This is a genomic window from Streptomyces sp. NPDC048521, assembly GCF_043199855.1.
Classification (GTDB): domain Bacteria; phylum Actinomycetota; class Actinomycetes; order Streptomycetales; family Streptomycetaceae; genus Streptomyces.
Genome location: NZ_JBICWR010000016.1, coordinates 56460 through 112244 on the forward strand (window position 1 = coordinate 56460; position 55785 = coordinate 112244).

The following is a 55785-nucleotide window of genomic DNA, read 5'->3' on the forward strand; positions in this document are numbered from 1 at the left end:
CGCGTTGGTGGCGCAGGCCGCCGCCTGGCTGCCGGGCGGCCGGATCACCCTCGGCGTCTTCGCCTGCCTCGCGTTCCTGCTGCTCCTCAACGCCTTCGTGGTGCAGCCGTTCCAGATCCCGAGCGGATCCATGGAGCAGGGGTTGAGGGTCGGGGACCGCGTTCTCGTAAACAAGTTGGCGTACCGTTTCGGTGCTCAGCCCAGCCGCGGCGACGTGATTGTGTTCGACGGCACCGGGTATTTCGGGGACGCGGACTACGTCAAGCGCGTTGTCGGGGTGGGGGGAGACCACGTGGTCTGCTGCGACAAGGAGGAGAGGATCGAGGTGAACGGCCGGCCGGTCGACGAGACGTCGTTCCTCTATCCCGGGGACAGCGCCTCCAGCGTGCCCTTCGACGTCGTCGTGCCCGCGGGCCGCCTCTTCGTCCTCGGCGACCACCGCAGCGACTCCAGCGACTCCCGTGACCACCTCGGCTCGCCCGGGGGCGGCATGATCCCCGTCGAGGACGTCATCGGCCGGGCCGACTGGATCGTCTGGCCGCAGGACCACTGGACCCACCTGACGCGGCCGTCCGCCTACGCGCGCGTGCCCGCCGCCTCGGCGGAGGGTGCCCATGGGTAACCGCGGCAAACCGCGCGGGGTGCCCAGCACGCCCGCCGACGACCTGCTGCCCACCGGGACCCGCCGCACCGCCGCGCCCGGCGGTGGCCGCACGCGCGCGGAGCGCCGCAAACTGCAGCGCAAGGTCAAGCGCAAGCGCAGGCGTTCAGCCGTTCGGGAGATCCCTCTTCTGGTCGGTGTCGCCGTCCTCATAGCGCTGGTCCTGAAGACCTTCCTCGTCCAGGCGTTCGTGATCCCGTCCGGCTCCATGGAGCAGACGATCCGGATCGGCGACCGTGTGCTGGTCGACAAGTTCACCCCGTGGTTCGGCTCCAAGCCGCAGCGCGGGGACGTCGTCGTCTTCCACGACCCGGGCGGCTGGCTGGCGGACGAACAGACCGCCAAGAAGCACGACCCCGTCGTCGTCAAGCAGGTCAAGGAAGGGCTCACCTTCATCGGACTGCTGCCCTCCGACAACGAGAAGGACCTCATCAAACGGGTCATCGGGGTCGGCGGCGACCACGTGAAGTGCTGCGACGCGCAGGGCCGCGTCACCGTCAACGGCGTACCGCTCACCGAAGGCGACTACCTCTACCCGGGGGACGCGCCCTCCACCACCCCCTTCGACGTCACCGTCCCCAAGGGCCGGCTGTGGGTGATGGGCGACCACCGGGGCAACTCCGCGGACTCCCGTGCCCACCAGAACACGCCCTACGGCGGCACGGTCTCCGAGAACTCGGTGGTGGGCCGGGCCATGGTCATCGGCTGGCCGATCGGCCACTGGACGCGGCTGGAGGAACCTAAAACCTTCGCAAGCGTCGCCGACTCCGTGTCGGGTGCGGCCGCCGGTCCCCACCCGTCGCATAGGGTTGCCTCCGAGAATCAGAACGGAACGACCCAGCTCCCGACCCCTGCGGAACTCCCGCTCGTTATGGGAGTGGTGGGCCTGCGCCGTATCCGGGGCAGGCGGCGGCACGGAGTAAGGAGTTGGCGTGGGGGATGTGGCGGTTGGCGCACGTTCGGGACACGACGGCGAGGAGCACCGCGGGCACCCCGTGGAAGCGAACGTTCCCGTACCGGACGGCGCCATGACCTCCGGAAGTGACCCGGCGGCCGGCGACGACGGCACGCCGGAGGACCAGCAGCAGGCCCGCACCGAGGACGCGGGCGCGGGCGAGGGCGCACACCGGCCGAAGCAGCGCTCCTTCTGGAAGGAGTTGCCGATCCTGATCGTCATCGCCCTGGTCCTGGCGCTGCTGATCAAGACGTTCCTGGTGCAGGCGTTCTCGATCCCGTCCGACTCGATGCAGAACACCCTCCAGCAGGGTGACCGCGTCCTGGTCGACAAACTGACCCCCTGGTTCGGTTCCAAGCCCGAGCGCGGCGAGGTCGTCGTCTTCCACGACCCGGACAACTGGCTGGCCGGCGAGCCCGCGCCCAACCCGAACGCCGTGCAGAAGGTGCTCAGCTGGATCGGCCTGATGCCGTCCGCCGAGGAGAAGGACCTGATCAAGCGGGTGATCGGCGTCGGCGGTGACACGGTCCAGTGCAAGGGCACCGGCCCGCTGACGGTCAACGGCAAGGCGCTGAACGAGCCGTACGTCTACCCCGGCAACACGCCGTGCACCCAGGACGACGTCGGCGGCCAGTTCAAGGTGAAGGTGCCCAAGGGCTTCATCTGGGTGATGGGCGACCACCGCCAGAACTCCCGCGACTCGCGCTACAACCAGTCCGACAAGAACCACGGCATGGTCCCCGTCGACAAGGTCGTCGGCCGCGCCATCGTGAAGGCCTGGCCGATCACCCGCTGGGGCACCCTGCCGATCCCGGACACCTTCGACCAGCCCGGCCTCGACCAGCAGTCCTCCGCGTCCGCGTCCCTGACGGTGGCCCCCGAGGGCGTGGCCGTCGCGGCGCTCCTGCCGGTCGTGGTGTGGCGTCGCCGCCGTACGAACCGGCTGGAGCCCAAGACCGAACAGAAGACGTCCACCGGGCAGCGCTGACCCGCCGACCGGGCCACCCGACCCGGCCGGGCCGATCCGTCCCTGCACCCACTGAGATGCCCCGCCGTGCGCCCGGCTGGCCCTTGTCACGTGTCACGTGCCGGGCTGAGACGGCTCGTCGACGCGGGGTCTGGTGCGCCCGCCTGTGGTGTCCCGCCGTGCGCCCGGCTGAGATCTTCCGCCGTACGCCCGGCTGGGAGGCCCTGTCATGCGCCCGGCTGTGATGTCCCGCGGTGCGCCCGGCTGAGACGGCTCGTCGATGCCGGGCTCTGATGCCCAGCCGTGCCCCCGGCTGGGAGGCCCTGTCATGTGCCCGGCGCAGACGGCCCGTCGACGCCGGGTTCGGATGCCCCGCCGATGCCCCGCCGATGCCCCGCCGATGCCCGGCCGAGCCGGGCCGCCGACCCTCGGCGCGATCTCCCGCCGTACGCCCGCTGAGACGACTCGTCGTGCACGCGGCTGAGAGCGGGGCCCTCCGCGAACCCGTGACCCGGTGGGGGTGACCTCGGGCGCGGAACAGGGGCTGCCCCCGTTCGGTACCGCCGGGTAGGGTGCGGGTCCATGGGTGGCGAGAGCACGACGCGTACGGCCCCGCACAGCGGTGGCACAGGCACGGCACAGGCCGGCGGCAGCCGGATCGGGCAGCGGCTGTCCGGGCTCGCCGTGGCGCTGGGCCTGGTGCTGTTCCTCGGCGGATTCGCCTGGGCAGCGGTGATCTACCGGCCGTACACCGTGCCGACCAGCTCCATGACCCCCACCATCGACGCCGGCGACCGCGTACTCGCCCAGCGCGTCGACGGCGGCGATGTGCGCCGCGGTGACGTGGTCGTCTTCGAGGACAAGACCTGGGTCAGCAACGCCAAGGTGGTCAAGCGCGTCGTCGCGGTCGGCGGCGACACCGTCTCCTGCTGCACCGACGGCAAGCTGACCGTCAACGGCAAGCAGATCGACGAGCCGTACCTGCCCAAGGGCAGCCTCGCCGAGATCAAGAACTTCCCGACCGTGACCGTCCCGGAGGGCCGGCTGTTCCTCCTCGGCGACGAACGCCAGGGCTCCCTGGACTCCACCGCCCACCTCACGGACGCGGCCCGGGGAACTGTCGCCGACGACGCCGTCTCCGCCCGCGTGGACGCGGTCGTCTGGCCGTGGAGGGGCATGCTCAAGCGCCCCACCGGTTTCGAGTCGCTCGGTGCCCTCTCCCAGCCCGGCCCGCTGCCCACGATCGAGCTGCTGATCGTCGCCGGTGCCGTCCTCGTCCTCGGCGGCGGCGCCTACGGCCCGATCGCCAAGCGCCTGGGCGGCTCCCGCGCCCGCGCCGCGCGCCAGGAGGCGGCCGGTGTCCGCTGAGCCCACGCGGACGGGCGAGGACTCGTACGAGGGTGGCCTGCGCAAGGTGGCCCGGGTGATCCTCCTCGACACCGAGGACCGCATCCTGCTCCTGCACGGGCATGAGCCGGACGACCCGGCCGACGACTGGTGGTTCACCCCCGGCGGGGGTCTGGAGGGTGGAGAGACGCGCGAAGAGGCCGCGCTGCGGGAACTCGCCGAGGAGACCGGCATCACCGATGTCGACCTCGGTCCGGTGCTGTGGCGGCGCAGGTGCTCCTTCCCGTTCGCGGGCCGCCGCTGGGACCAGGACGAGTGGTACTACCTGGCCCGTACGGCCCAGACGGCCACCGTGGCGGCGGGGCTGACGGAGCTGGAGCGGCGCAGTGTCGCCGGAGCGCGCTGGTGGACGTGTCAGGAACTGACCCGGGCACATGAGACGGTGTATCCGACCAGACTCGCCGAGCTGCTGCAGCGGCTGCTCGACGAAGGTCCCCCGGCCAGGCCCGTGACCCTCGACACGGAAATCGTCTGAGGGATCCCGGGACTGGCGCACAATGGTGGGATCGCACGGCTGAAGGGGAACATGCCATGAGCGCCGAGGACCTCGAGAAGTACGAGACCGAGATGGAGCTGAAGCTCTACCGGGAGTACCGAGACGTCGTCGGTCTGTTCAAATACGTGATCGAGACCGAACGGCGCTTCTACCTCACCAACGACTACGAGATGCAGGTGCACTCGGTGCAGGGCGAGGTGTTCTTCGAGGTGACCATGGCCGACGCCTGGGTCTGGGACATGTACCGGCCGGCTCGCTTCGTCAAGCAGGTCCGCGTCCTTACGTTCAAGGACGTGAACATTGAGGAGCTGAACAAGAGCGACCTGGAGCTTCCGGGCGGCTGACGCCGATCCGTTCCAGACGGGTGACGGAGTTTTCCACAACCGCTGAGTAGCCCACCAAGATCAACTTCTTGCGGTGGGATGCGTGACCGTTGGCGCCGGAGGTGGTGCCGACATGAGCAAGGCACGCAGTGCACTCGGCAAGTACGGCGAGGACCTGGCCGCGCGGCGGCTGGCCCGGGCCGGGATGACGGTCCTGGAGCGCAACTGGCGCTGCGGACGGTCCGGCGAGATCGACATCGTGGCGCGGGACGGTGACGCACTCGTCGTCTGCGAGGTCAAGACCCGCAGGGGCGGTGCCTACGAGCATCCGATGGCCGCGATCACCCCGGAGAAGGCCGAACGGCTGCGGGGGCTGGCCGAACGCTGGATCCACGCCCACGGGGGAGCGCCGCCGGGAGGCGTCCGCATCGACCTGATCGGTGTCCTGCTGCCCCGCCGGGGCGCCCCGTCCGTCGAGCATGCGCGGGGGGTGGCCTGAATGGGATTCGCCCGTACGTGTTCGGTGGCCCTGGTCGGCGTCGAGGGCGTGGTCGTCGAGGTCCAGGCCGACCTCGAACCAGGCGTCGCCGCCTTCACCCTGGTGGGCCTCCCCGACAAAAGCCTGACGGAAAGCCGCGACCGGGTCCGGGCGGCGGTGGTGAACTCGGGCGGCGAGTGGCCGCAGAAGAAACTCACCGTCGGACTCAGCCCGGCATCGGTGCCCAAGGCCGGCTCCGGCTTCGATCTGGCCGTGGCCTGCGCGGTGCTGGGTGCGGCCGAGCGGATCGATCCCCGGGTCCTCGCGGACATCGTCATGATCGGGGAGCTGGGGCTGGACGGCCGGGTGCGGCCGGTGCGGGGCATCCTGCCCGCCGTCCTCGCCGCTGCCGACGCGGGCTACGAGCAGGTGGTCGTACCTGAGTGCGCCGCCGCCGAGGCCGCGCTGGTCCCCGGAGTGTCGGTGCTCGGCGTCCGCAGCCTGCGGCAGCTCATCGCCGTCCTGACCGAGGAACCGGTCCCCGAGGAGGAGCCGGACGAGCAGGGGCGCCCGGGCCCCCTCCTGGCCGGTCTGCGCGTGCCCGGCACGGGCGCCGCCACCGGCATGCACAGCCTGGGCGCCGCACAGCACGACCACGATCACGACCTGGCGGATGTCGTGGGTCAGACCTCGGCCCGTACGGCCGTGGAGGTGGCCGCCGCCGGCGGGCACCATCTGTTCCTGGAGGGGCCGCCCGGCGCGGGCAAGACCATGCTCGCCGAGCGCCTGCCCGCCGTGCTTCCCAGGCTCACCAGGGAGGAGTCGCTGGAGGTCACGGCCGTGCACTCGGTGGCCGGGCTGCTGCCGCCGGGCAAGCCGCTCATCGACGTCGCTCCCTACTGCGCCCCGCACCACTCGGCGACGATGCAGTCACTCGTCGGCGGCGGACCCGGCATCGCCCGCCCAGGGGCCGTCTCCCTCGCCCATCGGGGTGTGTTGTTCCTCGACGAGGCGCCCGAGTTCCACAGCCAGACCCTCGACGCCCTGCGACAGCCGCTGGAATCGGGGCACGTCGTGATCGCACGCAGCGCGGGCGTGGTCCGGTTCCCGGCGCGGTTCCTGATGGTGCTGGCGGCCAACCCCTGCCCGTGCGGGCGCTTCTCGCTACGCGACTCCTTGTGCGAATGTCCTCCGTCGGCGATCCGCCGCTACCAGTCGCGGCTGTCCGGCCCGCTGCTGGACCGGGTGGACCTGCGCGTCGAGGTCGATCCCGTCGGCCGGGCCCAGCTCACCGAGCCAGGCGCCCGGGGTGAGTCCACCGCGACCGTGGCCGACCGGGTGCGGCAGGCCCGGCAACGGGCGGCCGCCCGCCTCGCCGGAACCCCGTGGCGCACCAACAGCGAAGTGCCGGGCAGGGAACTGCGCAGCCGGTACCACGCCGTCGCCGGCGCGATGGACGAGGCCGAACGCAGCCTCGAGCGGGGCGTGCTCACCGCCCGTGGGATCGACCGGGTACTGCGCGTCGCCTGGACGGTCGCCGACCTGGTCGGGCACGAGCGCCCGGACGCGATGGACGTCGCCCTGGCACTGCAACTGCGCACCGGCGTGCCCCGAGGGGTGCCGATGGCCATCGGGGCGCTGACGTGACCGGAGGCGAGGAGTCCGACGGCGAACTGCTCGGCCGGGTTTTTCTCGCTCGGGTCATTGAGCCGGGGGACGAGGTCGGTGGGCGGTGGGTGCGGGGGTTCGGGGTGGAGGAAGTGGCGAGGCGGCTGCGTGAGGGTGGGGAGCCGTTGCCCGGGGTGAGCGGGGTGCGGTGGGCCGGACTGGTCGCGCGGGCCGGGCAGGCGGAGCCGGAGCGGGATCTCGCGGTGGCCGAGGCCGCCGGGGCGCGGTTCGTGTGTCCGGGGGACGCCGAGTGGCCCGGTCAGCTCGACGATCTCGGGGACGCGCGCCCCCTCGGGCTGTGGGTGCGGGGACGGCCCAACCTGCGCATGTGGGCGCTGAGGTCCGTCGCCGTGGTGGGCGCCCGCGCCTGCACCGAGTACGGCACCCACGTGGCGGCCACCCTCGCCGCGGGGCTCGCCGAGCGGGGGTGGGTCGTGGTGTCCGGCGGTGCCTACGGCATCGACGGTGCCGCCCACCGAGGCGCCCTCGCCGCCCACGGAGCCACCGCCGCCGTCCTCGCCTGCGGTGTCGACCGGGCCTACCCGCGCGGCCACGCCGCACTGATCGGCAGGATCGCGGAACAGGGACTGGTCGTCGGCGAGCTGCCGCCGGGTGATCACCCGACCCCGAGCCGGTTCATCCTCCGCAACCGGGTCATCGCCGCGCTGACCCGGGGCACGGTCGTCGTGGAGGCGGCCTGCCGCAGCGGCTCGCTGGCCACCGCGCGGGCCGCGCAGCGTCTCGGACGGTTCACCATGGGCGTGCCGACACCTCTTTCCGGGGGTGCCGCTCTGGCTCCGATCCGGTTCCGGCTGGCCATCGCCGCCTGAGCCCACGGACGGCCCTCCCGCCGCCCAGAAGACCGCCCCGGGCTCCGAGTGCCCGGGGCGGTCTTCTGTGTCCAGGGAGAGCGACGGAGACCCCACGACGGGCCCCGGCTCGATCCGGCCATTCCAGTGGATCGCTGTACAGACCGGCAGATTCCGCCCTTATGATCCTCGCCATGACTACACAGAACCCCAACCACCCTTGCGCCTGCGGCAGTTACGCCTTCGAGGTGCTCATTCATGAAAACGTCGGCGGCGACAAGGTGTGGCAGCAGAAGACCACCGGCTGTGCCGCGACGACCCAGAGCACCTTTGCGCCGGGGCATGACGCCAAGCTCAAGTCACTGCTCATCGCCGCAGGCGTCGGCGGCCACCAGGTGCGCCAGACCACGCGTGACACGGTGATCGTCAAGGACGCGCTGAGGGTGGCCGCCGACCTGGGATGGGAAGACCTCGTCCGCGAGGCCATCGCCAAGGGGGCTCGCTAGCCCCGCCGACGCGGCAGCTCGCCCGGCGTGCCCTCGCCCTTGCAGCGGTAGCACTGGCACAGTGGCCACCGCCCATCGATCAGAGGTTGGTTCGGAAGGGCGTCGATCGACCACTCCCGCGCGCTGACCTCGCGCGTTTCACCCGTCTTGGCGTCGTACCTCAGCACCCGAATGCTTAACCCGGCCATCTGGCCCCCTCACAACGCTGTGACCACTAGGTATCGCGGTATCACGGTATCGCGATCTCGCGTTATCGCATAAGACTGCGGTAGCGCGGGGTACCGCGGGGTCATACGTTCGCGGGGTGAGTGAGCTTGATCGTTCCCGCCCGGTATGGCGGCAGGTGGCCGAGATCATCAGCAAGCGGATCGCCGACGGGACCTATCCGCCCGGCAGCCGCGTGCCGGGCATCGTCGAGCTGTCCGCCGAGTTCGGCATCGCGGCCAGCACTGCCCAGAAGGCTCTGGCGCACCTCCGAGGGACCGGCGAGGTGCGCACCGAGCTGGGCCTGGGCACGTTCGTCAGCGAGTCGAAGTAGGCCGGCTAACGTCGACCGGTCCGAAGATCGGCCAGTGCTGTCGGCTCCTGACGCTAACCTGAGTCGTGTTGATACAGGGTCACTTCACACGAACGGGGCGGGTGCGATGACGGGGAAGGTAAGCGGGGTCGCTTACGAAATCGCAGGCGCCATCGGTGCGCAGTTGGCTCGGCAGGCAGCGGAAGCCCTCGCCTCGCGTGTGTGGCGGACCATCAGCCAACCCCGGGGTGAGCAGCAGGTCGAACGGGTCGTTCAGATCCAGAATGTCTTCGTCGATCAACCCAAGGGTCTTGCCGAGAAGCGGCAGGACTTCCAGTTCGCCGTCCTGAACCACACGCTGAAGCAGTCTGAGTGGACCTTCCGCCTGTGTGTGGGGTTCATGGCTGGCGGTGCGGCGATCGTCTTGACGGGGGCAGCGCTGGCGTTGGTCCACGCAGGGAAACCCGACCGCAATTACGTACCGCTCATGACCGGCTTGACGGGTCTGTTGATGTCAGGCGGCGGTGGCGGCGCGCTGGCGCTCCACTCGAAGCGGGCCAAGGCCGACCTGGCCAAGGCGGCCGAAGACAACGAGAAGAAGATCGACATCGACCGCAACCACAAAGCAGCGATGGCGTTCATTGACCGCGTCCAGGACCCGCAGACCAGAGACCGGCTGAACTCGGCTGCCGCCTTGAAGGCGCTTGGCATGGACGCGCAGCCGGAGACGATGGTCAACCGACTGCTTCCCGACCAGCAGCCCAAGCAGATCGAGCCGGGGGAACCGACCCCCTGACGCTGTGGGCTGGTATGCCGAAGCCCCGGAGGGGCGAGACCCTCCGGGGCTTCGTGCGTCAGAGGACGCCCAGGGCCGAGAGCACCGCCAGGCATAGCAGGAGACAACCTGCGAACGCGGCGCCGCCGTACAGGACGGCTTGGCTGACCGGGGAGCCGGGGGAGTGGCTGAGGAAGCCAGCCACCATGGCCACGATGACGGACAGCAAGGCGCAAAGGAGAATGACCAGCACCTTGACACCGAACGTGAGGTTCAACGGTCCGAGTACCTTTCCCATCTGGGTGGTCGGACCGGGTGTCAGACCTCAGCCCGACCACCACGTGACACACGTGAGGTCTAGCTGAGGCCCACCGACGTCTGGGGCTCATTGGGGTTGGCCTGGCCAGAGCCGCCGGGTAGCCGTTCTCCCTTTTATGCATGGCGCCGAAGCGACACGCAGCCGCAATGCGACCACTAACCTGGGACGTCGGACCCAGGCTCGCGAAGTCACCCGTGGTGGGGGCACTGCCCCCGGTTCATCGCCAACTCTAGCGAATCGCACCAAAGTTGGCGGATCAAACGGCACGAAGCCCGGGATGGTATCTCCCGTGGCCTCTCGCGCGCTGGCCGGCTCCCGTGCCCCGGGGCGGGCTCTCGCGAGGCGGGAGACCCCACGGGAGGCCGGGACGGGCCTACGCGGACGGCTGGGACTGCGATCCCTCCCGCTGGGCTGCTTCCCTCCGGGCGCGCTTCAGCTCCTGCCACGCCTCCCAGGCGCGACGGATCGATGCGAAAAGCTCGGGCAGCTGATCCACGAAGCCCTTGAGGGCGTAAAGAAGGATCGACAGAACGCCGAAAACGGCGAGGATGGCGAGCGTCATGGCCCCGTCCAACGGTCTCGGTACCTTCCGTTCGGGTGACCGAGCCGTGGCTCATGCGCGGGGCATTCGTCAGCTCGGCCACGATGAAGTGGCTCGAACTGAGAAGCCCCGCGTCCGACGTATCGCCGGGTATCTCAGGCGGCAGCACCGAAGCCCTGCCGTAGATCATTAAAGTAGTATCAGGTAGTGCTAGCCGTTGATGCCTAGCAGATAAGCCCAGATCGTGTACCGCTACGGCTGGCCGACATCGGATGAGTGGACCCTTCAGTGGCCCACCCGGCAGCCCGCCCACTGACTAGTTCGCACTCGAAGGTGCGGACGCCGCCAAGAACGGAAAAGCGATCTTGCTTGTTGACCCAGGTTAGGGAGTTCGCAGCTCCGCCCACCTGGGGCAACGCCGACGAGCATAGCGCACCAATCGCCAACGTGGGGCTTTAAACGGGGAATTGGGTCGTGAGCTGCCAAAACGGTGCTGCCCCGCTGCGCGATGCGCTGCGGGGGGCAGGAGTGGCGACGCAAGTCGGCCAACCTACGCGGCGGCGGGCGGCTCCTTGTCGTCCGCCGGGACCGTCACGGGCGGCTCCTCGGTGTCGTCGGGCTTGGCCGCCTCGTCATGCTTCTTCTTGAAGCGTTCCCACGCATCGCGCGCCCGGCTGGCGGAGTCGAAGACGTCGGGGAGCTGATCAAGGATGCCCTTGATCGCGAAAAGCAGCACAGAGGCCACGCCAGCGATGGCGAGAATGATGATGATGGCGGTGCCGTCCACCGATCCTTACCTTCCCTGTCATGGGCCGGATCGGTGGGTCTGCGCGCAGGCAGCCTCGATCCGAACCCTTCGGTTCGGACCGAGACACCCGCGCGGACGCACGAAGCGCAAAAGTGTTCTCGGGTCGGGCTGACGCGGTGCCAGCCCGGGTCGTGCAAGTCGTACATCTTTGGGAAGTCTGACCTTCGCCTTCACGGCTTGGTGCGTCCAAGCCCCCTTGTCGGACTGAGAAGGGGGCTCACCAGCTCCAGCGAGGTGGCCGTCCTGGTTTCTGCGGTTGAGTACAGAGCACCCAGGTGTGCACGGGACTGTTCCTCCCGATGGGCCTAGGTTAGCGCATCCCGGTGTGATCTTGGTCAAGATGTAAGTAACACCCGTCCAGGCGCAGTTGCCCCGGGACAGCGTCTCCGAGGGCCTCGTGCAGGTGGGTACGGCCGGACGCCCCGGGCGGGCACGAGAGGCCGCCGGAGACCCCACGGGAGGCCGGGACGATATATGCCCGGTGCCGCTGGCCAGAGTGCCGGACGGGTGAGCGTCGGGTCGGCGGCCTCCGGGTCAGCCGGCCATAACCTCCCGTGCTTGGCGATCACGTCTCGTGACAGCCGCGGAGACCCGCCAACCGGGTCAAGGGACTTGCTCCACACGCAAATAGACGCAGTGCGAACAGGCGTGTTCTCCTGGGAGTACGCCGGGCGGCACAGCCCCCGGCCAGTTAGGGCCCCCTGTCTGCATCAGGGTGAGGCCGAAGATCCCGCCGTGTCCGGCACCCCCTGTAACTGCTCTGACGGGACTTTGCCATGCCTGCACGCACCTTCAGCCCTGACGCGCTGCGCCAGATCCGGCGGCAGCGCGGTGTCACTCAGCACAAGCTCGCCGCGTCGCTCGGCGTCCACAACACGGCCATCTCCGCGTACGAGAACGGCCGTCGTCGCCCTGACGTCGAGACGCTGGCCACGATCGCCGATGTCCTCGACGCCCGGATGGACGACTTCGTGACGGTGTCGGCGTGATGGACGTCAAGGACGCGCGCCCCATGACGGAGTCCGAGCGCAAGCGGCTCCTCCGTCTCCTGTTCGGCAAGCAGCCGCAGAAGTAACCCACCCCCCAGACACAGCTCAGCCCCCGGGTCCTGGCGACCAACCTGACCGGGGGCTGTGTGGAGAGGTACCACGATGAGCTACACCACGAGTACAGCACCCAGTTTGGATCTGGCGCAAGCGGGTGCTGACCTGGCCACCAACCCTTACCAGGCGTACGAGATGTACCGCGTGGCTGGGTGGCTCGGCACGTTGCCGATCCCCTACAAGAAGAAGACGTTCCCGCCGTCCGGCTTCACGGGCGAGCAGGGCAAGTTCCCGACCGACGCCCAGTGCACGGCGTGGCTCAGCGAGTACAAGGCGGCGAACATCGCCCTTCGGGTTCCTGAGGGCTTGATAGGCATCGACGTCGACCAGTACGTCAAGGATGGCAGGCAGAAGCGCGGTGCCGACAAGCTGCGTGAGATGGCGGAACGCGAGGGCCTGAGCCCCCTTCCGGCCACCTGGTCGAGCACTCGCCGCGACCCGGACGGACCGGCACGCATCCAGTGGTTCCGGGTGCCCAAGGGCATCAAGTTCGACGGTCAGCCGGTGGAAGACGTCGAGATCGTCCAGTACGGCCACCGGTACGCGATGGTCTGGCCCTCGGTCGTACCGGGCGACGAACCCGGCGAGTGGACCCAGTACGCCTGGTACGACTCGGAGGGCGGAGAGGCGAGCCGGATTCCCGCGCCCGACGAGATGTCGTGGCTCCCGGCGGACTGGGTGGAGGCCCTTCGCGAGGCCGAGCAGCGGCCTTCGCGCGGCTCCACGTCGAGCGGCGGCAAGTCCACGTCGAGTCTCGCGGAGCTGCTGGCACTCCCCGCCGACGACCCCGGTAGGAACAACGCCTGGCTTGCCAAGGTCGCCGGCCACCTTGCCCGACTGCACGAAGACGACCGCGACACCTACTGGTTTCGGTTGGAAGAGGCCGACCAGGCGTCCACCGACCCGCACCATCCGACCAAGTTCCGCAAGACGGCCAACAGCGTCTGGAAGACGCATCAGAAGAACCGGGAGACCCGCAAGATGACGTCCAAGGCCGAGTCCCTGGAAGCCGACCGCGTTACCGACGACGGCACCTACGACGAGGGCTTCAACGATGACCGCGTCACCGGCTACTACGAGCCGACGCACGTCGGTCTGGCCCGCCGCCTGAAGGACGAGTACGGGGCCAACCTCCGCTATGTCATCGGGCGCGGCTGGCTCGGCTGGAACGGCCGGAAGTGGGTCGAAAACAACTCGATGGTCTTCCGGGCGGTGCACGACATGACGGACCGCATGCTGGCCGACGCCAAGAGGATCGAGGAGGAGGACCAGCGTTCCAGCGCGGTCAGGTTCGTCCGGTCGATGCAGCAGACGCGGAACATCCGGGGCATCATCGAGCAGGCCAGCCACATGGTCGGCGTCCAGGTCTCCGGCGCAGTCTTCGATGCCGACCCGTACAAGCTGCTCGTCGGCAACGGCGTGGTCGACCTGCGGACGGGCGAGCTGCTGCCGAACCGGCGCGAGTTCATGATCACCAAGGGCACGACGGTGGACTACGACCCCCGCGCCGAGTGCCCGAGGTGGGAAGCCTTCCTGAAGTGGGCGTTCAAGGGCGACGCCGACCTCGTGGACTACGTGCAGCGGATGGTCGGCGACATCCTCATCGGGCACAACGACGGACAGCGCGTGTACTTCCTGTACGGGCCCGGCGGCAACGGCAAGTCGCAACTGATCGACGTGATCGGCGGCGTCATGGGTGACTACTACACCGTGGCGCTGCCGGACCTGCTGACCGCTCAGGCGGCGGCCACCCACACCGAGGCGGAGGCGAACCTTGCCGGGTCGCGCATGGTGGCGATCTCAGAGACCCGCAAGGGGCAGGTCCTGGATGAGTCCCGCGTGAACCGGCTGTCCGGTGACAAGCGCCAGCGTGCCTCTCGGAAGGGTGAGAAGGCGTTCGAGTTCCCGACCACCTTCACGCTGGTCATGTACGGCAACGTCCGACCGACGATTCCCTTCACCGAGGGCGTCAAGCGCCGGTTCAAGGTCTTCAAAATGGACGCCAAGGTCAACCCGGCTGAGCGCGTGGACGACCTGTCCGGCCTGCTGCTGCGCGAGGAGGGTCCGGCCATCCTGGCTTGGGCCGTCCGGGGCGCGGTTCGGGTGGCCTCGGGCGAGAAGATCGGCGACCCGCCGTCCATCAAGAAGGAGCTGACCGCCTGGGAGCGGGAAACCAACCCGGCCGGGGACTTCGTCGAGGCGTACTTGATCCCCGATGCTGACGCCAAGGTCACTAACGATGACCTCTGGGACGCTTACGGACTGTGGAAGGCCAACGGAAACCGAGACTTCGCCAAGAACGTCTCGCAGCTCGGTGGCTACATCATGGACTGGGCGGCGTCGGAAGACATCGAGTACATCACCCGCCCCAAGAGCCCCGTGGCGAAGGTGAACGGAAAGCCCAAGCGCGGAATTAAGGGCTTGGCGCTGAACGTCCCGAGTGCCTGAGCCACCCGCCTGCCAGCAGCAGCCCCCGATCAATTCGGGGGCTTGCTCGTATGGCAACCCAAGAAGTACGGCCGGTATACGGTATACATCCGGTATACGTATTCTCCCCGGTAGATTCCCGAAAGAAAAACTGGAGCTTCTACCCTGGGAGGGGTGTATACCGGCCGCTACCGTATACCGCCGCCGCTGCCAGCAGGCGAGTGGCCATGAGGCCGCTTTATCGCGTTAGGAGGGCCGAGGCCCGGGACGGTATCTCCGAGGGCCTGGGAGACCGCCCCACGGCCCGAGGTGCCGCAGGCACCGGGCGAGGCCCTCCCGGATACCGCCGGAGGCCGGGACGACACCAGGGTGCGACAGCAGGAGGCCCCCGGCAGAGCTGGCCCGGCCGGGCACTGACGACCGGTGACAGCCGAGCACGAGAGGTGATGGCCGGCGGGGACCGCACCCCCAACACGCGTGAGCCCTGACCAAATCCCCACTTGGTCAGGGCTCACGTCTTCCCGGGCGGTCCACGGAGAGTGGGGAAGTGGTGGACCCAGACCTTCCCGCGTCCCGAATCGAGACCGCCACCAGAAAAGCAGCGCGGCGGGTGGTCTGTCCATCTGGTGATTGCCGGGCGAGCAATTTTGCGTTGAAGTCAATTGGTCTTACCTGGCTGGTATCACCGCTGATTCCATAGGGGCATGGACGCCGGAAAGAAGCTGCGGCGGTTCCGTGAGCAGATCGGCATGTCACAGCGGGCAATGGCTGATGTTCTCAACACCACGCACGTGGTCGTGGGGCGTTGGGAACGCGGAGTCTTCAAACCGAACGTGCACAGTCTCGCCAAGATGGCCGCACTCATGGGCTGCACGATAGACGAATTGGTGAAAGACGAGGTGACCGAATGAGCCAGCCGGTCATCACCGAGGAGTGGCGCAAGATCCCGGGGTTTCCGTCCATCTACGAGGTGTCGAACTTCGGGGAAGTGCGGAGCTGGGGTTTTGTGGCCAAGGGGCGCACGTTGAAGACCACGCCGGACCGGTTCAGTGGATATCCGAAGGTTCAGCTTTACAGCGAGGGCGGCAAGCTCATACGGATCTCGGTCCACAAGTTGGTGGAGCTGGCATTCCCGGAGGGTGAGTAATGAGCTTTGAGATCGCCGAACCGGGATGGGTGGCCATCGCGAGGGATGACGTGACCGGCAGGGTCAGCCTGAAGCGGGTGGGCTTCTTCGAGGTGGACGACGAGGGCATAACGCCGCTGGTCAAGGACCACGACGGGGTGTTCTTCCCGCCGGGACCGGAGACGGTCGAGGTCATCAAGACGGACGCCCTGCACACGGCCAAGCTGGCGTGGATGCACAAGCTGGTGGGGATGGCCGAGCGGGCAACGACCTCGGCGGAGTTCGACGCAGTCGAGAGGCTGGCGGATTTCGTAATGAACTGGGAGCCCGGCCATGGCCGCTGACCTGATTCCATTTCAACCCGAGCCGGAACGCGGCAAAGATGGTTCAGCCGAGCTACCAGTAGACCTCACGTACGAAGAGCAAATCGTCCTCGACCTTTGTCGCGAAGGCAAGGGGCGAAATGAAATCGCCAAACTGACAGGCATTTCGACCTGGACGGTCAGTCAAATCGCTTCAAGGCACGGTCATTACTTTGGCAGGTCGCCGCAGGTGGTGGCGGCCCAGGCGGCTCGTGACGCTCAGCTCAAGGAGCGAAAGCAGCGGCTGGCTTTGCAGCTCCTCGACAACGCTGAGCTTTACGCCGACGCGTTGGCCGGGGTCGGCTCACCCAAGGACGGCCAACTCGTGGCCAAGGCGTTGCGAGACATCCTCGAATCTCACGAGTTGCTCAGCGGCGTCTCCGAGGGCGAGGAAATGCAGGGCACCAAGGACTTCCTTCTGGACCTCCGCGAGCAGATGGGCAAGGTTCGGGACGAATTCGAGGCACGACATGGCGTTCCCTTCGATAGCGACGAGGCGCGCCGAATTATCGAGCAGGAGGAAAACAGCGATGAGTAACCGTAACTTCAGCCAGGCCGTGCAGGGACCGATGACGCCGGACGGGCCGAGCGTGGAGGACCTGCGGGCGGAGATGTACGGCGGACAAGTGGCCGGGCGGTTCCACCACCGGGAGAGCCGGACCCCGCTGGACTCGGCGGTGGTCCAGGGCGAGTCGATCCCGGGCGACGGCACCATGACCGAGGACCAGGCCGCCGAGATCCGGAAGGCCGCCGGGATCGGGGCCGACAACGCCCACGCCGGGCAGGCCGCCAAGTCCTACAGCGACCGGCGAGACCCGATCTCGGGCGGCGTGATCCGGACCTGGGAGGACGGCCGGACCGAGACCGTGGACGAGGTCCGCCCGGCCAGCCGCTGGCGCGGGTAGGCCGCAGCCAGATCGGTGCGCGGAATGGGCGTCAGCCCGCCTGTTCCGGGTGCCGCTCGTCTGGTCCGGACCGGGTCCGCCGGATCGGTCAGCCGGACCGCCGGATCTTGCCGACCAAGCAATTCCGAGGCCCGGACCAGAGGCCGAGATCGGACCCGGGCCCGGACCAGATCCGCCCGATCTTGTCGACCCAGCAAGCCGGGTCCGCCGGACCCAGACACAGATGAACCCCGGACCTCACCGCCAAGCGAATTCCGGGGTTCACCTTCCGCTCTGACCTCCACCGACTGAGGCCACTGCCGCCCTTCCAGGAAAGCACGGGCGAGCGGTGGCCGGAAGGGATTACCGATGGCCACCGCCAAGGCGTTCCGGCCGGAATTCAAGACGCGCGACGGACGCAAAGTCAGCTTCGGCGCGAATTACACCCACGACACCACGGCAAAGCGCAGGGCCGGGCTCACCAAGGCTGGTCGGCCGAAGGTCGAGACCGTGGGCGCTGGCACGGTCGTCAGGCGACCTCGCCGCTGGCTTCCCTGGGCCGTCTTCGGCGTGAACTCGGCCGTGCTGGGCGGCACATGGGTGGTGGCCGAGCTGGGTCCGGCGGTGGGTGGCGTGGTCATCGGCGTTGCGCTGTGGGCCGGGTACCGCGTCGCGCGTTGGACGGCAGGGGAGTGGGCCTACTTCGCCACCAAGTCCCGGCAGATCAGGGGCGGCCAGCAGGTGGCCGAGTTCGCCAGCGAGGGCCTGCCTCCGCAGACGCGCATCCCGGGCGACACGGTCAGTCGACCCTGAGCCGGCCATCACGGCTCGTGACTGTAACTGTAACTGTGACTGTGGCAGAGACCCCCTCCCACCCGGTACGTGCCCGGGCACGGGGGGTATGCCGGGGTATTCCAGTTACAGTCACAGTCACAGTCACAGTTACGCGCGGTGACAGAAGGCGGCCATCACCTGCCGTGAATGGCGGTGTGCGAATAGGTGTGGTCCCGCCCATGCCGCGCACCCTTTTAGATTCGGCTAAATTTCAGAAATTGTGCGGTGCGCAAATCCCGTGATTTGATTTTCTCGCAATTCCGGAACGGCCGGAATTCGGGAATAGGGGAGACTGGAAATGGCCGCCAAGACCGCCGCGAAGAAGACCGAGACCACCGAGCCCACCGCTTGCGAGTGCAGCCGGTACGACGCCCTCCCGGCGGACCTGACCGAGGCCGACCTGGAGTCCGGTGACTTCGAGATCCTCACGACCGGCTGCACGGCGACCACCAAGCGCCAGTTCGCCCCCGGCCACGACGCCAAGCTGAAGTCGGCCCTCATCCGCTGGGGTGCCCTCGGCCTGGACATCCGGCGCAACGAGGATGGCGTGGCCACCAGCGCCAGCCCGGCCAAGCACGCCAGCCGCTACGCCTTCGCCCACATGGTCACCGCTGGCGTGAAGCGCGCCCAGGACAAGGCCGCCGAGAAGGCCCGCAAGGCCGAGGAGCGCGCCACCCGCGAGGCCGCCCCGAAGACCCCCAAGAAGGTCACCGCCAAGGTCGGCCGCGCCACCTTCACCGGCCACATGGACGGCGACCACTTCGTCTACGAGGTGAAGGGCAAGGAGCGCCGGACCCTCAAGTTCCAGGCCGCCTGACCGACCCGCAGCGCCGGGCGGTCGGCGCAGGCCGCCCGGCTCCGAGAGGAGCCCAAGTGTTCAAGATCCAGTGGCGCAACTCCAAGGGGCGGCTGATCACCGCCACCACGGCCGACATCGGCACGGTCCGCAGGTACGTCATGCAGGCCACCTCCGACGTGCCCGACGTCACCGTCAACCAGATCCGCATCCAGCAGGTGGTCATGGACGAGCTGACCGGCGACGTGGTGTGGGCCGACTGCACTGCCGACTTCACCCGCTGACCCTCAACATGAGCCGGCCAGGTTGGGGGTGCCTCCCCAACCTGGCCCGTGAATCGATCGGACGATCCATGTACCAGCGAAACACAGACGCCCTGGACGTGGCCATGGGTGTCGTTGACCGTGCCGTCCAGCCGGTCAGGCTCCGGGCGGTCGCCTATGCCCGCGTCTCCACCGAGGAGCAGGCCAAGGGCTACGGCGTTCAGGCCGCCCTCAAGAAAATCACCCGCTACATCGGGCGCAAGGACTGGGACCACGTCGGTACCTACACCGACGAGGGCATCAGCGGCAGCCTGGAGGCCGCCGACCGTGAAGACCTGAAGCGGCTGATGGCCGACGCCCACCGCACACCCCGCCCCTTCGACATCGTCGTCGTCAGCGAGGGCCGCGCCATCGGCCGAACCGGTCGGGCGTTCTGGCGGTGGGTCTGGGCCCTGGAGGACATCGGCGTCTATGTCGGCGTAGTAGAGGACGACTACGACAACAGCACGGCCGAGGGTCGCAAGAAGATGCGCCGTGACGCCGACTACGCCGAAACCGAGTGGGAGACCATCCGCAAGCGCACCCAGGGCGGTCTCCAGGAGAAGGCTGAGGACGGGGGGTGGCCGGGTGGCACCCCGCCTTACGGCTATGAGATCGCCTGCCAGGGCCAGAAGGGCAAGTCACACCTTGTCCAGTGCGCGGCAGAGGTCAAGATTCTGCGGCTGGCCTGGAGGCTCGTAGTAGAGGACGGCGTCACCAACACGCGCGACCTGGCCGCCCGGCTGAACGCCATGGGCCACCTCACCCGATCGGGCGTTCCCTGGTCTCACTCGAACCTGCGCGCCAAGCTCCTGTCCGAGTCCACCGTGAACGCCCGAGTGATCTTCCGGAACCCCAACCGCACGCATGCCGGGCACGGGGCGAAGTTCGGCCGGGACGGCAAGCCGCTCAACGGCGAGACTGTGATCATCAAGCTCGATCCGATCTTCACGCCGGACGAGGTGGCCGCCCTCACCGCAGCCCTCGGCCAGACCTCCAAGGGCAAGGGCAAACCACAGCCGAAGCCCTACCCGCTGTCGAAGCGACTGTTCAACGAGCACACGGGCTGCAACTCGCATCACGTCGGCATGGCGCGCACCAGCCGGGAGGGCCGCTGGTACCGGTGCACCGGCCTCGCCGCGAAGTACCCGGGCGATCCGACCTGCACATGCAAGATGGTGGACGCCGACGCGATGGAGGCCGCTGTCTGGGGCGAGGTGGTCGGCCTGTTGGGCGACCCCAACCGCCTCAAGGCGATGGCGGCTGAGTGGGTCGGCATGGCCGAGGGCGACCAGGTGCAGCACGCCGACCGCATCGCCGAGTTTGATCGACAGATCGCCGACCTGGACAAGGCCATCACGACGATGGTCACCGAGTACGCCAAGGCGGGTCTGCCCGCGTCGGCTGTCGCCGCTGCCAGCGCTGCCCTTGTAGAGGAGCGACGCCAGCTTGCCGATCTGCGGGACGAGGCTGCCCAGTGGCTGGAGGAGACCGAGGCCACCGCCCAGCGCGCCCGCGACCTCGAAGCGCTGGCCACGATGGCGCGCACCCGGCTGGCCGACATGGACCCCGCCCACCAAGCTGAGGTGCTCGCCCTGCTGGACGTGCGCGTCACGATCACCGGCCCGGTGCCGAAGCCCAAGCTCGGGCTGTCGTGCTCGATGGCAGAGTGGTTCAAGGCCGCCGGGCGCAAGGTGCCCTCCGAGCTGACCGACGACATGTGGGCGCTGGCCGAGCCGATCGTGAAGGCGTGGGAGCCACCGAACCACAAGCTCAGGCCCGGTCGCCTGATGCTCGATGCGATGTTCTACAAGGCGCGCACCGGGTGCCGCTGGGAGGACCTGCCGGAGCGGTTCGGCGCGTGGAAGGGCATCCACTCCCGTTATAAGACGTGGCGAAACTGCGGCGTCTGGGACGAGATCATGTCGGCCCTGCCCGTGGACGGCCCCGGCTACCGCCCCATCCCTGAGCTGAACCTGGTGCCGCCCTTCCGGGTGGAAGGCCGCGTGGACCCGCGTGTCCTGACCGGCCCGGATATCCAGGAAGAAGCGGTGTCCGGAGAAACAGGTGTGCCCGGCCCGGTCACCAGCGCTCTGTCCGCCGGCGTGCACGAGTTGCTGCGCGGGGAGGCCGCCCTGGTCACCGATGCCGCGGAGGTGGTCGAACTCGTGGGCGATATGGGTGAGCTGGCCCCGCCCGCCGGGGCCCGGTCCTCCCGCGGGACCTGCTGGAACCGGCCTCCCGGACCGTCCTCGCCGCCCTGCCCGGCGGGCGAGCGGCTCCTGCCGAGGAGATCGCGCTCGGCGCACGGACCACGCGGGACGAGGCGATCGCGAGACTGTACGAACTCAGGGCACTTGGTTACGTCGAACGCCATGGCGATGGCTGGAAGTTGACACGCCAGGCGATGACCTCTCTCCGGGACGGTCACCGCTCATGTTGACCGAGCGTGTTCGGCCGTCCGGGCGAACGCCCGACGCCCTTGAGGTTTCCCGGAGTTGGCCCCTCCGGCCGGTCACGCAGAGCGAGCCCCGGGACGTGGTCACGGGGTCGACCGGGGCGCCCCGCGCAGGGGTGGAGCCTCGCTGTTCGCACATCGCGACGCCTCAGTCACGCTACGCTCACGAAGGCGCCGACACAGACCGCGCCAACTCGACATGAGACCGACAGCTCACCCAGGTAGCCCACTTCCTCCCACGAACCCCACCTCCGCCCACCTCACGGCACTTCACAGCACTTCACGGCAGAACGGCACAAGGCGACGAATGCCCCAGCACACCTCCGGGTCCGACCGGGCGGCGCTCCCCCCAGCCGCCCGCGACGGTGGCAGCGTGCGGCCGCCCGCTCCCTCGACGCTCGACGAGCTGTGGCGGTCGTACAAGGCGACGGGGGACGACCGGCTGCGGGAGCAGCTGATCCTGCACTACTCGCCGCTCGTCAAGTACGTCGCGGGCCGGGTGAGCGTCGGCCTGCCGCCCAACGTGGAGCAGGCGGACTTCGTGTCCTCCGGGGTCTTCGGGCTGATCGACGCGATCGAGAAGTTCGACATCGACCGGGAGATCAAGTTCGAGACCTACGCGATCACCCGGATCCGCGGCGCGATGATCGACGAGCTGCGGGCGCTGGACTGGATCCCCCGCTCGGTCCGGCAGAAGGCGCGGAACGTCGAGCGTGCCTACGCCACCCTGGAGGCCCGGCTGCGGCGGACGCCGACGGAGGGGGAGGTCGCCACCGAGCTGGGCATGGAGGTCGACGAACTCCACGCGGTTTTCAGCCAGCTGTCGCTGGCCAACGTGGTCGCCCTGGAGGAGCTGCTGCATGTCGGCGGTGAGGGCGGGGACCGGCTCAGCCTCATGGACACGCTGGAGGACACCGCCGCCGACAACCCGGTCGAGGTGGCCGAGGACCGGGAACTGCGGCGGTTCCTCGCGCGGGCCATCAACACCCTGCCCGAGCGGGAGAAGACCGTCGTCACGCTGTACTACTACGAGGGGCTCACCCTCGCCGAGATCGGCAATGTGCTCGGTGTCACCGAGAGCCGGGTCAGCCAGATCCACACCAAGTCGGTGCTGCAGCTGCGGGCCAAGCTGGCGAGCTTCGGGCGCTGAGTCCTCCCTTCCGGGATGGCGTGTCCGTAAAGTGGTCGACGTGCCAAGGATTCGAGCGGCCTCCGTGGCCGAGCACCGGTCGATGCAGCGAGCCGCCCTGCTGGACGCGGCTCGTTCCCTGCTGTCCGAGGGCGGGACGGAAGCCCTGACCTTTCCCGCGCTGGCCGAGCGGACGGGGCTGGCGCGGTCGTCCGTGTACGAGTACTTCCGGTCGCGGGCGGCCGTGGTCGAGGAGCTGTGCGAGGTCGACTTCCCGCTGTGGGCGGCGGAGGTGGCCTCGGCCATGGAGCGCGCGGACTCGCCCGAGGGCAAGGTCGAGGCGTATGTGCGGCGGCAGCTGGCGCTGGTCGGGGACCGGCGGCACCGGGCGGTCGTCGCCATCTCCGCGAGCGAGCTGGACGCCGGGGCGCGGGAGAAGATCCGGGCGGCCCACGGGGGGCTGGTCGCCATGGTCGTCGAGGCGTTGGGGGAGATGGGGCACGAGCAGCCTCGGCTGGCGGCGATGTTGCTGCAAGGGGTGGTGGACGCGGCTGTGCGGCGCATCGAGCTGGGGGCGGCGGAGGATCCCTCGGCGATCACGGACGCTGCTGTGACCATGGCTCTGCGCGGTGTGAAGGGCTGAGGCCGGCTGGGCCGGGCGCGCGCCGGGTCGCTTGCCCGCGCCGACGGGGTGCGGCCTTCTTTCGGGATGGATGCCACCCCCAGCGGCACGACAGCCCGCAATTACGCCGCGCCTGCCCGCAGCCTCGTAGGCGCGCCTGCCCGCAGCTACGCGGGCCGCGACTGCCCTCGAGCTGTGCGGCGTGTTTCCCCGCAGCCGCGCGGACCACGGCTCCCCGTAGCCGCGTGGGTGATTTCCCGCCAGCCGCGCGGGCCACGGCTCCCCGCAGTTGTGCGACAGCCGGCCCGCGGCTACGCGGGCACCGGTACGCCCAGCACCGGCAGCAGTCTCGACGGGCCCCTGTGCAGCAGCCACGGTGGGAGCAGGGACAGCGGGTCCAGGTAGGCGTCGCCTCTCAGGAGGCCCCAGTGCACGCACGTCGCCCTCCCGCAGTGCGAGCCCGTCGGTTCCACCACCCCCACCACCTCGCCCGCCCCCACGTCGTCCCCCTTCTTCACCGACGGGCTCACCGGCTCGTACGTGGTGCGCAGGTCCGTGCCCGCGAGTTCCACCGACACCACGCCCCGCCCCGCCACCCGGCCGGCGAAGGACACCCGTCCGGCCGCCACCGCTCGTACCGGGGAACCGGCCGGTGCCGCCAGGTCCACACCCCGGTGGCCGGCGCCGTACACCGTCGCCGGTGGCTCCCAGCCCCGTAGCACCGGCGGACGGACGCCCACCGGCCAGGCGCGGCCGATGGCCGGGACCGGGGCCCGTGAGGCGGGCGGCGGCACCGGGCTCGGGGCGTCCGCCCAGGCCAGACGGGCCTCCGCCCTGGCTCGAGGGGCGTCCGCCCAGGCCGGAGGGGTGACCGCGGCCGTGGCCAGGGCCAGCGGCACAGCCGCCCACACCGAGACACATCGCATCACTCGTCGCATGCGAGAACCGTCCCGCACCCGCACCGAACACGGCCGGACCCTGTGGACCACTCCCCGGTTGTGGACAGCGGCGTCACCCGTTGCCTCGCCGGTCCCGTACACTTCTTCTGGCGATCCGGGTCACCGGGTCGACTTCGCACGCCCCGGTACGGACCCGGCAAGGGTTCGTGCCAAGCGCCTCTCGGTCCTTAGTGGCACGGCGCACCACGGGCGTCAGGCGCGGCCGCCGTCCGGCGGGCGCGGCACAACCGAGAAAACCAAGGAGATACGGCCATGGCCGTCGTCACGATGCGGGAGCTGCTGGAGAGCGGCGTCCACTTCGGTCACCAGACCCGTCGCTGGAACCCGAAGATGAAGCGCTTCATCTTCACCGAGCGCAACGGCATCTACATCATCGACCTGCTCCAGTCGCTGTCGTACATCGACCGCGCCTACGAGTTCGTCAAGGAGACCGTCGCCCACGGCGGCACGGTCATGTTCGTCGGCACGAAGAAGCAGGCGCAGGAGGCCATCGCCGAGCAGGCCACCCGCGTCGGCATGCCCTACGTCAACCAGCGCTGGCTGGGCGGCATGCTCACCAACTTCTCGACCGTCTACAAGCGTCTGCAGCGCCTCAAGGAGCTCGAGCAGATCGACTTCGAGGACGTGGCCGCCTCCGGCCTCACCAAGAAGGAGCTCCTGGTCCTCTCGCGTGAGAAGGCCAAGCTGGAGAAGACCCTCGGTGGTATCCGCGAGATGCAGAAGGTGCCCAGCGCCGTCTGGATCGTGGACACCAAGAAGGAGCACATCGCCGTTGGTGAGGCCCGGAAGCTGAACATCCCGGTCGTCGCGATCCTCGACACCAACTGCGACCCCGACGAGGTCGACTACAAGATCCCGGGCAACGACGACGCGATCCGCTCCGTCACCCTGCTCACCCGTGTGATCGCCGACGCCGTCGCCGAGGGCCTCATCGCCCGTTCCGGCGTGGCCGCCGGTGAGAAGGGCGAGAAGGCCGCGGGCGAGCCGCTCGCCGAGTGGGAGCGTGACCTGCTCGAGGGTGAGAAGAAGGACGAGGCTCCGGCTGCCGAGGCCGAGAAGCCGGCCGAGGCCGCTGCCGAGGCCCCGGTTGCCGAGGCCCCGGTTGCTGAGGCCCCGGCCGCCGAGGCTCCGGCCGCCGAGGCCGAGCAGGCCTGACGCCGATCCGTCAGCGTTCGACGGCGGGGGCGGGACATGACTCCGCCCCCGCTGTTCACCCGTAGGTCGGCACGACGTACGCGGTCCGCGTGCACATGTGGACCGCAGACCGTGCGGATCTGAAGATCTTCCAGACTTCGAGAAAGACTCACAGACTCATGGCGAACTACACCGCCGCCGACGTCAAGAAGCTCCGTGAGCTGACCGGCGCCGGCATGATGGACTGCAAGAAGGCGCTGGACGAGGCCGAGGGCAACGTCGAGAAGGCCGTCGAGGCGCTGCGCATCAAGGGCCAGAAGGGCGTCGCCAAGCGCGAGGGCCGCTCCGCCGAGAACGGCGCCGTGGTCTCCATCATCGCCGACGACAACTCCTCCGGTGTCCTGGTCGAGCTGAAGTGCGAGACGGACTTCGTCGCCAAGGGCGAGAAGTTCCAGGCCGTCGCCCAGACGATCGCCGAGCACGTCGCCAAGACCTCCCCGGCCGACCTCGAGGCCCTGCTCGCCTCGGAGATCGAGGCCGGCAAGACCGTCCAGGCGTTCGTGGACGAGGCCAACGCCAACCTCGGCGAGAAGATCGTCCTGGACCGCTTCGCGCAGTTCGCCGACGGCTACGTCACCGCCTACATGCACCGCACCATGCCCGACCTGCCCCCGCAGATCGGTGTCCTGGTCGAGTTCGACAAGCCGAACGCCGAGGTCGCCAAGGGCATCGCCCAGCACATCGCCGCCTTCGCGCCGAAGTACCTCTCCCAGGAGGACGTCCCGGCCGAGGTCGTCGAGTCCGAGCGCCGCATCGCCGAGGAGACCACCCGCGCCGAGGGCAAGCCCGAGGCCGCGATCGCCAAGATCGTCGAGGGCCGGGTCAACGGCTTCTTCAAGGACGCCACGCTGCTCGGCCAGCCGTACGCGCTGGACAACAAGAAGTCGGTCCAGAAGGTGCTGGACGAGGCCGGTGTCACCCTGAAGCGCTTCTCGCGCATCAAGGTCGGCATCTGAGTCCGTACCGCGATCGACGCGCGACCCGCGGAGAAATCCCGATAGGGTCGACAGCAGTCGTCCGCGCACACCGCCACACCCGGGCGTGGGGCGGACGGCAGCAGATCTGACGAGGAGGCCATTGCCGCGCATGGGAGCGAAAAGCGACCTTACCGGCAATGGCCTTCTTCGCATGTGCAACACGTGAAAGAGGCGGGATCTCCCATGACCACGAAGGCCCAGAAGAGCGACGACGGCAAAGTACGCGGCCGGTTTCTGCTGAAGCTGTCCGGAGAGGCCTTCTCCGGTGGTGGGGGCCTGGGCGTCGACCCGGACGTGGTGCACAAGATCGCCCGCGAGATCGCGGCCGTCGTCCGGGACGGTGCCGAGGTCGCGGTCGTCATCGGCGGAGGCAACTTCTTCCGCGGCGCCGAACTCCAGCAGCGCGGCATGGACCGCGCCCGCTCCGACTACATGGGCATGCTCGGCACCGTGATGAACTGCCTCGCCCTCCAGGACTTCCTGGAGAAGGAGGGCATCGACAGCCGGGTGCAGACCGCCATCACCATGGGCCAGGTCGCCGAGCCGTACATCCCGCTGCGCGCCGTGCGCCACCTGGAGAAGGGCCGCGTGGTCATCTTCGGCGCCGGTATGGGCATGCCGTACTTCTCCACCGACACCACCGCCGCCCAGCGCGCCCTGGAGATCGACGCCGAGGCGCTGCTCATGGGCAAGAACGGTGTGGACGGGGTCTACGACTCCGACCCCAAGACCAACCCCGACGCCGTCAAGTTCGACGCCCTCGGCTACGGCGAGGTCATCACCCGGGACCTCAAGGTCGCCGACGCCACCGCCATCACGCTGTGCCGCGACAACAAGCTCCCGATCCTTGTCTTCGAGCTTCTCGCGGAAGGCAATATCGCCCGTGCCGTCAAGGGTGAGAAGATCGGCACGCTGGTGGGCGACCAGGGCAGCCGGGACTGACCGGTACACCCCTGACGCCCGGGGCGCGCCACCTGTCCGGGGGACGGACGGGACGTGCCCTGGCCGGGGGATGGACAATGTCCTGCCGGTCGGGAACCGTGCAGGAAGAAGACGCGACGCAGCCGGCCGCCGCCCGATAGAGGAACCGCAGCCGGGCCTCACTCAAGACACGCAGGAGCAAGTGGTGATCGAAGAGACCCTCCTCGAGGCCGAGGAGAAGATGGAGAAGGCCGTCGTGGTCGCCAAGGAGGACTTCGCCGCGATCCGCACCGGCCGTGCGCACCCGGCGATGTTCAACAAGATCGTGGCCGACTACTACGGTGCCCCGACGCCGATCAACCAGCTGGCCTCGTTCTCCGTGCCGGAGCCGCGCATGGCGGTCGTGACGCCGTTCGACAAGAGCGCGCTGCGCAACATCGAGCAGGCCATCCGCGACTCCGACCTGGGCGTCAACCCCAGCAACGACGGCAACATCATCCGTGTGGTGTTCCCCGAGCTGACCGAGGAGCGCCGCCGCGACTACATCAAGGTCGCCAAGGGCAAGGCCGAGGACGCGCGCGTGTCCATCCGCTCCGTGCGCCGCAAGGCCAAGGAAGCCCTCGACAAGCTCGTCAAGGACGGCGAGGTCGGCGAGGACGAGGGCCGTCGTGCGGAGAAGGAGCTCGACGACACCACGCACAAGTACGTCGCTCAGGTGGACGAGCTTCTGAAGCACAAGGAAGCGGAGCTGCTCGAAGTCTGATGAGCGACTCTTCCTGGGGGGCGCCGCCACCGGCGGGGCAGGCCGGGTACTGGGCGCCCACCGAGGGCGGGCCCGCCCAGCCTGCCCAGGGGTCCGCCCCGGCGGGCCCCTACGATGCGCCTGCGGCGCAGCAGACTCGCCCCATGCCCATCGTGCCCGAGATACCCGCGTACGGCGGAGACCAGGCCGACGATCGGGGGGCCGCTCGGCTGGGCGGTCCCTTGTTCCGAGACGAGACCTTCCAGGACCGGCCCGTCCCGGCCGAGACCCAGAATCCGGAGCCCATGCCCGACGCCCCGCAGCCGGCGCCAGCGCCGCAGAAGAAGAGCGCGGGCCGCGACCTGAGCGCGGCCATAGGGGTCGGCGTCGGACTCGGTGTGGTGATCGTCGCGTCCCTGTTCGTCGTCAAGGCCGTGTTCGTCGGCGTGATAGCGGTCGCCGTCGTCGTCGGCCTGTGGGAACTGACCAGCAGGCTGCAGGAGCGCAAGGGCATCAAGGCGCCGCTCGTGCCGCTCGCGGTCGGCGGTGCGGCGATGGTGGTCGCCGGCTATGTGCGCGGCGCCGAGGGCGCGTGGGTCGCCATGGCGCTGACGGCCCTCGCCGTCCTCGTCTGGCGCATGACCGACCCGCCCGAGGGCTACCTCAAGGACGTCACGGCCGGCGTCTTCGCGGCGTTCTACGTGCCGTTCCTGGCCACGTTCGTCGCGTTGATGCTGACCGCCGACGACGGCCCCTGGCGGGTTCTCACCTTCCTGTTGCTGACGGTCGTCAGCGACACCGGCGCGTACGCGGTCGGCTGGCGCTTCGGCAAGCACAAGCTCGCCCCGCGCATCAGCCCCGGCAAGACTCGCGAGGGCCTGCTGGGCGCGGTGCTGTTCGCCATGGTCGCGGGCGCGCTGTGCATGCAGTTCCTGATCGACGACGGCCTGTGGTGGCAGGGCCTGCTGCTGGGCCTCGCGGTCGCGGCCAGCGCCACACTCGGCGACCTCGGCGAGTCCATGATCAAGCGGGACCTGGGCATCAAGGACATGGGCACCTTGCTTCCCGGACACGGCGGCATCATGGACCGGCTGGACTCGCTGCTGCCCACCGCGCCGGTGGTCTGGCTGCTGATGGTGGTGTTCGTCGGCTCCGCGTGAGCGGGTGTCGTACGACTTCCGGGCTCCCGTCCTGACACAGGGCGGGGGCCCGTCGCCTTACCCGGGCCCCGGATGACGCAGCACAAATCGCAGCAGGCGCCGGCCGGCGGCAGACTCCCTCAGAGGACGGCGTGTCCTGTGCCGCCCGGTGACGCAGCAGGGAGTGTGCCCGATGCCTCTCGACCCAGCCCCGGACCCCGCGGCAGCCACGGCCCCCGCCACGACTGCCGACCCCACCCCTGCCGCCTCTCCTCCGCCGGTGAGGTTCTGGCCCGTCGACGACCTGCCCGCACTCGACCCCGACCCGTTCCTGGACGAGCTGCTGCGCGACGAGCCGGTCACCCGGATCGAACTGCCGCACGGCGACGGGCACGCCTGGCTGGTCACCCGGTACGAGGACGTCCGCTTCGTCACCTCCGACCCGCGTTTCTCCCGGGAACGGCTCGTCGGCCGTGACGTGACCACCATGCGCCCGGTGCCGGTGGCCTCGCAGACGGCGGGCCTGCAGTACATCGACCCGCCCCGGCACAACCAGCTGCGCCGGGTCGTCGCCCGCGCCTTCACCGGGAGGAGCATGCAGCGGCTGCGGCCGCTGGCCGAGCGCAGGGCCGCCGAACTGCTCGACGGGATGGAGCGCGCGGGCGCACCGGCCGACCTCATGGAGCACCTGCACGGCCCCTTCCCGATCGCCGTCGTCCGGGACTTCCTCGGCGTGGAGGAGAAGGACTGGCACCGCTGGGCGGCGACGGGCGAGGCCCTGCTGTCCGCGGGCGCCGAGTCCGAGGAACGCGCCAAGGAGGCCGGGCAGGCCACCCGGGCACGGATCATCGAACTGCTCCAGCAGCGCCGTGCGGAGCCCCGCGACGACCTCGCCGGAGTGCTGGCGCAGGCCGCCGCGGCCGGCGAGATCACCGACGACGAGGCGATCTCCCTCGCCACCGCCGTCCAGGTCAGCGGCGGCCACGCGGTCCGCAACAACAGCGGTTCGATGATGTACGCACTGCTCACCCACCCCGAGCACATGGACCGGCTGCGCCGCGAGCCGGAGCTGCTGCCCCGGGCCGTGGACGAGCTGTTCCGCTACGTCCCGCACCGCAACGGCGTCGGCATCCCCCGGATCGCCGTCGAGGACGTCGAGGTGGGCGGCCACCTGATCCGGGCCGGTGACGTCGTCTACAACGCCTACGTCGCCGCCAACCGCGACCCCGAGGTCTTCCCCGACCCCGACGCCCTGGACTTCGACCGCGAGAACCCCGCCCACCTGGCCTTCGGTCACGGCCCGCATCACTGCCTGGCCGCCATCATGGCCCGTATGGAGGCCGAGGTGATGATCGGCTCCGTGCTCACCCGCTTCCCCGGCATCCGGCTGGCCGTGCTTCCCCAGGAGGTCGAGTTCCAGCGCCAGGGCCTGATCCGCGGACCGAGAACGCTGCCCGTGACCTGGTGACGGAACCTTTCGGGCGCCCACGGCGTCTGTCGGAGCGACCGAGGCCGCACGACCGGCCTCCGGCGTGACCGCAAAGGTGGCGAACATGATCGTGCTCCTGCTCGGCGTCCTGCTGCTCGTCATCGGCGGATGTGTCTGCGTGGTGTGGGCGGAGCGCGGCGGGCCGCGCTGGGCCAGGGCCGTTGCCACGGTGACGCTCGCCGCGGGCGAAGCGGTACGCCGCTCCCAGCGGAAGGGCCGCCGCGGCCAGAGCACGCTCGACGACGGAAACTAGAATCAGACATTCCTCTTGATCACGACGGATTGGGTGTAAGAGCGTACGCGAATACATCGCGTGCTGCGGATTGCGCCGATTTCGGTGATGGATTCTCAGCCGCTCCTTGGTTTCCTCAAGATGGGAAAATCACCGGGATGAAAGCGATATCGCGGTGCCGCCTTTCGACCGTTGCCGCTGCTGCGGCGTGCCTGGTCATCGGAACCGCCACGTCCGCAAGTGCAGGCACGAACTCGCCCGTTTCTGATACGAGCAACGGTGACGGCTATGCGTACTTCGTGGCCGACGGCGACAATTTCCTCATCCACGACAGCCTGTGCGACGGCGACACCGTCTGGGCGCAGCTGACGTGGTACAAGTCCGGGGACGGATGGCATTACCGGACGGTGCGCAATACCTCCGGATGCAACACCACGGACACGAGGCATCCGTGGAACATCCCCGAGGGCGCGGACGTGTGGGTGAGGGCCTGCGGCAGCGTGGAGGACAACTACTCCAACAGCGGCGCCGGCTACCTCGGCGCCGGTCACGACTGCGACTTCACCCAGGGCGGCCAGCACGGCATCGCCTGAGGTACCGCCCCTGCCCCACAGGAACCGATCTGGGCACTGGTTGAGCCGTGCCTAAGCCCGGACACCCGGCAGCGAGCGGCAGCAACAAGCCCCCTACCTGCGCCTCGGCGCGGTTAGGGGGCTTGGTGTAGTGGAGGTGGATCACCGCAATCACTCACGCACCAGGTGCGGCCAACCTGGTCGGAGCTATCGCCTACAGATCTTCACGGTGCTGTAGGTGCAGTCCGTGTAGCTGGTCCCGTTCGGATAACGGATGACTCTGCAGGTGCGCTCCTTGATGGTCCTGCAATTCCTGTTCCGGTTGTTGTTCCGGTAACCGTCCCGGTCCCTATTCCCGTAGCTGTCGCGGTCCCTGTTCCCGTAGCCGTCCCGGTTTCCGTGTCGGTTACTGTTGTTCTGGTTACTGTTACCGTATCCGGAGCCGTCGTCGTCTCCGCTTCCGCCCTGCTGCGGGGCCCCTGCGGTTTGAAGGCTGCAGACTTGGGCTGGCGCAGTAGCTTGGGCGACGGCCGGCGAGACCCCGAGAAGACCACCAGCAAGCAGCACAGGGCTAAGCCCGATGGTCAGCTGCCGGCCAGGGGAGACGCGGCGCTCTGCACCCATCATTCTCACCTCGAACAACTCGGCCGATGACTACCTGACATTCGCTTTAGTCGCTTGCGTGCTCTACGTCAAACGCAACGCCTAAACTGAAGCGTTCGAAAGTGAAACGTCTGCTTTGGAGCTGCTCAGGCCGGCCACCGTCGGGTTCCAGTAACCCGAAGGGAGTCGGCGGCGACAGGTGACGACCACCAGCGACAGGTCTCCGGACCGGCAGCCCCAGGTCACCCAAGTCGATCTGCGACACTGGTACAGCCATGCCTAAGCCCGGAGAACTCATTTTCGTCGCCCCGCGCGGAGCCAAGAAGCCGCCGCGGCACCTCGCCGACCTCACGCCCGCCGAGCGCAAGGATGCGGTGGCCGACATCGGCGAGAAGCCGTTCCGTGCCAAGCAGCTCTCGCAGCACTACTTCGCGCGGTACGCGCACGACCCCGAGCAGTGGACCGACATTCCCGCCGGGTCGCGCGGCAAGCTGCAGGAAGCGCTGTTCCCGGAGCTGATGACCGTTGTACGGCACCTGTCCACCGACCAGGGGACCACGCGCAAGACGCTGTGGCGGCTGTTCGACGGGACGCTCGTCGAGTCCGTGCTGATGCGGTACCCGGACCGGGTCACCATGTGCATCAGCTCGCAGGCGGGGTGCGGCATGAACTGCCCGTTCTGCGCGACCGGGCAGGCGGGCCTCGACCGGAACCTGTCCACCGCCGAGATCGTCCACCAGATCGTGGACGGGATGCGGGCCCTGCGGGACGGGGAAGTGCCCGGCGGCCCCGCTCGGCTGTCCAACATCGTCTTCATGGGGATGGGGGAGCCGCTCGCGAACTACAAGCGAGTGGTCAACGCCATCCGCGCGCTCACCGATCCCGCCCCGGACGGGCTCGGGCTCTCGCAGCGCGGGATCACCGTCTCGACCGTCGGGCTGGTGCCGGCCATCCACCGGTTCGCCGACGAGGGCTTCAAGTGCCGGCTCGCGATCTCCCTGCACGCCCCCGACGACGAGCTGCGCGACACCCTCGTCCCCGTGAACACGCGGTGGAAGGTGCGCGAGGTACTGGACGCCGGGTTCGAGTACGTGGAGAAGTCCGGGCGCCGGCTGTCGATCGAGTACGCGCTGATCCGGGACATCAACGACCAGGCCTGGCGCGGTGACCGGCTCGGCCGGCTGCTCAAGGGCAAGCCGGTGCACGTCAACCTCATCCCGCTCAACCCGACGCCCGGGTCGAAGTGGACCGCGTCCCGGCCGGAGGACGAGAAGGCGTTCGTCGAGGCCATCGCCGCGCATGGTGTGCCCGTGACGATCCGGGACACCCGTGGTCAGGAGATCGACGGAGCCTGTGGTCAGCTCGCGGCCACCGAGCGGTAATCTGACCACGTCCACACATCTTCATATTCCGACAGGGGAGCGCCACAGCGCTGAGAGTGCGGCAACCGGGCCGCAGACCCTCTGAACCTCGCCCAGGTCATTCTGGGTAGGAAGTTCGGTCATCACTCAAGCTGTTGCGCCCTGCCCGGGCCTCCTCGCGGAGCCCGGGCGGGGCCGCGTCTCTTCCTGGTCAACCCCAGGAGGACATCCAGTGCACAACAAGACCTTCATGGCCGTGGCGGCGGGACTCGGCCTGGTGGCCCTGCCCGTGCTGACCGGGTGCGGGTCGAGCGACGCCAAGGGATCCACGGACTCCAAGACCGTCACCCTCGTCAGCCACGACTCGTGGGCCGTCTCGAAGAACGTCGTCAAGGACTTCGAGAAGCAGTCCGGATACAAGGTCAAGGTCCTCAAGGACGGCGACGCCGGGCAGGCCGTGAACAAGGCCATCCTGACCAAGGACAACCCGCAGGGCGACGTCTTCTTCGGCGTCGACAACACCCTGCTGTCCCGGGCACTCGACAACGGGCTGTTCCAGCCTTACCAGGCCAAGGGATCCGACACGATCCTGCCGGAGCAACGGGTCGACCAGGACAAGCACCGCGTCACGCCCGTCGACACCGGCGACATCTGCGTCAACTACGACAAGGCCTGGTTCAGCGAGCACAAGCTGACCCCGCCGCAGTCCTTTGCCGACCTCGCCGAGCCGCAGTACAAGAACCTCCTCGTCACCGAGAACGCGGCCACCTCCTCGCCCGGCCTCGGCTTCCTGCTCGGCAGCGCCGCGAAGTTCGGCGACGACGGCTGGCAGGACTACTGGAAGAAGCTCGAGGCCAACGGCGTCAAGGTCGTCGACGGCTGGGAGCAGGCCTACTACCAGGAGTTCTCCGGCTCCTCCGAGGGCAGGAAGGCCGGCGGCGACCGGCCGCTCGTGGTGTCGTACGCCTCCTCCCCGCCCGCCGAGGTGATCTACGCCAAGAAGCGGCCCAGCACCGCCCCGACCGGGGTGTCGTACGGCACCTGCTTCCGGCAGACCGAGTACGCCGGACTGCTGAGCAACGCGAAGAACACCGAGGGCGGCAAGGCGTTCCTCGACTTCCTGCTCACCAAGGAGTTCCAGGACGACATGCCGCTGAACATGTTCGTCTACCCGGTCGTGAAGGGGGCCGCCGTGCCGGCCGAGTTCACGAAGTACGGGCCGGCCGCCAAGAATCCCGAGACCATGGCTCCCGACAAGATCGCCGCCAACCGCGACCAGTGGGTCAAGTCGTGGACGTCGCTCGTACTGAAGTAGCCGAGACCCGGCGGGGAAGCGCGGCGCGGCTCGGGCTGATGGCCCTGCCCGTCGCGTTCTTCGCGCTGTTCTTCGCCTGGCCCGTGGCCGCGATCGTCGCGCGCGGACTGAAGGTGGACGGCGCCTGGCAGTTCGGGCGGATCGCGGACGTCGTGACACAGCCGGACATCCGGCACGTGCTGTGGTTCACCACCTGGCAGGCGCTCGCCTCCACCGCGCTCACCCTGCTGTTCGCCCTGCCCGCCGCCCATGTCTTCGCCCGCCTCGACTTCCCGGGCAAGCAGCTGCTGCGGGCCGTCGTCACCGTCCCGTTCGTGCTGCCGACCGTCGTCGCCGGCAGTGCCTTCCTGGCCCTGGTCGGGCGGCACGGGCTGCTCGACGAAGTGTGGGGAGTACGGCTGGACACCACGGTGTGGGCGATCCTGCTGGCCCATGTCTTCTTCAACTACGCCGTCGTCGTACGCACGGTGGGCGGTCTGTGGGCCCAGCTCGACCCCCGGCAGGAGGAGGCCGCCCGGATGCTCGGCGCCTCGCCGCTCGAGGCCTGGCGGAAGGTCACCCTGCCCGCCCTCGCGCCCGCCGTGGCCGCCGCCGCGCTGATGGTCTTCCTGTTCACCTTCACCTCCTTCGGCGTCGTGCAGATCCTCGGCGGCCCCACCTTCTCCACCCTCGAAGTGGAGATCTACCGGCAGACCTCCGAAGTCTTCGATCTGTCCGCGGCCGCCGTCCTCACCCTCGTCCAGTTCGCCGCCGTCGGCGCGATCCTCGCCGTGCACGCCTGGACCGTACGGCGGCGGGAGACCGCACTGCGCCTGGTCGACCCGAAGGTGACCGCCCGCCGGCCGCGCGGGGCCGGGCAGTGGGCGCTGCTCGCCGGGGTCCTCGCCACCATCGCCCTGCTCCTCGTGCTGCCGCTCGCCGTGCTCGTCCGGCGCTCCCTCGACGCACCCGGCCTCGGCTACTACCGGGCGCTGACCGACTCCGACGGCGGTACGTTCCTGGTGGCACCCCTGCACGCCGTGTGGACCTCCCTGGAGTACGCCGTCGCCGCCACCGCCGTCGCCGTGCTGATCGGCGGTCTCGCCGCCGCCGCGCTGGCCCGCCGGGACGCGGGACGGCTGGTACGGGGGTTCGACGCGCTGCTGATGCTGCCGCTCGGCGTGTCCGCCGTGACCGTCGGCTTCGGCTTCCTGATCGCACTCGACAAGCCGCCGCTGAACCTGCGCCAGTCCTGGATCCTGGTGCCGCTCGCCCAGGCGCTGGTGGGCGCCCCCTTCGTCGTACGGACCATGCTGCCCGTGCTGCGCGCGGTGGACGGACGACTCAGGGAGGCGGCGGCCGTGCTGGGGGCCTCGCCCTGGCGGGTCCGGCGCGAGGTGGATCTGCCGATGGTGCGGCGGGCCCTGCTGGTCGCGGCCGGGTTCGCGTTCGCCGTCTCCCTGGGCGAGTTCGGGGCGACCGTGTTCATCGCCCGGCCCGACAACCCGACGCTGCCGGTCGCCGTGGCCCGGCTGCTCAGCCGCCCCGGAGACCTCAACTACGGCCAGGCGATGGCCCTTTCGACCATTCTGATGGTGGTGTGCGCCGTCGCGCTGCTCGTTCTGGAGCGGCTGCGCACCGACCGGACGGGGGAGTTCTGATGCTGCTGAGCCTCGAGGCCGCGACCGTGCGGCTCGGCGGGCGGGCCGTGCTCGACGCGGTCGGCCTCGATGTCGCCGACCACGAGGTGGTGTGTGTGCTCGGGCCCAGTGGCAGTGGCAAGTCGACGCTGCTTCGGGCGGTCGCCGGGCTGCAGCGGCTGGACTCGGGCCGGGTGCTGCTCGACGGCCGCGACCAGGCGGGTGTGCCCGCGCACCAGCGGGGTGTCGGCCTGATGTTCCAGGACCACCAGCTCTTCCCGCAGCGGGACGTCGGCGCCAACGTGGCCTTCGGGCTGCGCATGCACGGTGTCGGCAAGGGCGAGCGGGACAGCCGGGTGAGCCAGTTGCTGGAGCTGGTCGGGCTGCCGGGGGCCGCCCGGCGGGCTGTGGCCGGGCTGTCCGGCGGTGAGCAGCAGCGCGTCGCCCTCGCCCGGGCGCTCGCGCCCCGGCCCCGGCTGCTCATGCTGGACGAGCCGCTCGGCCAGCTCGACCGCTCGCTGCGGGAACGGCTGGTGGTCGAACTGCGGGAGCTGTTCGGCCGATTGGGGACGACCGTGCTCGCCGTGACCCACGACCAGGGCGAGGCGTTCGCGCTGGCCGACCGGGTCGTGGTGATGCGGGACGGGCGGATCGCGCAGTCCGGGACGCCCCTGGAGGTCTGGCAGCGGCCCGCCGACGCGTTCGTGGCCCGCTTCCTCGGCTTCGACAACGTGATCCCGGCGACCGTCGCCGGTACGGCCGCCGACAGCCCCTGGGGCAAGCTGCCGGTGCCCGACGGCTCGGCACAGGGCAACCGCACGCTCCTCGTCCGGCCCGCCGGGGTACGGCTCGTGGCCGCCGACGAGGGCCTGCCCTGCACGGTGTCCGCCCGCACCTTCAAGGGCACCCATGTGGCAGTCCACCTCCAGCCCCAGGACGGCCCGCGCCTGGAGGCGGCCTGCGCGCTCCGGGACGCGCCGGAGGTCGGGGACACGGTCGGGGTGGAGTTCGACGCGGCGGAAATCGTCGTGCTCGACTGATCATCCTCGCCCTAGGGTGGGGCCATGACGTTACTCCCGCATGACCGGTACTGTAATGAAATCGCCCATCAGGTAGGGCAGTTGAGGGACCTGGTGACCTCCGGCGTCGACCTCTCCGCCACCGTGCCGACCTGCCCGGACTGGTCGCTCGAACAGCTGGTACGCCATATGGGCGGCGCCCTGCGCTGGGTGGACGCCATGGTGCGCAGCCGGGCGCAGGAGCGGATCGAGCGCGAGCAGGTGCCGCTCGGCGCGGGGCCGGAGACCGAGGGCGATGCCGCGGCGCTGGCCGCCTGGCTGGCCGAGGCCGGTGACCTCGTCGTCGGCGCGCTGCGCGAGGCCGGCCCGGACACCGAGGTGTGGTCGTGGACCGGCAAGGCCGACTCCGGCTTCTGGGCCCGCCGGATGGCCCACGAGATCACCGTCCACCGCGCGGACGCCACGCTCACCGTCGGGCAGCCCTACGAGGTCGCGCCCGACATCGCGGCCGACGCGCTGGACGAGTGGCTGCAGCTCGTGCAGTGGGTGCAGCGGAACGCACCGCACCAGGACGCGAAGGAGCTGCGCGGGCCAGGCCGCAGCATCCACCTGCACGCCACCGACACCGAGCCCGCCCTGAACGCCGAATGGCTCATCGAGCTGGGCGAGAACGGGGTCACCTGGCGCCGGGGGCACGAGAAGGCGACCGTGGCCCTGCGCGGACCGCTCACGTCCGTCCTGCTCGCCTTCTACCGCCGGCTGCCGCTGGACAGCCCCGGCCTCGAGGTCCTGGGCGACCGGGAGCTGCTGGACTTCTGGCTGAACCGAACCACGTTCGGCTGACGCCGGCCCGGCCCGGACACGACGGTGGCCGGTGCCTGAGGATGGCTGGGCGGCGGCCGTGGCTTGTTTCGGGGATGGCCGGGGGTGGCCTGCGGCCCGTCTCGGGGTGGTGGGGGGAGGGCTGGGGCCGGTTTGGGGGTGGCCGGGTGGCGGCCGTGGCTTGTCTGGGGGATGGCCGGGGGAGGGCTGCGGCCCGTCTCGGGGTGGTGGAGGGACGCCTGGGAGGGAACCACCGGGGATGACGGGCGATGACTGCGGCCCGGCCCTCGGGATGGTTAGGGCGATGACTGCGGCCCGGCACTGAGGACGGTCAGGGCGGCGATCGCCACCCATCCCCACGATGGACCGCGGCCCGTCCCCTGGGGATAGGAGGACGGGCCGTGGTGTCGTGCGGACGGGCGTCAGGCGTTGTTGCGTGCCCCACGACGGCGCATGCCGAAGAAGACCGCGCCACCACCGACGACGACCAGGAGGGCCGCGACGCCGGCGATCAGACCGGTGTTGGAGTTGGCACCGGTCTCGGCGAGGTTCGAGTCACCGGCCGCCGGGGACGGCGCGTTGCTCGGCGCGCCCGCCGGGGCGGAGCTGGACTCGGAGGCCGACGGAGTCGGGGAGGCCGACTCGGCCGGGGCGGACTTGGACGGCGACGGCGTCGTGGGAGCCGTCGGCGTCGGCGTCGTGGTCTCCTCGGTCTTGCAGGCGGTGGACGGGGTCACCAGGTCGGGCTTGATGTCCTCGTCGACGATGGTGCTGGCCTTGACGTGCACGCGGTAGGTCGCGTTCGGCTTCCAGTCCTCCGGGAAGGTGACCGGAGTGCCCTCGGCCGAGCCCTTGACCTGCTGCTCGCCCACCTTGGTCTCGACGCCGCCGTCACCCTTCAGGAACACGGTGACGGTGGCCTCGACCGCGGAACGGTCGGTGTCGGTGACGACGATGACACCCTTTTCGCCGTCGCACTTGGCTTCGGCCTTGAAGTCACGGATGTTGCACGCGAGCGCGGAGCTGGACAGACCCAGCACCACCGCGGCCGACGCGGAGGCAACACCCAGGATGCGCACGGAACGACGTGCGCTACGGCGAGTTATGGACACGTTTGTCCTTTACAGAGCATAACTGCGGGGGGCTTTGGGGGAGTTGGGACGTCGGACGAGCTGAGGTCCCAGCACCCCCGGGAGGCTCACAGGTTTATAAGCGCTCCATAAGTAGTGTCAATGCATATGCCCCCCGTAGCCGTTGGCTTTGCCTGCTTATTAACCGCCGAGACGTTTGATCGCGTCCGGAGCCTGCTCGATCCGGTCGACGAGGGCGATGCGGGACTCCATCGACCGGCCCTGGGCCAGCGACCGCAGCAGGGGCCACGTCGGCAGCTCCCGCGTCCAGTGCGCCTCGTTCACGAGCACCATCGGCGTCGGCTCGCCGCGCGACTCGTAGTAGTTGGGCGTCGCGTTGTCGAAGATCTCCTGTACGGTCCCGGCGGCGCCCGGCAGGAAGACCACTCCGGCGGTGGAGCGGGCCAGCAGACCGTCCTCGCGGGTGGCGTTGGCGAAGTACTTGGCGACGTGCGCGGCGAACGCGTTCGGCGGCTCGTGGCCGTAGAACCAGGTGGGGATGCCCACCGACTCCCCGCCGCCCGGCCAGCGTTCGCGTACCTCGAAGGCGGCCCGCGCCCACTGCGTGACGGACGGGCGGAACGACGGTGTCCTGGCGAGGATTCGGAGCGCCTCGTCGAGCATGTCGTCGGCGAGGGGAGCGGCGTAGGCGCCGAGGTTCGCCGCCTCCATCGCGCCCGGTCCGCCGCCGGTGGCGACGGTGAACCCGGCGCGGGCCAGCTCGCGGCCCAGCCGGGCGGCACCGGCGTAGGCGGCGGTCCCGCGCGCCATCGCGTGGCCGCCCATGACACCCACCACCCGTGCGCCGGTGAGGAGTTCGTCCAGCGCGTCGGAGACGGCGTCGTCGTGGATCGCCCTGAGCATCGAGGCGAAGACGTCACCGTCGGCCTTCGTCCGCTGGAACCAGGCATAGGCCTGGGCGTCCGGTGTCGCCTCGTACCCCTCGTCCAGCGACTCGAACAGTTCGTCGGGGGTGTAGGCGAAGCCGCGGTACGGGTCGAAGGGGAGGCCGGGTATCGGCGGGAACACCAGGGCTCCGGCCGACCGGACATGGGCGGCGGCCTCGGGGCCCATCGGGCAGCCGAGGAAGACGGCACCCGTGGCGTCGAGGCGGAGCAGGACATCGGTACGGGCGGTCAAGTCGACGGCCTGAATGCGGAATCGGGCGAGGGAGCCGTGCGTGGCGGCCACCTCGTCGAACTCGGCGAGGGACTCGATCTCGCGGTCACGGGCGGCTCGGTGCGGCTGGGCGGGTGTCGGTTGCACCCGCCCATGCTGGCACGGCTGTTCGGTCGAGAGGGATCAGCCCTGGATCGCGGCCGGATCCATCCACATGACCTCCCAGGTGTGGCCGTCGAGGTCGTCGAAGGCGCGGCCGTACATGAAGCCGTGGTCCTGGGTCGTGCCGCTCGCCGTGCCGCCGGCCGCGATCGCCTTGTCGACCAGCTCGTCGACCTTCTCGCGGCTCTCGGCGCTCAGACAGATCAGCACCTCGCTGGTCGTCGTCGCGTCGGCGATCTCCTTCTTGGTGAAGGTCGTGTAGAACGGCTTGGTGAGCAGCATCGCGACGATGGTGTCGCTGATCACCACGGAGGCCGCGTTCTCGTTGCTGAACTGCGGGTTGATCGTGTAGCCGAGTTCCGTGAAGAACTTCTTCGAGGAGTCGAGGTCGTTCACGGGCAGGTTCACGAAGATCATCTGCTGGTACATGGGGGTCTCTCCCGTCGGGCTGTTCCATCCGCGGTGCATCGCGGTCGGTGGGTAGACCGGCGGCCCTCGGCGAACTCATCGGCGGCCGAAGATTTTTTTCGTACCGGACTGCTCAGCGTGCCGGCGGCAGTGCCGCGAGTGCGGCGATCACCAGGGTGAGCGGGCCGAACAGGGCCAGCAGGGCGGCCGCGCGGAGGGCGGCGGCACCGCGCAGCATCGTGGGCGGCGCGCCGAGGCGGAGCAGCGCCGCCGTGGTGTCGGCACGGCACTGGCGGGCCTCGACGGCCGCGGTGAGGAGCGTGGCGACCGTGCAGCCGCCGACCAGGAGCGCGCCGAGGGCGGTCAGCGGGCCGAGGGCGCGTGCCGGGCCGTCGTCCAGGGCGGTCATGGCGTACCCGGCGGAGGCCACCGCGCACACCACGCCGAGGGGGCGGCCGATCCGGCCGGCCTCCGCCATGAGGACCCGGCCGGCGAGCAGCCGGAGCGCACCGGGACGCGCCGACTGCAGGAGCCGGCCGCACAGGTGGGTGAGGCCGGGGGCGCCGAGGACGAGACCGGCGGCGGTGAGCAGCCGGCCGAGCAGGACGGTGACGGCCTCGCCGGGGAGGCTGGTGAGGGAGGGGACGGGTGCGGAGCGGCCGGCGTACGCCTGTACGGCGAGACCGGCGGCAAGCAGGGCGATGCCCCAGGGGAGCCCCGCGGGGCCCTGGCCGGCCGGGACCGGGGTGGGCGCGGTCCAGTCGGCGTCCGGGGCCGGGAGCTCGGGGTCGGCCGGGCTCGCCGGCACTGGTGAGTCGCCGTCTGTCTCCGGGACGGGCGCGTCGTCGCGCTGCTCGGTTCGGGTACGTCGGGTGCCGGACGCGGCCGGGAGGCGCGCACCGAACCTCCCGTACGCCCCGAACGTCTCGCGCCCTGGTGCGTTGCCGTAGGCCCCGAAGCGGCCGAATCTGCGGGTGTCCGGGGTGGGGCGGGGATCTGTCGGGCGGAGGGCGAGGGCCACCGTCGTGGAGGCGATCACCGGGAGCAGGGTCAGCAGGGTGAGGGCCGCCGGGACGGGCAGGGGCCGGTCCGCGGCCAGGAAGTCCGCCGCCGCGCCGTCGAAGGGCATGCCCGTCAGGTCGCCGCGCAGGTGGAGGAAGAGGAGCAGGGCCAGCAGGGAACCGAGGGCGCAGGACAGGGCCGTGGTGAGGGCCGAGAACGCCATCAGGCGGGCCGGGCCGAGGCCGACGGCGGAGAGTCCGGAGCGGGGCCGGGCGCCGGGATCGGTGCGGGCGACCGCCAGCGCGAAGTACACCGTGGCGGCCACGGGCACCGCGCACCAGGCCAGGCGCAGCGCCGCGGCGTCCGCCGCCTCGGGGTGGTGCATGGCGTAGCCGAGGCAGGCGAGGAGGAGGAAACCGGTGCCCGCCGAGGCCGCGGCCACCAGCAGGCGGCGCAGCTGCACGGCGGGCCGGGCGGCACGGGTCAGGCGGAGAGCGAGCACGCGGCCCGGCCTTCCGGGTCGGGGGCGTCCGGCAGGTGCACGGTGCGCACGCGCCGGCCGTCCAGCAGCGCCACCGTGCGGTCGGCGAGGGCGGCGGTGTCGGGGTCGTGCGTGGCGAGGACCACGGTGATGCCGTGCGAGCGGGCCGCCGCGGTGAGCGTGCGCAGGACGTGGCCGCGGTCGGCGCGGTGCAGCGGTGCCGTCGGCTCGTCGGCGAAGAGGACCGTGGGCCTTGGGGCGAGCGCGCGGGCGATGGCGACGCGCTGGCGTTCGGCGTGCTGCAGCTCGTGCGGGCGCCTGCGGGACTTGTCGCCGACGTCCAGGCGTTCCAGCCACTCCAGCGCGGCCACCTTGGCCCGGCGGCGGCTGCTACCGCGCAGCATCAGCGGGAGCGCGGCGTTCTCCCAGACGTTCAGCTCGGGGATCAGGACCGGCTCCGGGTCGATCCAGCCGAAGCGGTCCCGGCGCAGCCGCTCCCGGGCCATCGGGCCCAGGGTGTGCACAGGCGCGCTGTTGAACCAGACCTCGCCGTCGCGCACCGGCACCTGACCGGACAGACAGCGCAGCAGGGTGGTCTTGCCGCTGCCGCGCGGCCCGCTGACGGCGAGGATCTCGCCCTCCCGCACGCCGAACGAGACCCCGGTGAGTCCGGGGGAGCCGTCGGGGTGCATGAAGTGCAGGGAGCGTGCCCAGAGCACGTCGTTGTCCGGCGGGGCCTCCATGGGCGTACACCTCGGTTCTGATCCGTTTTCCCGTGCCTCGTTCCCTCGTGCGGGGGAACGAGGGCTGGGCCGATCGGTCACTGGCACGCTAGGCAGGTCTCGGCCGGGAGCCCGGACAGCACACGGCCCCGGGCCGCCGTTCTCACTCGAACGGGCGGCACCGGGGCCGGGTTGATCATCCAGTCGGATGATCAGAGCTTCGTCCACGCCTCCGTGAGGGTGGCGCGCAGGATCTGCTCGATCTCGTCGAAGGTCTCCTGGTCGGAGATGAGCGGCGGGGCGAGCTGGACGACCGGGTCGCCGCGGTCGTCGGCACGGCAGTACAGGCCGTTGTCGAACAGCGCCTTGGAGAGGTAGCCGTACAGGACGCGCTCGGTCTCCTCCTCGTCGAAGGACTCCTTGGTGTTCTTGTCCTTCACCAGCTCGATGCCGTAGAAGAAGCCGTTGCCGCGGACGTCGCCGACGATCGGCAGGTCGTGCAGCTTCTGCAGGGTCTGCAGGAAGGCGCCCTCGTTGTCGAGCACGTGCTGGGTGAGATTCTCGCGCTCGAACAGGTCGAGGTTGGCGAGGCCCACCGCGGCCGACACGGGGTGACCGCCGAAGGTGTAGCCGTGCAGGAAGGTGTTGTCGCCCTTGTAGAACGGCTCGGCGATCCGGTCGGAGACGATGCAGGCGCCGATCGGGGAGTAGCCCGAGGTCATGCCCTTGGCGCAGGTGATCATGTCCGGGACGTAGCCGAACTTGTCGCAGGCGAACATCGTGCCCAGGCGGCCGAAGGCGCAGATGACCTCGTCCGAGACGAGCAGCACGTCGTACTTGTCGCAGATCTCGCGGACCCGCTGGAAGTAGCCGGGGGGCGGCGGGAAGCAGCCGCCGGCGTTCTGCACCGGCTCCAGGAAGACCGCGGCGACGGTGTCCGGGCCCTCGAAGAGGATCTGCTGCTCGATCTGGTCGGCGGCCCAGCGGCCGAAGGCCTCCGGGTCGTCGCCGTGGATGGGTGCGCGGTAGATGTTGGTGTTCGGCACCTTGTGCGCGCCCGGCACCAGCGGCTCGAAGGGGGCTTTAAGAGCCGGCAGGCCGGTGATCGACAGGGCGCCCTGCGGGGTGCCGTGGTAGGCGACCGCGCGGGAGATGACCTTGTACTTGGTCGGCTTGCCCTGCAGCTTGAAGTACTGCTTGGCGAGCTTCCAGGCGGTCTCGACGGCCTCGCCGCCGCCGGTGGTGAAGAAGACCTTGTTCAGGTCGCCCGGGGCGTAGTCGGCGAGGCGCTCGGCCAGCTCGACGGCCTTCGGGTGGGCGTAGGACCACACCGGGAAGAAGGCCAGCTCCTGGGCCTGCTTGAAGGCGGTCTCGGCGAGTTCCGTGCGGCCGTGACCGGCCTGGACCACGAACAGGCCCGCGAGACCGTCGAGGTAGCGCTTGCCCTTGTCGTCGTAGATGTAGGTGCCCTCACCCCGGACGATGGTCGGGACGGGGGAGTTCTCGTACGAGGACATGCGGGTGAAGTGCATCCACAGGTGGTCGTACGCGGTCTTGCTGAGGTCCTTTGAACTCACGGTTATCGGGTTCCCCACATGTAGGTCTGCTTCTTGAGCTTGAGGTAGACGAAGCTCTCGGTGGAGCGCACGCCGGGCAGCGCCCGGATGCGTTTGTTGATGACGTCCAGCAGGTGGTCGTCGTCCTCGCAGACGATCTCGGCGAGGATGTCGAACGAGCCCGCGGTCATCACCACGTACTCGACTTCCGACATGGCCGTCAGCGCGTCCGCGATCGACTCGACATCGCCCTCGACGTTGATCCCGACCATCGCCTGCCGGCGGAAGCCCACGGTGAGCGGGTCCGTGACGGCGACGATCTGCATCACGCCCTGGTCCAGCAGCTTCTGGACGCGCTGGCGCACGGCCGCCTCGGACAGGCCGACGGCCTTGCCGATCGCCGCGTACGGCCTGCGGCCGTCCTCCTGGAGCTGCTGAATGATGGCGAGGGAGACGGCGTCCAACTGGGGGGTGCCGTTCCTGGACTCGCGGGAGGAGTCCCTCTGGTCTGCGCTTCGACTGGCCACGAGCTCACTGTGCACGACGTCTCGACAGTTTCGCAAGCCCCGATCGATGAAATTCGTTGTTTGAGAGGCTGTAGCTTGCGGATTTCGCAGAACCGGTGGCGATGGGGGTGTTGAAAACGTGGGTGTGCCGATTAGGGTGGGTGTCTCAGTGACCGGACAGCCGGACCGGCTGGCCACGCTGCACAGCTTGAACCCTCGAACCAGATCAGGAGGCCGGCAGTGAGCACCGAGCTGCGTCGTCTGCGCAACTACATCGACGGTGAGTTCCGGGACGCCGCCGACGGACGGACCACCGAGGTGGTCAACCCCGCGACGGGCGAGGCGTACGCGACCGCGCCCCTGTCCGGGCAGGCGGACGTGGACGCCGCCATGGAGGCCGCCGCCCGCGCCTTCCCGGCCTGGCGCGACACCACGCCGGCCGAGCGGCAGAAGGCCCTCCTGAAGATCGCGGACGCGTTCGAGGAGCGCGCCGAGGAGCTGATCGCGGCCGAGGTGGAGAACACGGGCAAGCCGGTCGGGCTCACCCGCTCCGAGGAGATCCCGCCGATGGTCGACCAGATCCGCTTCTTCGCGGGTGCGGCCCGGCTGCTCGAGGGCCGCTCGGCCGGCGAGTACATGGAGGGGATGACGTCGATCATCCGCCGTGAGCCGGTCGGCGTCTGCGCCCAGGTCGCCCCCTGGAACTACCCGATGATGATGGCCGTGTGGAAGTTCGCCCCGGCCATCGCCGCGGGCAACACGGTCGTCCTGAAGCCGTCCGACACGACCCCCGCCTCGACCGTCCTCATCGCCGACATCATCGGCTCGATCCTGCCCAAGGGCGTCTTCAACGTCATCTGCGGCGACCGTGACACCGGCCGCATGATGGTCGAGCACCCGACTCCGGCGATGGCCTCCATCACCGGTTCCGTCCGCGCGGGCATCTCGGTCGCCGAGTCCGCCTCCAAGGACGTCAAGCGGGTCCACCTGGAGCTGGGCGGCAAGGCCCCGGTCGTCGTCTTCGAGGACACCGACATCGCCAAGGCCGTCGAGGACATCTCCGTGGCGGGCTTCTTCAACGCCGGACAGGACTGCACGGCCGCGACCCGCGTCCTCGTCCAGGAGTCCATCCACGACGAGTTCGTGGCCGCGCTCGCCAAGGCCGCGTCCGAGGCCAAGACCGGACAGCCGGACGACGAGGACGTCCTCTTCGGCCCGCTGAACAACCCGAACCAGCTCAAGCAGGTCGCCGGCTTCATCGAGCGCCTGCCCGCGCACGCCAAGGTCGAGACCGGCGGCCAGCAGGTCGGCGACAAGGGCTACTTCTACGCCCCGACCGTCGTGTCCGGCGTCCAGCAGGACGACGAGATCATCCAGAACGAGGTCTTCGGCCCCGTCATCACCGTCCAGTCCTTCAGCGACGAGGACCAGGCCGTCGAGTGGGCCAACGGCGTCGAGTACGCCCTCGCGTCCTCGGTGTGGACCAAGGACCACGCGCGCGCGATGCGCATGTCGAAGAAGCTCGACTTCGGCTGCGTGTGGATCAACACCCACATCCCGCTGGTCGCCGAGATGCCGCACGGCGGCTTCAAGAAGTCCGGCTACGGCAAGGACCTGTCGGCGTACGGCTTCGAGGACTACACGCGCATCAAGCACGTGATGACGTCGCTCGACGCCTGACCACCAGTGCAGTGACGCGGCCCCGGACAGGACACCTCCCTGTCCGGGGCCGCTGCGTTCTGACTCCGCCCCCACGAATCACGGCTCGTCCTCGGCGAACCGGCGGCCGGCCGGTGCCTGAGCGGCCGTGATCGACAGGCGCCGGACAGGCCCGGACTCGCTCGTCCTCCCGGACTCCGAGGAGTTCCGGCGGCAGGAGGCGGTCAGGGCCCCGCCCTCGAGGTGTGAGGGTGGGGCCCTGATCTGTACGGGGGCGTCCCGGCCGGCTCAGCCGGTGGTGGAGCCTCGGCGGCGCATCCACCACACCAGGCCCGCGCCGGCGGCGATGACCGCGGCGGCGATGCCCGTGATCAGGCCGATGGGGGTGTCGGAGCCGGTGTGGGCGAGGTCGCCGTCGGGGTCCGTCGGGTTCTGGGTGGGTGCCGGCGTGGAGCCCCCGGAGTGGCCGGCCGACGGATGGGGCGTCGGGGTCGCGGTTCCGCTGTGGGTGGGCCGTGGAGTCGGCGTCGGGGACGTCGGCGTGGGGGTCGGATCGGATCCGCCTCCGCTGGTGTCGCCGGAGGAGTCACCCCCGAGGTAGAGGATGTCGGTGTCCCGGTAAGAGGTGTCGTCCGACTTCATGGACGTCCGCGTGGTCGTGTCCAGGGTGCGGTTCTCGACGTTGAATCGCGTGCGGCTGATGTTCCGCTTGGGCTGCTTGGAGAAGTCGACGCCGCCGACGATGTACACCTGGACACCGTGGTCGGTGTCGATCTGGTAGGTGAACTCGCCCTCGGTGTAGATCTTCCGGTACCGCTGGAAGAGTTCGTTCTTGTCCCAGTCCTGGTGGGGGGCGCGCAGCGGCCACCGCTTGACGTCGTCGCTGCCGATGATCGACCGGAAGTCGGTCGGCTTCTTCGCGTCCTGCTGCCGGATCCATTCCGCGGCGACCCGTGAGGTGTAGACGCGGCGCAGGTCGGCGTACTGCGGGGCCGTGTTGATGGTCTTCTCGACCTCGGGCACGATCATCGAGTCGATGACCTTCTGCGCGGCCTTGATCTCCGCCTCGTCGGGGTCGCAGACCGGCTCGCCCGGACCCTGGGTGACGGTCTTCTGCGCGGTCGACTTCAGCGCCAGCGGGGCATCCAGGATGTAGATGCCGCCGTCCTGCTCGCGCACCTGGGCGGGCTTGGGCTCGATCCAGTTCCGCAGGCCCGGCATGCACGGGTAGCCGTTCTGCTTGGGCAGGGCCGCCCAGTAGCGCTGGCCGAGGTCGGTCTTGGGGTCCATGGCCCGGTAGAAGTCGTGCTTCATCTGGAGATCGGCTTCCAGCAGGACCCGGCCGGCGTCGGTGGAGGCGAACTTGGAGTCCATGATGCGGTCGGGCTCGTCGGGGTTCAGGTTGACCCAGAACTTGTCCGGCGTCAGCGCCAGCCAGGTGAACATCGCGTCGGACGCGAGCTGCATCTTCGCCTGCCCGCCCCAGCCCGGGTTCTCGTCCGGCTCGGGCACCATGTCGGCCTTCATGGAGTACTGCATGCCCTTGCCCTTGGCCAGGCCGCCGACATAGCGCAGTTCCAGGGTGGTGAAGTCCACGCCGCCCGGGCCGCCGCGCGGGAGGGTGCCGCGGGCGTCGAGACGTCGGGCCTCGGCCTGGATCTGTTTGGCTTCGTTCAGGGTGCGGCCCGACCCGTTGACACGGTCGTTGAGCGGTCCGCGGGTGCCGCAGGTGCTCGCGGCCGCGAACGGTACCTGTCCGGCCGGTCCGCCCTGGCAGCCGGGCGCGAACCAGGTGTCGTAGCGGGAGTAGCCACGGATCGGCTTGGTCTGCGGGATCGGGTTGTACTGGCGCTGGAAGCCGCGGACCTGGTTCGTCCTGCCCGGCCGCATCTGCTCGACCTCGCGGTTGAACGTGTCGATCAGTTTGCGCTGGCCCTGGGAGAAGTTCTTCGCGCCGGTGTAGCGGAAGGTGTGGTCCGGCATGGACTTCGCGACGATCCGGTCCTGGCCGAGCTGCTTGCTCCTCAGCTCGCTGTTGGACTTGAACTCGTTGAACTCCTTGGTGCGCCGGTTGTACGCGTCGTACTTGCGCCAGCCGATCCGCTTGCCGTTCTCGTCGAAGATGTCGACGTAGACCTCACACAGCCAGTCCGGACCGACGAGCTGGAAGTCCTTGACCAGACGGGCTTCGAACGCGGCGCCCTTGTTGAGGTTGATCTCGTTGCGCAGGTAGATCTTGTCGAACCAGCGCTCGAAGCTCTGCGAGCGCGCCTTGGACAGGTAGCGGGCGTAGATCTCCATCGCCTTGTCGGCGGGATCCCCCGACGCCTTGGCCTGCGCCTCCCACGCCTGGACGTTCTTCTCCGGATCCGGGTCCTTGGACAGCGCCTTCGTCTTCTCCGCCGCCGTGGGGGCCTTCAGCCCGTCGAACGCCTTGCCCGGGAGCGGGTAGTTGAAGTTCTTCGGGTCCCCGTTCCACTTGTCGAAGTTGGTCCCCGCGCTCGTGGGGAAGCCGGTGTTCGACGGAGTCCGGTCGTACGTTCTGCCCAGGTGCTTGGTGTCGCACCGCTTCCCGGTCCCCGGCCTCAGTTTGGCCGAGGTGGGAACAGCGGATGCGTCCTCCACCGGGACGCCGGGCAGCCCGGTGAGAGTCACTGCCCCGGCAAGACCGAGGGCGGCCGTGAAGCGCGCGACCAGCCGCCACCGTCTCGGTATGCGTAGCGATCTGTTCAAGATGGTCCGTCTTCCCTCGTTGTGGGGGGCGTTGAGGGGTGAAGGGGCAGCGCATGAGGCCCCCGTGACGTGAGCGCTGCCCGCCCCACCATAGACCTCCACACCGGTAGGTAAGAAAGAGATAAGAAAGTGTCGGAGCGTCAATTTGCTTGTACCGGCGGCGAGTTGTCAGTCCCCGGGAATGAACAGCCCCTCCATGCGGCGGGTCGCGGCCTCGGTGTGCCGGACCCGGAACACGCTCGCCTCGGGCTGGGGCCAGGGCCACGGGTCGGCCTCTCCCAGGGCCAGGGACACGAAGTCGGCCCACTCCACCTCTTCGGGCTCGGCGTCCAGGTCGACGTCGATGTCCGTCAGCGTCCGCTCCGCGATCCCGAGCGCGGCGGCGACCGCGTGAGGATCGCCGGTCAGCTCCCACGGGCCCATGCCGGGCCAGCCGGAGGCGTGGAACATGGCGCCGTCCGGCAGCCACACGATGTCCTCGGTGTGGGACTCGCCGCAGTCGACCTCCACCCGGCCGACGATCCGTGCATCCGGGTACCGCTCCCGTAGCCTGCCCACCTCGTACAGCAGCGGTGTGTTGTCGCCGTTGTCGGCCAGCGCAGGGTCACTGATCCCCAGCACGTTCCCCCACGCCCCGGCCAGGACCACATCGAGATCCGCCCGCTCCGCCGGGTACGGCACCTCGTTCGCCGGCCGGACGCCCAGTTCCTCGAGCACCGCGTCGACCGTGCCGAAAGAGCGGGCGAACTCGCGTGCACGGCCGGGGTCGTTGGCCGGAAGGCTTCGGGCGTCCAGCCGGAAAGGGGGCTGGAGGACGGTGATGTCACAGCGGCCCATCCCGCCGTGCACCATGCGATCCGGCGGCGAGGTCCAGTAGTTGTCGATGTCGCTCATGCCGCACACCGTATTGGCCTCCCATTTTTGAACATGTTCAATTACGGGCGTACGCTCCTGCCATGAGCGACAGAGCCGCCCTGCTCAAGGGCATTCGCGTCTGGCTGGTCTTCTTCGTCGTGTGCCTCGTCCTCAGCGGGGCCACCGCCTTCCCGCTGGTCCACGAACTGCGCTGGACCGAGAACGCGTTGCGGGCACTGTCCGTGCCGGAGCACCTGCCCGGGCTGATGGAGTGGATCTCGCGGGTGCGGGACGGTCTGGACACCGCCGACGCCGAGTACCCCTTCCTCCTCTACGGCACGGACTGGCTGGCCTTCGCCCACCTCGTCATCGCGGTCGCCTTCTACGGCCCCTACCGCGACCCCGTGCGCAACATCTGGGTGATCGAGTTCGGGATGATCGCCTGTGCCGGGATCATCCCGCTCGCCCTCGTCTGCGGCCCCGTCCGGGGAGTTCCCTTCTGGTGGAGCCTGATCGACATGTCGTTCGGGATCATCGGAGTCGTCCCGCTGTACGCCGTACGCAAGAAGATCAAGCGCCTGGAGGCTCTCGACGCCGAGCGGGTCGTACCGGTCCCCGCGGTGTGAACGACCCCTGCCGGGGACCGCGTCGGCAACTGCTATCGCCGCGATCCCCGCTCCGCCCACAGGACGTCGACCCGGTTCGTCGTGATCGAGTCGACACCCAGGTCCAGCAGGCGGCGCATGGAGCGGCGGGTGTCCGGGGTCCAGGCGGACAGGAGGTAGCCGTCGTGGTGGACGCGGGCCGCCAGGTCCCGGCTCACCAGGGAGAAGCGGTAGTTGAGCGAGCGGGGGCGGATCGCGGTCAGCAGCGCGGGCCGGGGCGGGGCGAGGGACGTCCAGGTCAGGGCGATCTCGGCCGCCCGGTCGGCGGCGCGGACGGCGAGCATCGCCTCGGCGCCCGCGCAGTAGTAGACGCGGTCCCCGGCCCCGCACTGCCGCACCACGTCCATGACCCGGTCCACGAGTCGGCGGTCGGCCCGCCCGCACAGGTCCACCATCACCCGGCTGTCCCCGGTCGCGGCCAGTGCCTCCGCGAGCGTCGGCACACCGCCCGCCGTGAGTCCGCGCAACTCGTCGGCGGACAGCGCTCGCAGCGGCCGGTCGAGTTCCCACAGCCGCTCCAGCGTCTCGTCGTGCAGCAGCACGGGAACGCCGTCACGGGTGAGCCGTACGTCGACCTCCACCGCGTCCGCGCCCTGGTCGAGCGCGGAACGCAGCGAGTCGATCGTGTTCTCGCGGAAGCGGTAGGGGTCGCCGCGGTGGGCCACGGCGGTCACGGTCTGCATGGCCCCATTGTGGTGTGCGTCAGACCGTGAGCCACGCGGCGGTGTAGGTGTCGATCTCCGCCGCGATCCGTGCCTTGCCCCGCGCGTCCAGGAAGGACGCCTCGACGGCGTTCTTCGCCAGGTTGGCGAGGCCGCGCTCGTCCAGGTCGAGCAGGCGGGCGGCCACCGCGTACTCGTTGTTGAGGTCGGTGCCGAACATCGGCGGGTCGTCCGAGTTGATCGTGACCAGTACCCCGGCGCGCGTGAACTCCTTGATCGGGTGCTCGTCCAGGGTGCGGACCGCGCGCGTGGCGATGTTGGACGTGGGGCAGACCTCCAGCGGGATGCGGTGCTCGGCGAGATGGGCGAGCAGCTCGGGGTCCTGCGCCGAGCTGGTGCCGTGCCCGATGCGCTCGGCCCGCAGCTCGTTCAGCGCGTCCCACACCGTCTCCGGGCCGGTCGTCTCACCGGCGTGCGGGACGGAGTGCAGCCCCGCGGCGATGGCCCGGTCGAAGTACGGCTTGAACTGCGGCCGGGGAACGCCGACCTCGGGCCCGCCGAGCCCGAACGACACCAGGCCCTCCGGGCGGATCCGGTCGTCGGTGGCCAGCCGCGCGGTCTCCTCCGCGGACTCGAGTCCGGCCTCGCCGGGAATGTCGAAGCACCAGCGCAGGACGGTCCCGAACTCGGCCTCGGCCGCCTTGCGGGCGTCCTCGATCGCGGCCATGAACGCCGCCTCCTCGATACCACGCCGGGTGGAGGAGAACGGGGTGATGGTCAGCTCGGCGTAGCGCACCTGCTGGCGGGCCAGGTCGCGGGCCACCTCGTACGTGAGCAGCCGCACGTCCTCCGGGGTGCGGATCAGGTCGACGACCGACAGATACACCTCGATGAAGTGCGCGAAGTCGGTGAAGGTGAAGTAGTCGGCCAGGGCCTCGGGATCGGTGGGGACCTTGGAGTCGGGGTGGCGCGCGGCCAGTTCCGAGACGATGCGCGGGGAGGCGGAGCCGACGTGGTGGACGTGCAGCTCGGCCTTGGGCAGTCCGGCGATGAAGGTTCGCAGATCGCGGTCGGCCGTGCCCACGGCGGGTACGGAGCTGCTGGCGGTCATGGGGTCCTCCCCGGGACGGGCGCCCGCCGGAGCGAGGTCCGGTGCGGGGCGCGGTGATCGGCTGATCGATGACGCGGGATCATCGTAGGCCCCGGTCCACGCCGTTCCGAGCGGCCCGTAGCATGACGGGACGTCCAGCAGAGGGGGCTTCCAGCATGTCCGACGAGGTGCCGCAGTCCACACCACCGGAACAGAGCACCGGGGGAGTGCCGACGTCGCCTCGAGTGTCCCTGGACAAGGCGACGACGGCCCCGGCACCCGGCCGGACGCAGGATGCCGTCCAGGGTTCGGTCCAGGACGCCGCGCAGGTGCGGGATGCCGTCCCGGCGCCGGGACGGCCGTACGCGCCGGTGCAGGACTCGATACCGGCGGCCCCCCGGGACGCGGCGGTCCCGGCCCAGGCTCCCGGCTCCGTCGTCCAGGACCAGCAGACGCTGACCTCGCTGCCGGCGGCCCCCGGCGTGCCCGCCGAGGGCGTGCCCGCGCGGTGGGCCGGCCCGGCCGAGTCCGGCGCACCCCCCGCGAACCCGTTCGCGCCGCCGGCCGACCCTGCTCCGGCGAACCCCTACGCCCCACCCGCAGTGCCCGCGAACCCGTACGCCCCGCCGACTGCCCCGGCGGCCACCGGCAGTCCCTTCGCCCCGCCGGCGCCGCCCGCCGCGCGGCACGGGGGAACGGAATCCGTGCCTCCGCCGCCCATCGCGCCCGACGGGCCGGGACAGGTGCCGTACGGCTATCCGGGCGGGCCGTCGGGGTACGGCTACCCGGGGCAGCCGGGGCCGCAGCCGACGTACGGCAGCCCCTATCCGGCCCCGAACGGCTACGGCTGGCCCGGTATGCAGCCGGCCCCGAGCGACGGCATGGGAACGGCCTCCCTGGTGCTGGGAATCCTGGCGTCGCTCGGCTTCCTGCTGTGGCCGGTGGCCCTGGTGCTGGGCATCCTGGCGATCATCTTCGGCGCGATCGGCCGCGGTAAGGCCGGTCGGGGCGAGGCCACCAACCCGGGCGTGGCCCTGGCCGGCCTCATCTGCGGAGCCACCGGCATCGTTCTGGTACTCGCCCTGTTCGCCTTCATCATCGCCTTCCGTACCTGAGGCAGCACCGGACGGTCCGCTGCGCGGGCTGAGGCGTGACCGCGCGTGTCCGGCATCCCCAGACAGAGGGGTGACCGCGCGACCGGCACTGAAGGTCTGAGGGTGACCGCGCGACCGGCAGCCATTGTCTGAGGGGTGACCGCGTGTCCGGCATCCCCAGACATGAGGGGGTGACCGCACGACCGCACCCAAGGTCTGAGAGTTGACCGCGCGACCGGCAGCCAAGGCTTGAGAAGTGACCGCGCTCGTCCCGTGCCCCGAACCCAGAGGCCGGACTGCGCGATCTGCATCCAAGAGCCAAGGTCTGCACGCGCGGCCGTCACCAAGACCCGGCGCGGAGTCGCGCGCGTCCGGCGCCGGAGCGGGACGCGTGCGCTGTCCGCGGGTCTGGGCCGATGCGTCCCCCAGCCGGCTCTGGCCCGGACCCCCACCGCCGCTGCCCGCCCACTTCGGACTCCCCGGGTCCGCCCACCTCGGGCTCCCCGGGTCCGCTCACTTCGCGACTCCCCGGGTCCGCCCACCTCGGTTTCCGGGTCCGCCCGCCTCGGTCCCCCGGCCCGCCCCCTCAGGCCCCCGCGCCCGCCAGTCTTTCCCGGGCCTCCATCAGGGCGAAGCCCAGGAGATTGGGGCCGCGCCAGCGTTCGGGGTCCGATGCCGCCTCGTCGTCCGCCGCGAGGCCGATGCCCCAGATGCGGTCCACGGGGCTCGCCTCGACCAGCACCCGGTCACCGGTACCCAGCAGGAACATCCGGAGGTCGTCGTCGGCCGCGAACTTGTGCACGCTGCCCTCGACCACGATCCGGAAGCGCTCCCGCTCCCATATCGCCCCGTCGAAGCCCCGGACCAGCCGCCCCGCCTTCTTGGCCTGGGAGGGGTGCTCCGCGGCCAGCACCCGGCGCTCCGCCTCCGCGTCACCGAACAGCCGGGCCTTGCCCGCCATCATCCAGTGCTCGGCCGTCGCGTACGCCACACCGTCCACCACGAACGGTGACGGCCACCACTGGCTCAGACAGCTCGCGCCGATCCTGCCGTCCGGCCGCGGCCGGTGTCCCCAGAAATGCAGGTACTTGATCCGGGCCCCCGCCCGGACCTCCCTGATCAGGGGCTCCACCCCGTCGATCTTTGCCATGCACGCGAGTGTGGCACGCACCACTGACACTCCGTCCGCCCTTTTCCGCCGTGACTCGACACCTGGTCGACAGATTCCGTCGCGTAACCAAAAGGCAACAACGGAATCACTTGTTGGAGTCCTATAGCTCTGTCAGGATCGGCACTCAAATCGAGCTGGAGCTACGCCACCCTCCCCCCGGGACGGGGCGAACGGCGGAGGAGAGCGACATGCACAACCCGGGCACCGCCACCCCGGAACGATTCCCCGCGCAGGACCGGTTCGCGGACGGCGCGCAGTTCATCGCCGGCCGCCTCACCCAGGGCGCCTCGGGCCGTACCCACGCCGTGGTCGACCCCGCCACCGGTGCGGAGGTGTACACCTACGAGCTGGCCGGCACCGACGACGTCGACGCGGCCGTCGCCGCCGCGCGCGAGGCCTTCCCGGGCTGGGCCTCCGCCACCCCGGGCGAGCGCTCGGACGCCCTGCACCGGTTCGCCGCCGTGCTGGCCGACCGCGCCGAGGAGTTCGCCCGCGCGGAGTCCCTGCAGTGCGGCAAGCCGCTGAAGCTCACG

The 55785-nt window shown here is 69.8% G+C and carries 55 protein-coding genes, 4 pseudogenes and 1 riboswitch (2 of these 60 running past the window's edge); of the genes and pseudogenes, 43 read left to right on the forward strand and 16 right to left on the reverse strand.

Translation table 11 applies throughout. The annotated features are described in order from the left end of the window. The 12 genes and pseudogenes from lepB (ACGFRF_RS30960) to ACGFRF_RS31015 form a co-directional block, all read left to right on the forward strand. Positions 1 to 622: the 3' portion of a signal peptidase I gene (gene lepB, locus ACGFRF_RS30960; protein ID WP_393745583.1), read on the forward strand. The gene continues 80 nt to the left of window position 1, outside the view; 622 of the gene's 702 nt are visible here — the last part of the coding sequence; its start codon lies off the left edge, out of view; it ends in the stop codon at positions 620 to 622. Next, positions 615 to 1706, forward strand: a complete 1092-nt coding sequence (gene lepB, locus ACGFRF_RS30965) for a signal peptidase I (protein WP_393745585.1) — start codon at positions 615 to 617, stop codon at positions 1704 to 1706. Before lepB (ACGFRF_RS30960) ends, lepB (ACGFRF_RS30965) begins: the two co-directional genes overlap by 8 nt. Beyond that, on the forward strand, positions 1594 to 2604 hold the full coding sequence (gene lepB / locus ACGFRF_RS30970) for a signal peptidase I (protein WP_393745587.1): 1011 nt from the start codon (positions 1594 to 1596) through the stop codon (positions 2602 to 2604). The genes lepB (ACGFRF_RS30965) and lepB (ACGFRF_RS30970) overlap by 113 nt, the downstream gene beginning before the upstream one ends. A gap of 561 nt (positions 2605 to 3165) precedes the next feature. Further along, positions 3166 to 3951: a signal peptidase I gene (gene lepB / locus ACGFRF_RS30975; protein ID WP_393745589.1), complete on the forward strand. Its 786-nt coding sequence runs from the start codon at positions 3166 to 3168 to the stop codon at positions 3949 to 3951. Beyond that, the gene (locus tag ACGFRF_RS30980) at positions 3941 to 4465 is read left to right on the forward strand and encodes an NUDIX hydrolase (protein WP_393745591.1); all 525 of its coding nucleotides are present in this window, start codon (positions 3941 to 3943) and stop codon (positions 4463 to 4465) included. The genes lepB (ACGFRF_RS30975) and ACGFRF_RS30980 overlap by 11 nt, the downstream gene beginning before the upstream one ends. A 56-nt stretch (positions 4466 to 4521) precedes the next feature. After that, positions 4522 to 4830, forward strand: a complete 309-nt coding sequence (locus ACGFRF_RS30985) for a DUF2469 domain-containing protein (protein WP_014675276.1) — start codon at positions 4522 to 4524, stop codon at positions 4828 to 4830. Positions 4831 to 4942: 112 nt separating this feature from the next. After that, entirely contained in the window at positions 4943 to 5308 is a 366-nt protein-coding gene (locus tag ACGFRF_RS30990; RefSeq protein ID WP_393745593.1) for a YraN family protein, read from the forward strand. Further along, on the forward strand, positions 5309 to 6934 hold the full coding sequence (locus tag ACGFRF_RS30995; protein WP_393745595.1) for a YifB family Mg chelatase-like AAA ATPase: 1626 nt from the start codon (positions 5309 to 5311) through the stop codon (positions 6932 to 6934). It begins immediately after the preceding gene. Further along, a pseudogene (dprA, locus tag ACGFRF_RS31000) lies at positions 6931 to 7740 on the forward strand (DNA-processing protein DprA); the annotation flags it as partial. The gene ACGFRF_RS30995 and the pseudogene dprA, both read left to right, overlap by 4 nt. Positions 7741 to 7958: 218 nt before the next feature. After that, positions 7959 to 8270 carry a hypothetical protein gene (locus tag ACGFRF_RS31005; protein WP_393745597.1) on the forward strand — a complete coding sequence of 104 codons (312 nt, stop codon included), beginning with the start codon at positions 7959 to 7961 and terminating at the stop codon, positions 8268 to 8270. Between the two features lie 304 nt (positions 8271 to 8574). Beyond that, positions 8575 to 8808, forward strand: coding sequence for a GntR family transcriptional regulator (locus tag ACGFRF_RS31010; RefSeq protein ID WP_393745599.1), 234 nt, complete (start codon positions 8575 to 8577; stop codon positions 8806 to 8808). Between the two features lie 106 nt (positions 8809 to 8914). Next, the gene (locus ACGFRF_RS31015; RefSeq protein WP_393745601.1) at positions 8915 to 9583 is read left to right on the forward strand and encodes a hypothetical protein; all 669 of its coding nucleotides are present in this window, start codon (positions 8915 to 8917) and stop codon (positions 9581 to 9583) included. Positions 9584 to 9641: 58 nt separating this feature from the next. On the opposite strand, the gene ACGFRF_RS31020 is transcribed toward ACGFRF_RS31015, so the two are convergent. The 3 genes from ACGFRF_RS31020 to ACGFRF_RS31030 form a co-directional block, all read right to left on the reverse strand. Further along, on the reverse strand, positions 9642 to 9839 hold the full coding sequence (locus tag ACGFRF_RS31020) for a hypothetical protein (protein WP_393745603.1): 198 nt from the start codon (positions 9837 to 9839) through the stop codon (positions 9642 to 9644). A gap of 415 nt (positions 9840 to 10254) precedes the next feature. Then, on the reverse strand, positions 10255 to 10443 hold the full coding sequence (locus tag ACGFRF_RS31025; protein WP_393745605.1) for a hypothetical protein: 189 nt from the start codon (positions 10441 to 10443) through the stop codon (positions 10255 to 10257). Between the two features lie 529 nt (positions 10444 to 10972). Continuing rightward, on the reverse strand, positions 10973 to 11209 hold the full coding sequence (locus tag ACGFRF_RS31030) for a hypothetical protein (RefSeq protein ID WP_393745606.1): 237 nt from the start codon (positions 11207 to 11209) through the stop codon (positions 10973 to 10975). Positions 11210 to 12006: 797 nt separating this feature from the next. Between ACGFRF_RS31030 and ACGFRF_RS31035 the strand changes: the two genes are divergently transcribed. The 14 genes and pseudogenes from ACGFRF_RS31035 to ACGFRF_RS31100 all read left to right on the forward strand — a co-directional run bounded on the left by ACGFRF_RS31035 (position 12007) and on the right by ACGFRF_RS31100 (position 23294). Further along, complete coding sequence (locus ACGFRF_RS31035) at positions 12007 to 12219, forward strand: helix-turn-helix domain-containing protein (RefSeq protein WP_393745607.1); 213 nt, start codon at positions 12007 to 12009, stop codon at positions 12217 to 12219. A gap of 162 nt (positions 12220 to 12381) precedes the next feature. After that, positions 12382 to 14781: a phage/plasmid primase, P4 family gene (locus ACGFRF_RS31040; RefSeq protein ID WP_393745608.1), complete on the forward strand. Its 2400-nt coding sequence runs from the start codon at positions 12382 to 12384 to the stop codon at positions 14779 to 14781. Positions 14782 to 15464: 683 nt separating this feature from the next. Continuing rightward, positions 15465 to 15671, forward strand: coding sequence for a helix-turn-helix domain-containing protein (locus ACGFRF_RS31045; protein WP_393745610.1), 207 nt, complete (start codon positions 15465 to 15467; stop codon positions 15669 to 15671). Further along, a complete protein-coding gene (locus ACGFRF_RS31050) occupies positions 15668 to 15907 on the forward strand; it encodes an NUMOD4 domain-containing protein (RefSeq protein ID WP_393745612.1) in 240 nt (79 codons plus the stop codon). The genes ACGFRF_RS31045 and ACGFRF_RS31050 overlap by 4 nt, the downstream gene beginning before the upstream one ends. After that, positions 15907 to 16230: a hypothetical protein gene (locus ACGFRF_RS31055; RefSeq protein WP_393745614.1), complete on the forward strand. Its 324-nt coding sequence runs from the start codon at positions 15907 to 15909 to the stop codon at positions 16228 to 16230. The genes ACGFRF_RS31050 and ACGFRF_RS31055 overlap by 1 nt, the downstream gene beginning before the upstream one ends. Then, positions 16220 to 16786, forward strand: a complete 567-nt coding sequence (locus ACGFRF_RS31060; RefSeq protein ID WP_393745616.1) for a hypothetical protein — start codon at positions 16220 to 16222, stop codon at positions 16784 to 16786. The genes ACGFRF_RS31055 and ACGFRF_RS31060 overlap by 11 nt, the downstream gene beginning before the upstream one ends. Continuing rightward, positions 16779 to 17153, forward strand: coding sequence for a hypothetical protein (locus ACGFRF_RS31065; RefSeq protein WP_393745618.1), 375 nt, complete (start codon positions 16779 to 16781; stop codon positions 17151 to 17153). The genes ACGFRF_RS31060 and ACGFRF_RS31065 overlap by 8 nt, the downstream gene beginning before the upstream one ends. A 348-nt stretch (positions 17154 to 17501) precedes the next feature. Beyond that, complete coding sequence (locus tag ACGFRF_RS31070) at positions 17502 to 17945, forward strand: hypothetical protein (RefSeq protein ID WP_393745620.1); 444 nt, start codon at positions 17502 to 17504, stop codon at positions 17943 to 17945. Between the two features lie 319 nt (positions 17946 to 18264). Then, positions 18265 to 18783, forward strand: a complete 519-nt coding sequence (locus tag ACGFRF_RS31075) for a hypothetical protein (protein WP_393745621.1) — start codon at positions 18265 to 18267, stop codon at positions 18781 to 18783. Between the two features lie 56 nt (positions 18784 to 18839). Then, complete coding sequence (locus ACGFRF_RS31080; protein ID WP_365948114.1) at positions 18840 to 19046, forward strand: hypothetical protein; 207 nt, start codon at positions 18840 to 18842, stop codon at positions 19044 to 19046. A 104-nt stretch (positions 19047 to 19150) separates the two neighbouring features. Next, positions 19151 to 20929 (forward strand): annotated as a pseudogene (locus tag ACGFRF_RS31085) (recombinase family protein); the annotation flags it as partial. Positions 20930 to 21130: 201 nt separating this feature from the next. Then, positions 21131 to 21507: pseudogene (locus ACGFRF_RS31090) on the forward strand (DNA-protecting protein DprA); the annotation flags it as partial. Positions 21508 to 21829: 322 nt separating this feature from the next. Beyond that, positions 21830 to 22672 carry an RNA polymerase sigma factor WhiG gene (whiG, locus tag ACGFRF_RS31095; protein WP_393745623.1) on the forward strand — a complete coding sequence of 281 codons (843 nt, stop codon included), beginning with the start codon at positions 21830 to 21832 and terminating at the stop codon, positions 22670 to 22672. A 64-nt stretch (positions 22673 to 22736) separates the two neighbouring features. Then, positions 22737 to 23294, forward strand: coding sequence for a TetR/AcrR family transcriptional regulator (locus ACGFRF_RS31100; protein WP_393745793.1), 558 nt, complete (start codon positions 22737 to 22739; stop codon positions 23292 to 23294). Between the two features lie 290 nt (positions 23295 to 23584). On the opposite strand, the gene ACGFRF_RS31105 is transcribed toward ACGFRF_RS31100, so the two are convergent. Next, positions 23585 to 24211 carry a peptidoglycan DD-metalloendopeptidase family protein gene (locus ACGFRF_RS31105; protein WP_393745625.1) on the reverse strand — a complete coding sequence of 209 codons (627 nt, stop codon included), beginning with the start codon at positions 24209 to 24211 and terminating at the stop codon, positions 23585 to 23587. Between the two features lie 273 nt (positions 24212 to 24484). Between ACGFRF_RS31105 and rpsB the strand changes: the two genes are divergently transcribed. From rpsB to ACGFRF_RS31170, 13 genes are all read left to right on the forward strand, one after another. Next, the gene (gene rpsB / locus ACGFRF_RS31110; protein WP_393745627.1) at positions 24485 to 25387 is read left to right on the forward strand and encodes a 30S ribosomal protein S2; all 903 of its coding nucleotides are present in this window, start codon (positions 24485 to 24487) and stop codon (positions 25385 to 25387) included. 158 nt (positions 25388 to 25545) lie between these two features. Further along, complete coding sequence (gene tsf, locus ACGFRF_RS31115; protein WP_393745629.1) at positions 25546 to 26382, forward strand: translation elongation factor Ts; 837 nt, start codon at positions 25546 to 25548, stop codon at positions 26380 to 26382. Between the two features lie 204 nt (positions 26383 to 26586). Beyond that, entirely contained in the window at positions 26587 to 27345 is a 759-nt protein-coding gene (pyrH, locus tag ACGFRF_RS31120) for a UMP kinase (protein WP_365718564.1), read from the forward strand. Positions 27346 to 27529: 184 nt separating this feature from the next. Next, positions 27530 to 28087 (forward strand): ribosome recycling factor, encoded by a 558-nt coding sequence (frr, locus tag ACGFRF_RS31125; RefSeq protein WP_055706853.1) that lies wholly within the window; start codon positions 27530 to 27532, stop codon positions 28085 to 28087. Further along, on the forward strand, positions 28087 to 29226 hold the full coding sequence (locus ACGFRF_RS31130; protein WP_393745632.1) for a phosphatidate cytidylyltransferase: 1140 nt from the start codon (positions 28087 to 28089) through the stop codon (positions 29224 to 29226). The genes frr and ACGFRF_RS31130 overlap by 1 nt, the downstream gene beginning before the upstream one ends. Positions 29227 to 29398: 172 nt before the next feature. Then, entirely contained in the window at positions 29399 to 30673 is a 1275-nt protein-coding gene (locus ACGFRF_RS31135) for a cytochrome P450 (RefSeq protein WP_393745634.1), read from the forward strand. Between the two features lie 85 nt (positions 30674 to 30758). After that, positions 30759 to 30947: a hypothetical protein gene (locus ACGFRF_RS31140; RefSeq protein ID WP_393745636.1), complete on the forward strand. Its 189-nt coding sequence runs from the start codon at positions 30759 to 30761 to the stop codon at positions 30945 to 30947. A 278-nt stretch (positions 30948 to 31225) separates the two neighbouring features. Continuing rightward, positions 31226 to 31519 carry a hypothetical protein gene (locus tag ACGFRF_RS31145; protein WP_393745638.1) on the forward strand — a complete coding sequence of 98 codons (294 nt, stop codon included), beginning with the start codon at positions 31226 to 31228 and terminating at the stop codon, positions 31517 to 31519. A gap of 857 nt (positions 31520 to 32376) precedes the next feature. Then, positions 32377 to 33483, forward strand: coding sequence for a 23S rRNA (adenine(2503)-C(2))-methyltransferase RlmN (gene rlmN, locus ACGFRF_RS31150; RefSeq protein WP_393745640.1), 1107 nt, complete (start codon positions 32377 to 32379; stop codon positions 33481 to 33483). A gap of 23 nt (positions 33484 to 33506) precedes the next feature. Continuing rightward, positions 33507 to 33614, forward strand: a riboswitch (TPP riboswitch). Between the two features lie 80 nt (positions 33615 to 33694). Next, positions 33695 to 34777 (forward strand): thiamine ABC transporter substrate binding subunit, encoded by a 1083-nt coding sequence (locus ACGFRF_RS31155; RefSeq protein WP_393745642.1) that lies wholly within the window; start codon positions 33695 to 33697, stop codon positions 34775 to 34777. A 38-nt stretch (positions 34778 to 34815) separates the two neighbouring features. Beyond that, on the forward strand, positions 34816 to 36417 hold the full coding sequence (locus tag ACGFRF_RS31160; protein WP_393745644.1) for an ABC transporter permease: 1602 nt from the start codon (positions 34816 to 34818) through the stop codon (positions 36415 to 36417). After that, complete coding sequence (locus ACGFRF_RS31165) at positions 36417 to 37436, forward strand: ABC transporter ATP-binding protein (RefSeq protein WP_393745646.1); 1020 nt, start codon at positions 36417 to 36419, stop codon at positions 37434 to 37436. Before ACGFRF_RS31160 ends, ACGFRF_RS31165 begins: the two co-directional genes overlap by 1 nt. Before the next feature lie 24 nt (positions 37437 to 37460). Further along, positions 37461 to 38258, forward strand: a complete 798-nt coding sequence (locus tag ACGFRF_RS31170) for a maleylpyruvate isomerase family mycothiol-dependent enzyme (RefSeq protein WP_393745648.1) — start codon at positions 37461 to 37463, stop codon at positions 38256 to 38258. A 401-nt stretch (positions 38259 to 38659) separates the two neighbouring features. Here the strand turns inward: ACGFRF_RS31170 and ACGFRF_RS31175 are convergent, their stop codons facing one another. The 7 genes from ACGFRF_RS31175 to ACGFRF_RS31205 form a co-directional block, all read right to left on the reverse strand. After that, entirely contained in the window at positions 38660 to 39349 is a 690-nt protein-coding gene (locus ACGFRF_RS31175; protein WP_393745650.1) for an LAETG motif-containing sortase-dependent surface protein, read from the reverse strand. A gap of 159 nt (positions 39350 to 39508) precedes the next feature. Next, positions 39509 to 40633 carry an LOG family protein gene (locus tag ACGFRF_RS31180; RefSeq protein ID WP_393745652.1) on the reverse strand — a complete coding sequence of 375 codons (1125 nt, stop codon included), beginning with the start codon at positions 40631 to 40633 and terminating at the stop codon, positions 39509 to 39511. Positions 40634 to 40669: 36 nt separating this feature from the next. Beyond that, on the reverse strand, positions 40670 to 41077 hold the full coding sequence (locus tag ACGFRF_RS31185; RefSeq protein WP_393745654.1) for a VOC family protein: 408 nt from the start codon (positions 41075 to 41077) through the stop codon (positions 40670 to 40672). Between the two features lie 112 nt (positions 41078 to 41189). Beyond that, positions 41190 to 42560: a hypothetical protein gene (locus ACGFRF_RS31190; RefSeq protein ID WP_393745656.1), complete on the reverse strand. Its 1371-nt coding sequence runs from the start codon at positions 42558 to 42560 to the stop codon at positions 41190 to 41192. After that, positions 42542 to 43282, reverse strand: a complete 741-nt coding sequence (locus tag ACGFRF_RS31195) for an ABC transporter ATP-binding protein (protein WP_393745658.1) — start codon at positions 43280 to 43282, stop codon at positions 42542 to 42544. The genes ACGFRF_RS31190 and ACGFRF_RS31195 overlap by 19 nt, the downstream gene beginning before the upstream one ends. A 191-nt stretch (positions 43283 to 43473) precedes the next feature. Then, a complete protein-coding gene (locus tag ACGFRF_RS31200; protein WP_393745660.1) occupies positions 43474 to 44838 on the reverse strand; it encodes an aspartate aminotransferase family protein in 1365 nt (454 codons plus the stop codon). Positions 44839 to 44840: 2 nt separating this feature from the next. Beyond that, on the reverse strand, positions 44841 to 45359 hold the full coding sequence (locus ACGFRF_RS31205) for an Lrp/AsnC family transcriptional regulator (protein WP_393745662.1): 519 nt from the start codon (positions 45357 to 45359) through the stop codon (positions 44841 to 44843). A 204-nt stretch (positions 45360 to 45563) separates the two neighbouring features. On the opposite strand from ACGFRF_RS31205, the gene ACGFRF_RS31210 reads away from it, so the two are divergent. Further along, entirely contained in the window at positions 45564 to 47003 is a 1440-nt protein-coding gene (locus ACGFRF_RS31210; RefSeq protein WP_393745664.1) for a gamma-aminobutyraldehyde dehydrogenase, read from the forward strand. Positions 47004 to 47270: 267 nt separating this feature from the next. Here the strand turns inward: ACGFRF_RS31210 and ACGFRF_RS31215 are convergent, their stop codons facing one another. Together ACGFRF_RS31215 and ACGFRF_RS31220 are read right to left on the reverse strand one after the other, a co-directional pair. Further along, on the reverse strand, positions 47271 to 49715 hold the full coding sequence (locus tag ACGFRF_RS31215; protein ID WP_393745666.1) for a hypothetical protein: 2445 nt from the start codon (positions 49713 to 49715) through the stop codon (positions 47271 to 47273). Positions 49716 to 49883: 168 nt separating this feature from the next. Then, on the reverse strand, positions 49884 to 50609 hold the full coding sequence (locus tag ACGFRF_RS31220) for a DUF6333 family protein (protein ID WP_393745668.1): 726 nt from the start codon (positions 50607 to 50609) through the stop codon (positions 49884 to 49886). 62 nt (positions 50610 to 50671) lie between these two features. Here ACGFRF_RS31220 and ACGFRF_RS31225 point away from each other — a divergent pair, with 62 nt between their 5' ends. Continuing rightward, complete coding sequence (locus ACGFRF_RS31225) at positions 50672 to 51196, forward strand: hypothetical protein (protein WP_393745670.1); 525 nt, start codon at positions 50672 to 50674, stop codon at positions 51194 to 51196. A 32-nt stretch (positions 51197 to 51228) separates the two neighbouring features. Here ACGFRF_RS31225 and ACGFRF_RS31230 read toward each other — a convergent pair whose 3' ends face one another. Beyond that, entirely contained in the window at positions 51229 to 51918 is a 690-nt protein-coding gene (locus tag ACGFRF_RS31230; protein ID WP_393745672.1) for a glycerophosphodiester phosphodiesterase, read from the reverse strand. Positions 51919 to 51937: 19 nt separating this feature from the next. Next, positions 51938 to 53146 (reverse strand): annotated as a pseudogene (locus ACGFRF_RS31235) (adenosine deaminase). A gap of 17 nt (positions 53147 to 53163) precedes the next feature. Here ACGFRF_RS31235 and ACGFRF_RS31240 point away from each other — a divergent pair. Continuing rightward, entirely contained in the window at positions 53164 to 54102 is a 939-nt protein-coding gene (locus tag ACGFRF_RS31240) for a DUF4190 domain-containing protein (RefSeq protein ID WP_393745674.1), read from the forward strand. Between the two features lie 565 nt (positions 54103 to 54667). Here the strand turns inward: ACGFRF_RS31240 and ACGFRF_RS31245 are convergent. Continuing rightward, the gene (locus tag ACGFRF_RS31245) at positions 54668 to 55231 is read right to left on the reverse strand and encodes an NADAR family protein (RefSeq protein ID WP_393745676.1); all 564 of its coding nucleotides are present in this window, start codon (positions 55229 to 55231) and stop codon (positions 54668 to 54670) included. A 209-nt stretch (positions 55232 to 55440) separates the two neighbouring features. Here ACGFRF_RS31245 and ACGFRF_RS31250 point away from each other — a divergent pair, with 209 nt between their 5' ends. After that, positions 55441 to 55785, forward strand: partial view of a gamma-aminobutyraldehyde dehydrogenase gene (locus ACGFRF_RS31250; protein WP_393745678.1) — the 5' portion only. The gene runs 1191 nt beyond the window's last position; 345 of the gene's 1536 nt are visible here — the first part of the coding sequence; the start codon lies at positions 55441 to 55443; the stop codon falls past the right edge of the window.

Excerpts from the sequence above, each read along its gene's own strand:
- lepB (WP_393745585.1), top strand. The coding sequence starts at position 615 with ATGGGTAACCGCGGCAAACCGCGCGGGGTGCCCAGCACGCCCGCCGAC.
- lepB (WP_393745589.1), top strand. The coding sequence starts at position 3,166 with ATGGGTGGCGAGAGCACGACGCGTACGGCCCCGCACAGCGGTGGCACA.
- ACGFRF_RS30985 (WP_014675276.1), top strand. The coding sequence starts at position 4,522 with ATGAGCGCCGAGGACCTCGAGAAGTACGAGACCGAGATGGAGCTGAAG.
- ACGFRF_RS30990 (WP_393745593.1), top strand. The coding sequence starts at position 4,943 with ATGAGCAAGGCACGCAGTGCACTCGGCAAGTACGGCGAGGACCTGGCC.
- ACGFRF_RS30995 (WP_393745595.1), top strand. The coding sequence starts at position 5,309 with ATGGGATTCGCCCGTACGTGTTCGGTGGCCCTGGTCGGCGTCGAGGGC.
- ACGFRF_RS31005 (WP_393745597.1), top strand. The coding sequence starts at position 7,959 with ATGACTACACAGAACCCCAACCACCCTTGCGCCTGCGGCAGTTACGCC.
- ACGFRF_RS31015 (WP_393745601.1), top strand. The coding sequence starts at position 8,915 with ATGACGGGGAAGGTAAGCGGGGTCGCTTACGAAATCGCAGGCGCCATC.
- ACGFRF_RS31025 (WP_393745605.1), bottom strand. The coding sequence starts at position 10,443 with ATGACGCTCGCCATCCTCGCCGTTTTCGGCGTTCTGTCGATCCTTCTT.
- ACGFRF_RS31035 (WP_393745607.1), top strand. The coding sequence starts at position 12,007 with ATGCCTGCACGCACCTTCAGCCCTGACGCGCTGCGCCAGATCCGGCGG.
- ACGFRF_RS31040 (WP_393745608.1), top strand. The coding sequence starts at position 12,382 with ATGAGCTACACCACGAGTACAGCACCCAGTTTGGATCTGGCGCAAGCG.
- ACGFRF_RS31045 (WP_393745610.1), top strand. The coding sequence starts at position 15,465 with ATGGACGCCGGAAAGAAGCTGCGGCGGTTCCGTGAGCAGATCGGCATG.
- ACGFRF_RS31050 (WP_393745612.1), top strand. The coding sequence starts at position 15,668 with ATGAGCCAGCCGGTCATCACCGAGGAGTGGCGCAAGATCCCGGGGTTT.
- ACGFRF_RS31055 (WP_393745614.1), top strand. The coding sequence starts at position 15,907 with ATGAGCTTTGAGATCGCCGAACCGGGATGGGTGGCCATCGCGAGGGAT.
- ACGFRF_RS31060 (WP_393745616.1), top strand. The coding sequence starts at position 16,220 with ATGGCCGCTGACCTGATTCCATTTCAACCCGAGCCGGAACGCGGCAAA.
- ACGFRF_RS31065 (WP_393745618.1), top strand. The coding sequence starts at position 16,779 with ATGAGTAACCGTAACTTCAGCCAGGCCGTGCAGGGACCGATGACGCCG.
- ACGFRF_RS31070 (WP_393745620.1), top strand. The coding sequence starts at position 17,502 with ATGGCCACCGCCAAGGCGTTCCGGCCGGAATTCAAGACGCGCGACGGA.
- ACGFRF_RS31075 (WP_393745621.1), top strand. The coding sequence starts at position 18,265 with ATGGCCGCCAAGACCGCCGCGAAGAAGACCGAGACCACCGAGCCCACC.
- whiG (WP_393745623.1), top strand. The coding sequence starts at position 21,830 with ATGCCCCAGCACACCTCCGGGTCCGACCGGGCGGCGCTCCCCCCAGCC.
- ACGFRF_RS31105 (WP_393745625.1), bottom strand. The coding sequence starts at position 24,211 with ATGCGACGAGTGATGCGATGTGTCTCGGTGTGGGCGGCTGTGCCGCTG.
- rpsB (WP_393745627.1), top strand. The coding sequence starts at position 24,485 with ATGGCCGTCGTCACGATGCGGGAGCTGCTGGAGAGCGGCGTCCACTTC.
- tsf (WP_393745629.1), top strand. The coding sequence starts at position 25,546 with ATGGCGAACTACACCGCCGCCGACGTCAAGAAGCTCCGTGAGCTGACC.
- pyrH (WP_365718564.1), top strand. The coding sequence starts at position 26,587 with ATGACCACGAAGGCCCAGAAGAGCGACGACGGCAAAGTACGCGGCCGG.
- ACGFRF_RS31130 (WP_393745632.1), top strand. The coding sequence starts at position 28,087 with ATGAGCGACTCTTCCTGGGGGGCGCCGCCACCGGCGGGGCAGGCCGGG.
- ACGFRF_RS31135 (WP_393745634.1), top strand. The coding sequence starts at position 29,399 with ATGCCTCTCGACCCAGCCCCGGACCCCGCGGCAGCCACGGCCCCCGCC.
- ACGFRF_RS31140 (WP_393745636.1), top strand. The coding sequence starts at position 30,759 with ATGATCGTGCTCCTGCTCGGCGTCCTGCTGCTCGTCATCGGCGGATGT.
- rlmN (WP_393745640.1), top strand. The coding sequence starts at position 32,377 with ATGCCTAAGCCCGGAGAACTCATTTTCGTCGCCCCGCGCGGAGCCAAG.
- ACGFRF_RS31160 (WP_393745644.1), top strand. The coding sequence starts at position 34,816 with ATGGCCCTGCCCGTCGCGTTCTTCGCGCTGTTCTTCGCCTGGCCCGTG.
- ACGFRF_RS31165 (WP_393745646.1), top strand. The coding sequence starts at position 36,417 with ATGCTGCTGAGCCTCGAGGCCGCGACCGTGCGGCTCGGCGGGCGGGCC.
- ACGFRF_RS31170 (WP_393745648.1), top strand. The coding sequence starts at position 37,461 with ATGACGTTACTCCCGCATGACCGGTACTGTAATGAAATCGCCCATCAG.
- ACGFRF_RS31185 (WP_393745654.1), bottom strand. The coding sequence starts at position 41,077 with ATGTACCAGCAGATGATCTTCGTGAACCTGCCCGTGAACGACCTCGAC.
- ACGFRF_RS31195 (WP_393745658.1), bottom strand. The coding sequence starts at position 43,282 with ATGGAGGCCCCGCCGGACAACGACGTGCTCTGGGCACGCTCCCTGCAC.
- ACGFRF_RS31220 (WP_393745668.1), bottom strand. The coding sequence starts at position 50,609 with ATGAGCGACATCGACAACTACTGGACCTCGCCGCCGGATCGCATGGTG.
- ACGFRF_RS31225 (WP_393745670.1), top strand. The coding sequence starts at position 50,672 with ATGAGCGACAGAGCCGCCCTGCTCAAGGGCATTCGCGTCTGGCTGGTC.
- ACGFRF_RS31230 (WP_393745672.1), bottom strand. The coding sequence starts at position 51,918 with ATGCAGACCGTGACCGCCGTGGCCCACCGCGGCGACCCCTACCGCTTC.
- ACGFRF_RS31240 (WP_393745674.1), top strand. The coding sequence starts at position 53,164 with ATGTCCGACGAGGTGCCGCAGTCCACACCACCGGAACAGAGCACCGGG.
- ACGFRF_RS31245 (WP_393745676.1), bottom strand. The coding sequence starts at position 55,231 with ATGGCAAAGATCGACGGGGTGGAGCCCCTGATCAGGGAGGTCCGGGCG.